This is a genomic window from Pseudomonas sp. JUb42 (assembly GCF_024807945.1).
GTDB lineage: Bacteria > Pseudomonadota > Gammaproteobacteria > Pseudomonadales > Pseudomonadaceae > Aquipseudomonas.
Genome location: NZ_JANUFD010000018.1, coordinates 113,492 through 170,567 on the forward strand (window position 1 = coordinate 113,492; position 57,076 = coordinate 170,567).

The 57,076-nt window shown below is 61.3% G+C and carries 53 protein-coding genes and 2 pseudogenes (2 of these 55 cut by a window edge); 20 read left to right on the forward strand and 35 right to left on the reverse strand.

Annotated features, from left to right (window positions below; all coding sequences use genetic code 11):
* Nucleotides 1-672, reverse strand: partial view of a VRR-NUC domain-containing protein gene (locus M2401_RS29225; protein WP_259109194.1) — the beginning only. Its footprint begins 978 nt before the window's first position; the window shows 672 of its 1,650 coding nt (coding positions 1-672); it begins with the start codon at nt 670-672; the stop codon falls past the left edge of the window.
* Between the two features lie 152 nt (nt 673-824).
* Here M2401_RS29225 and M2401_RS29230 point away from each other — a divergent pair, with 152 nt between their 5' ends.
* Nucleotides 825-1,319, forward strand: coding sequence for a nucleoside 2-deoxyribosyltransferase (locus tag M2401_RS29230; protein ID WP_259109196.1), 495 nt, complete (start codon nt 825-827; stop codon nt 1,317-1,319).
* Between the two features lie 118 nt (nt 1,320-1,437).
* Here the strand turns inward: M2401_RS29230 and M2401_RS29235 are convergent, their stop codons facing one another.
* Together M2401_RS29235 and M2401_RS29240 are read right to left on the reverse strand one after the other, a co-directional pair.
* Nucleotides 1,438-1,638, reverse strand: coding sequence for a hypothetical protein (locus M2401_RS29235; RefSeq protein ID WP_259109198.1), 201 nt, complete (start codon nt 1,636-1,638; stop codon nt 1,438-1,440).
* A 93-nt stretch (nt 1,639-1,731) separates the two neighbouring features.
* Complete coding sequence (locus tag M2401_RS29240; protein WP_259109200.1) at nt 1,732-2,634, reverse strand: LysR family transcriptional regulator; 903 nt, start codon at nt 2,632-2,634, stop codon at nt 1,732-1,734.
* Nucleotides 2,635-2,738: 104 nt separating this feature from the next.
* On the opposite strand from M2401_RS29240, the gene M2401_RS29245 reads away from it, so the two are divergent.
* Nucleotides 2,739-3,833, forward strand: a complete 1,095-nt coding sequence (locus M2401_RS29245) for an AbrB family transcriptional regulator (RefSeq protein WP_409034004.1) — start codon at nt 2,739-2,741, stop codon at nt 3,831-3,833.
* 7 nt (nt 3,834-3,840) lie between these two features.
* Here the strand turns inward: M2401_RS29245 and M2401_RS29250 are convergent, their stop codons facing one another.
* The 7 genes and pseudogenes from M2401_RS29250 to M2401_RS29275 form a co-directional block, all read right to left on the reverse strand.
* The gene (locus M2401_RS29250) at nt 3,841-5,082 is read right to left on the reverse strand and encodes an AGE family epimerase/isomerase (RefSeq protein ID WP_259109204.1); all 1,242 of its coding nucleotides are present in this window, start codon (nt 5,080-5,082) and stop codon (nt 3,841-3,843) included.
* A 297-nt stretch (nt 5,083-5,379) separates the two neighbouring features.
* Nucleotides 5,380-6,243 (reverse strand): methyl-accepting chemotaxis protein, encoded by an 864-nt coding sequence (locus tag M2401_RS34825; protein WP_409034005.1) that lies wholly within the window; start codon nt 6,241-6,243, stop codon nt 5,380-5,382.
* Nucleotides 6,238-7,005: pseudogene (locus M2401_RS34830) on the reverse strand (MCP four helix bundle domain-containing protein); the annotation flags it as partial. The pseudogene M2401_RS34830 and the gene M2401_RS34825, both read right to left, overlap by 6 nt.
* A gap of 139 nt (nt 7,006-7,144) precedes the next feature.
* The gene (locus M2401_RS29260) at nt 7,145-7,522 is read right to left on the reverse strand and encodes a VOC family protein (protein ID WP_259109207.1); all 378 of its coding nucleotides are present in this window, start codon (nt 7,520-7,522) and stop codon (nt 7,145-7,147) included.
* Nucleotides 7,519-8,481, reverse strand: a complete 963-nt coding sequence (locus M2401_RS29265; RefSeq protein WP_259109209.1) for a hydroxymethylglutaryl-CoA lyase — start codon at nt 8,479-8,481, stop codon at nt 7,519-7,521. Before M2401_RS29265 ends, M2401_RS29260 begins: the two co-directional genes overlap by 4 nt.
* Before the next feature lie 15 nt (nt 8,482-8,496).
* Nucleotides 8,497-9,687, reverse strand: a complete 1,191-nt coding sequence (locus M2401_RS29270; RefSeq protein WP_259109211.1) for a CaiB/BaiF CoA-transferase family protein — start codon at nt 9,685-9,687, stop codon at nt 8,497-8,499.
* A 209-nt stretch (nt 9,688-9,896) separates the two neighbouring features.
* Nucleotides 9,897-10,808 carry a LysR family transcriptional regulator gene (locus M2401_RS29275; RefSeq protein WP_259109213.1) on the reverse strand — a complete coding sequence of 304 codons (912 nt, stop codon included), beginning with the start codon at nt 10,806-10,808 and terminating at the stop codon, nt 9,897-9,899.
* 214 nt (nt 10,809-11,022) lie between these two features.
* Between M2401_RS29275 and M2401_RS29280 the strand changes: the two genes are divergently transcribed.
* Nucleotides 11,023-11,280, forward strand: a complete 258-nt coding sequence (locus M2401_RS29280) for a DUF2790 domain-containing protein (protein ID WP_259109215.1) — start codon at nt 11,023-11,025, stop codon at nt 11,278-11,280.
* Between the two features lie 47 nt (nt 11,281-11,327).
* Here the strand turns inward: M2401_RS29280 and M2401_RS29285 are convergent, their stop codons facing one another.
* From M2401_RS29285 to M2401_RS29295, 3 genes are all read right to left on the reverse strand, one after another.
* The gene (locus M2401_RS29285; protein ID WP_259109217.1) at nt 11,328-12,467 is read right to left on the reverse strand and encodes a glycerate kinase; all 1,140 of its coding nucleotides are present in this window, start codon (nt 12,465-12,467) and stop codon (nt 11,328-11,330) included.
* A 238-nt stretch (nt 12,468-12,705) separates the two neighbouring features.
* Nucleotides 12,706-13,797 (reverse strand): sugar diacid recognition domain-containing protein, encoded by a 1,092-nt coding sequence (locus M2401_RS29290; protein ID WP_259109219.1) that lies wholly within the window; start codon nt 13,795-13,797, stop codon nt 12,706-12,708.
* Between the two features lie 17 nt (nt 13,798-13,814).
* Entirely contained in the window at nt 13,815-14,528 is a 714-nt protein-coding gene (locus M2401_RS29295) for a FadR/GntR family transcriptional regulator (protein WP_259109221.1), read from the reverse strand.
* A 390-nt stretch (nt 14,529-14,918) separates the two neighbouring features.
* On the opposite strand from M2401_RS29295, the gene M2401_RS29300 reads away from it, so the two are divergent.
* The 7 genes from M2401_RS29300 to M2401_RS29330 all read left to right on the forward strand — a co-directional run bounded on the left by M2401_RS29300 (nt 14,919) and on the right by M2401_RS29330 (nt 23,023).
* Nucleotides 14,919-16,268, forward strand: a complete 1,350-nt coding sequence (locus M2401_RS29300) for an MFS transporter (RefSeq protein ID WP_259109223.1) — start codon at nt 14,919-14,921, stop codon at nt 16,266-16,268.
* Nucleotides 16,269-16,307: 39 nt separating this feature from the next.
* Entirely contained in the window at nt 16,308-17,657 is a 1,350-nt protein-coding gene (gudD, locus tag M2401_RS29305) for a glucarate dehydratase (RefSeq protein ID WP_259109225.1), read from the forward strand.
* Nucleotides 17,658-17,948: 291 nt separating this feature from the next.
* The gene (locus tag M2401_RS29310; RefSeq protein WP_259109228.1) at nt 17,949-18,602 is read left to right on the forward strand and encodes a DUF1345 domain-containing protein; all 654 of its coding nucleotides are present in this window, start codon (nt 17,949-17,951) and stop codon (nt 18,600-18,602) included.
* 197 nt (nt 18,603-18,799) lie between these two features.
* Entirely contained in the window at nt 18,800-19,765 is a 966-nt protein-coding gene (locus M2401_RS29315; protein WP_259109230.1) for a D-2-hydroxyacid dehydrogenase family protein, read from the forward strand.
* A 217-nt stretch (nt 19,766-19,982) separates the two neighbouring features.
* Nucleotides 19,983-20,894: a formate/nitrite transporter family protein gene (locus M2401_RS29320; RefSeq protein ID WP_259109232.1), complete on the forward strand. Its 912-nt coding sequence runs from the start codon at nt 19,983-19,985 to the stop codon at nt 20,892-20,894.
* Nucleotides 20,895-20,970: 76 nt separating this feature from the next.
* Complete coding sequence (locus tag M2401_RS29325; RefSeq protein WP_259109234.1) at nt 20,971-21,654, forward strand: response regulator transcription factor; 684 nt, start codon at nt 20,971-20,973, stop codon at nt 21,652-21,654.
* Nucleotides 21,632-23,023: a HAMP domain-containing sensor histidine kinase gene (locus M2401_RS29330; protein ID WP_259109236.1), complete on the forward strand. Its 1,392-nt coding sequence runs from the start codon at nt 21,632-21,634 to the stop codon at nt 23,021-23,023. The genes M2401_RS29325 and M2401_RS29330 overlap by 23 nt, the downstream gene beginning before the upstream one ends.
* Nucleotides 23,024-23,218: 195 nt before the next feature.
* Here the strand turns inward: M2401_RS29330 and M2401_RS29335 are convergent, their stop codons facing one another.
* Entirely contained in the window at nt 23,219-23,629 is a 411-nt protein-coding gene (locus tag M2401_RS29335; protein ID WP_259109238.1) for a hypothetical protein, read from the reverse strand.
* A 224-nt stretch (nt 23,630-23,853) separates the two neighbouring features.
* Here M2401_RS29335 and M2401_RS29340 point away from each other — a divergent pair.
* The 3 genes and pseudogenes from M2401_RS29340 (at nt 23,854) to M2401_RS29350 (ending at nt 29,623) form a co-directional block, all read left to right on the forward strand.
* Nucleotides 23,854-27,074, forward strand: a pseudogene (locus M2401_RS29340) (efflux RND transporter permease subunit).
* Nucleotides 27,064-28,230 carry an efflux RND transporter periplasmic adaptor subunit gene (locus M2401_RS29345; protein WP_259109240.1) on the forward strand — a complete coding sequence of 389 codons (1,167 nt, stop codon included), beginning with the start codon at nt 27,064-27,066 and terminating at the stop codon, nt 28,228-28,230. The pseudogene M2401_RS29340 and the gene M2401_RS29345 overlap by 11 nt, the downstream one beginning before the upstream one ends.
* Complete coding sequence (locus M2401_RS29350) at nt 28,214-29,623, forward strand: efflux transporter outer membrane subunit (protein ID WP_259109242.1); 1,410 nt, start codon at nt 28,214-28,216, stop codon at nt 29,621-29,623. The genes M2401_RS29345 and M2401_RS29350 overlap by 17 nt, the downstream gene beginning before the upstream one ends.
* Nucleotides 29,624-29,814: 191 nt before the next feature.
* Here M2401_RS29350 and M2401_RS29355 read toward each other — a convergent pair whose 3' ends face one another.
* From M2401_RS29355 to M2401_RS29400, 10 genes are all read right to left on the reverse strand, one after another.
* The gene (locus M2401_RS29355; RefSeq protein ID WP_259109243.1) at nt 29,815-30,663 is read right to left on the reverse strand and encodes an amidohydrolase; all 849 of its coding nucleotides are present in this window, start codon (nt 30,661-30,663) and stop codon (nt 29,815-29,817) included.
* Nucleotides 30,664-30,722: 59 nt separating this feature from the next.
* Nucleotides 30,723-32,003, reverse strand: a complete 1,281-nt coding sequence (locus M2401_RS29360; protein WP_259109244.1) for an MFS transporter — start codon at nt 32,001-32,003, stop codon at nt 30,723-30,725.
* 39 nt (nt 32,004-32,042) lie between these two features.
* On the reverse strand, nt 32,043-32,774 hold the full coding sequence (locus tag M2401_RS29365) for a GntR family transcriptional regulator (RefSeq protein ID WP_259109245.1): 732 nt from the start codon (nt 32,772-32,774) through the stop codon (nt 32,043-32,045).
* A gap of 297 nt (nt 32,775-33,071) precedes the next feature.
* A complete protein-coding gene (locus M2401_RS29370; protein ID WP_259109246.1) occupies nt 33,072-34,364 on the reverse strand; it encodes an MSMEG_0569 family flavin-dependent oxidoreductase in 1,293 nt (430 codons plus the stop codon).
* A gap of 141 nt (nt 34,365-34,505) precedes the next feature.
* Nucleotides 34,506-34,826 (reverse strand): MSMEG_0570 family nitrogen starvation response protein, encoded by a 321-nt coding sequence (locus M2401_RS29375; RefSeq protein ID WP_259109247.1) that lies wholly within the window; start codon nt 34,824-34,826, stop codon nt 34,506-34,508.
* A gap of 1 nt (nt 34,827) precedes the next feature.
* Nucleotides 34,828-35,853 (reverse strand): sll0787 family AIR synthase-like protein, encoded by a 1,026-nt coding sequence (locus M2401_RS29380; RefSeq protein ID WP_259109248.1) that lies wholly within the window; start codon nt 35,851-35,853, stop codon nt 34,828-34,830.
* Nucleotides 35,846-36,406 carry an MSMEG_0567/Sll0786 family nitrogen starvation N-acetyltransferase gene (locus M2401_RS29385; protein WP_259109249.1) on the reverse strand — a complete coding sequence of 187 codons (561 nt, stop codon included), beginning with the start codon at nt 36,404-36,406 and terminating at the stop codon, nt 35,846-35,848. The genes M2401_RS29380 and M2401_RS29385 overlap by 8 nt, the downstream gene beginning before the upstream one ends.
* A gap of 17 nt (nt 36,407-36,423) precedes the next feature.
* A complete protein-coding gene (locus tag M2401_RS29390) occupies nt 36,424-37,506 on the reverse strand; it encodes an MSMEG_0568 family radical SAM protein (protein WP_259109250.1) in 1,083 nt (360 codons plus the stop codon).
* Complete coding sequence (locus M2401_RS29395; protein WP_259109251.1) at nt 37,493-38,464, reverse strand: Nit6803 family nitrilase; 972 nt, start codon at nt 38,462-38,464, stop codon at nt 37,493-37,495. The genes M2401_RS29390 and M2401_RS29395 overlap by 14 nt, the downstream gene beginning before the upstream one ends.
* Nucleotides 38,465-38,635: 171 nt before the next feature.
* The gene (locus M2401_RS29400) at nt 38,636-39,118 is read right to left on the reverse strand and encodes an MSMEG_0572/Sll0783 family nitrogen starvation response protein (RefSeq protein WP_259109252.1); all 483 of its coding nucleotides are present in this window, start codon (nt 39,116-39,118) and stop codon (nt 38,636-38,638) included.
* Between the two features lie 219 nt (nt 39,119-39,337).
* Here M2401_RS29400 and M2401_RS29405 point away from each other — a divergent pair, with 219 nt between their 5' ends.
* Nucleotides 39,338-41,236 (forward strand): sigma 54-interacting transcriptional regulator, encoded by a 1,899-nt coding sequence (locus M2401_RS29405; protein WP_259109253.1) that lies wholly within the window; start codon nt 39,338-39,340, stop codon nt 41,234-41,236.
* A 56-nt stretch (nt 41,237-41,292) separates the two neighbouring features.
* On the opposite strand, the gene M2401_RS29410 is transcribed toward M2401_RS29405, so the two are convergent.
* The 3 genes from M2401_RS29410 to M2401_RS29420 form a co-directional block, all read right to left on the reverse strand.
* The gene (locus tag M2401_RS29410) at nt 41,293-41,640 is read right to left on the reverse strand and encodes a hypothetical protein (protein WP_259109254.1); all 348 of its coding nucleotides are present in this window, start codon (nt 41,638-41,640) and stop codon (nt 41,293-41,295) included.
* Nucleotides 41,641-41,683: 43 nt separating this feature from the next.
* The gene (locus M2401_RS29415) at nt 41,684-42,466 is read right to left on the reverse strand and encodes a hypothetical protein (protein ID WP_259109255.1); all 783 of its coding nucleotides are present in this window, start codon (nt 42,464-42,466) and stop codon (nt 41,684-41,686) included.
* Nucleotides 42,467-43,021: 555 nt separating this feature from the next.
* Nucleotides 43,022-43,762: an alpha/beta hydrolase gene (locus M2401_RS29420; RefSeq protein ID WP_259109256.1), complete on the reverse strand. Its 741-nt coding sequence runs from the start codon at nt 43,760-43,762 to the stop codon at nt 43,022-43,024.
* 210 nt (nt 43,763-43,972) lie between these two features.
* On the opposite strand from M2401_RS29420, the gene M2401_RS29425 reads away from it, so the two are divergent.
* Nucleotides 43,973-44,263, forward strand: coding sequence for a hypothetical protein (locus tag M2401_RS29425; RefSeq protein WP_259109257.1), 291 nt, complete (start codon nt 43,973-43,975; stop codon nt 44,261-44,263).
* A 280-nt stretch (nt 44,264-44,543) separates the two neighbouring features.
* Nucleotides 44,544-45,095: a hypothetical protein gene (locus M2401_RS29430; protein ID WP_259109258.1), complete on the forward strand. Its 552-nt coding sequence runs from the start codon at nt 44,544-44,546 to the stop codon at nt 45,093-45,095.
* Between the two features lie 150 nt (nt 45,096-45,245).
* On the opposite strand, the gene M2401_RS29435 is transcribed toward M2401_RS29430, so the two are convergent.
* Nucleotides 45,246-46,787 carry a class I SAM-dependent methyltransferase gene (locus tag M2401_RS29435; protein ID WP_259109259.1) on the reverse strand — a complete coding sequence of 514 codons (1,542 nt, stop codon included), beginning with the start codon at nt 46,785-46,787 and terminating at the stop codon, nt 45,246-45,248.
* A gap of 646 nt (nt 46,788-47,433) precedes the next feature.
* Here M2401_RS29435 and M2401_RS29440 point away from each other — a divergent pair.
* On the forward strand, nt 47,434-47,661 hold the full coding sequence (locus tag M2401_RS29440; protein ID WP_259109260.1) for a DUF6124 family protein: 228 nt from the start codon (nt 47,434-47,436) through the stop codon (nt 47,659-47,661).
* A gap of 129 nt (nt 47,662-47,790) precedes the next feature.
* Here M2401_RS29440 and M2401_RS29445 read toward each other — a convergent pair whose 3' ends face one another.
* The 5 genes from M2401_RS29445 to M2401_RS29465 form a co-directional block, all read right to left on the reverse strand.
* The gene (locus M2401_RS29445; protein WP_259109261.1) at nt 47,791-48,585 is read right to left on the reverse strand and encodes an ABC transporter ATP-binding protein; all 795 of its coding nucleotides are present in this window, start codon (nt 48,583-48,585) and stop codon (nt 47,791-47,793) included.
* Nucleotides 48,579-49,577, reverse strand: a complete 999-nt coding sequence (locus tag M2401_RS29450) for an ABC transporter permease (protein WP_259109262.1) — start codon at nt 49,575-49,577, stop codon at nt 48,579-48,581. The genes M2401_RS29445 and M2401_RS29450 overlap by 7 nt, the downstream gene beginning before the upstream one ends.
* A complete protein-coding gene (locus M2401_RS29455) occupies nt 49,564-50,631 on the reverse strand; it encodes an ABC transporter substrate-binding protein (protein ID WP_259109264.1) in 1,068 nt (355 codons plus the stop codon). The genes M2401_RS29450 and M2401_RS29455 overlap by 14 nt, the downstream gene beginning before the upstream one ends.
* Before the next feature lie 219 nt (nt 50,632-50,850).
* Nucleotides 50,851-52,032, reverse strand: coding sequence for an MFS transporter (locus M2401_RS29460; RefSeq protein ID WP_259109266.1), 1,182 nt, complete (start codon nt 52,030-52,032; stop codon nt 50,851-50,853).
* Between the two features lie 6 nt (nt 52,033-52,038).
* The gene (locus tag M2401_RS29465) at nt 52,039-52,572 is read right to left on the reverse strand and encodes a GNAT family N-acetyltransferase (RefSeq protein ID WP_259109267.1); all 534 of its coding nucleotides are present in this window, start codon (nt 52,570-52,572) and stop codon (nt 52,039-52,041) included.
* Between the two features lie 106 nt (nt 52,573-52,678).
* Between M2401_RS29465 and M2401_RS29470 the strand changes: the two genes are divergently transcribed.
* Both M2401_RS29470 and pseH read left to right on the forward strand, forming a co-directional pair.
* A complete protein-coding gene (locus M2401_RS29470) occupies nt 52,679-53,563 on the forward strand; it encodes a LysR family transcriptional regulator (RefSeq protein WP_259109269.1) in 885 nt (294 codons plus the stop codon).
* A gap of 82 nt (nt 53,564-53,645) precedes the next feature.
* Nucleotides 53,646-54,194 carry a UDP-4-amino-4,6-dideoxy-N-acetyl-beta-L-altrosamine N-acetyltransferase gene (gene pseH / locus M2401_RS29475; protein ID WP_259109271.1) on the forward strand — a complete coding sequence of 183 codons (549 nt, stop codon included), beginning with the start codon at nt 53,646-53,648 and terminating at the stop codon, nt 54,192-54,194.
* 5 nt (nt 54,195-54,199) lie between these two features.
* Here the strand turns inward: pseH and M2401_RS29480 are convergent, their stop codons facing one another.
* Nucleotides 54,200-55,381, reverse strand: coding sequence for an MFS transporter (locus M2401_RS29480; protein ID WP_259109272.1), 1,182 nt, complete (start codon nt 55,379-55,381; stop codon nt 54,200-54,202).
* 54 nt (nt 55,382-55,435) lie between these two features.
* A complete protein-coding gene (locus M2401_RS29485; protein WP_259109274.1) occupies nt 55,436-56,176 on the reverse strand; it encodes a hypothetical protein in 741 nt (246 codons plus the stop codon).
* Nucleotides 56,177-56,624: 448 nt separating this feature from the next.
* On the opposite strand from M2401_RS29485, the gene M2401_RS29490 reads away from it, so the two are divergent.
* Nucleotides 56,625-57,076: the 5' portion of an aldehyde dehydrogenase (NADP(+)) gene (locus M2401_RS29490; RefSeq protein WP_259109276.1), read on the forward strand. It continues 1,132 nt past the right edge of the window; 452 of the gene's 1,584 nt are visible here — the first part of the coding sequence; the start codon lies at nt 56,625-56,627; its stop codon lies off the right edge, out of view.

The window sequence follows — 57,076 nt, forward strand, 5'->3', positions numbered from 1 at the left end:
GCCCTCCTCCAGAGCCTGGCGGCAGGCATGCAGGCGCATGCAGGTATCGATATCGGCCCGTTCGTTGATGCCCCGGGATTCCAGGGAGAATTCGACCTTTTCGTAGCGATACACGCCCAGGTCGGCGAGGACGAACTCCGACCAGTCCTGATACAGATTGCCGAAATACAGCAGGCGCAGGCGGTCGCTGATTGCCATGACTTGCAGACTGAACAGCGGATCGGTGCACTCGGGATACCACTGCGCCCAAGGCCGGGTCAATGGATACTGAGGCTGCAGACGAGCCAGCAGCGCCGCCTTCTTCTCGCTGGCCTTGACCCCCTGCTCACGAAAACAGACGCTCAGCTCATCCTTGCGCAACAGTCCGAACAGTTGCTCCAGACTGATCTCGGCCTGACCGTCGACCCAGCCATTGGCCAGCAAGGGCTGCACTGCCAGCAGGGTGTCGCCCAGCTCGGCGTATTCCAGTTTGCTGGCGCGGAACAATGTGCCCTTGCGCATGATCATGCGCACCAGCAAACCCTGGCTAGGTTCGGGCAGGCGGGCAAACTCTTCGATAAAGCGGCGTTCCTGCTCATCCAGCAGGTCGTCATAGCGGCGCGCGACCCAATCCAGGGCCTGTCGGAAGTTTTCCAGGTAGTACAGCGGATTTTCCAGGGGATCTGTAGTCACGAAACGGTTCACGGCGTAGGAAACGGACACGCCAAGGATACTGGCTATCCATACAGATTCCAGCCCCCCATCGTCAGGCGCGGCTTATTGGCCGATCAATGGCAGGTCGACAGCCTATAGAATCACCCCACCATCTTTGTCGAGGGATCGTCATGAGTGCGCTTATTTATCTGGCCGGCTTCGATGTATTTCGCCCGGACGCCATCGAGCATGGCCGTTATCTGAAAAGCCTGTGCGCTCGCCACGGCCTCGAAGGCCTGTATCCGTTCGACAATGAGGTGCCCACGGACCAGCCTGCTGCCGCAACTGCCGAACTGATCTGCGGGATGAATATCGCCATGCTGCGCCGCTGCACAGCCGTATTGGCCAACCTCAATATGTTTCGCGGCCTGGAGCCGGATTCAGGCACCGTCTTTGAAGTGGGCATGGCGGTGGCACTGGGCAAGCCGGTATGGGCCTACTTCGAGACAACCGATTCCTTGCGCGAACTGGTGCCCCACGACGCCAACGGTTTCGATGCCTGGGGGATGCAAGTGGAAGATTTCGGCTTGCCGCGCAACCTGATGCTGGCCTGCACCTGGGCGGGCAGCAGCGCGACGGTGGAGCAAGGGGTAGAAGCGTTGGCGAAGTATCTATCGCCTGCCTGAAAGTTGATGTGGGAGCGGATTCATCCGCGAAGGCATCGGCACCTTCAACATCATCGGAGCTGACGACCGTATTCGCGAGTAAATTCGCTCCCAACTGATTAACCAGGGGAACCCTGGGTTAACCCAACATCGACGAACCGACATCCAGTTTGTCCGAGTCACTGAACTCGTCCAGCCCGAGGATATCCAGGTCCAGTTCGCCTTCCGGATCGAAATCTTCGTCGGCGTCGGCATCGTTCAACGGCGATTGATCACCACCAAAATGGTGGTCTGCATGAGCCCAAACAGGCACGGTTTCAAGTTCAGTATGTGTCTGCATGAGGGCTGTCTCCTTATCGTCCTTCCCATAACCGGGCTTCAGCCCGTAAATGACAGGCTAACCCAGACCAGCCAGTTGCCGCTACGGTCAGCTTTAGGCCCAACTGAAAAATTGTGCGCTGCCCTCACGCAGCATCTGCACCATGCCCTGGGCCGCCGGTGACAGGTAGCCGCCCTTGCGCACGCTGACGCCGACGGTACGTTTCATGGTGGTCTGGGGCAGCTCGACTTCACGCAGGTGCTGCATGACTTTGCCGAACTCCAGGGTCTCGCGGGCGATAAAGCTCAGCAGGTGAGTCTGGGCGATCAGCCCCGGCAGCAGGGAAATCGAGTTGGCCTCGATCTGCACCCGAGGCGCTGGCAATGACTGTCGGGCAAAAGCTTCATCCAGCCATTTACGCGACGACACACCCAGCGGCGGCAGCACCCAGCGGTAATCGCATAGATCACGCATTTTATAGGGCTGCTGAAATATCGGATGCTTATGACTGGCCACCACCACCGCCTCATCTTCGAGAATGTTGAAGCTGGTGATCTGTTCGTCGCTGGCAATCACCTGGCAGATGATCATGTCCAATTGCCCGGAGTTGAGGGACTCACGCAGCAGATCGTCCTGACCGATCACCAGTTTCAGCGTGATATCCGGCGCGCGCAGGAGCAATGCCGAGGTGAGTTTGGGCAGCAGATGCTCGGCCATGGTCGCCGCACAGCCCACGCGGATATTGCCTACCGTACCGCTGGCAAAATCCCGCACCTCGCGCTGAGTCTGGGCAATGCTCTGTTGCAGCACCTTGCCCCGGGCCTGAAGCAGTTCGCCCACCGGGGTCAGCTTGATGCGGCGACCATCACGCTGGAACAGTTTGGTGCCGAAGGATTCTTCCAGCCGCTGGATGCTTTTGGTCAACGCTGGCTGGCTGCGATTGAGCTTTTCCGCCGCCCGGCCCAGATGCCCGAGTTCAGCAATGGTTTCGAAATAAGCCAGATCCCGCAGATCCATAATTGATCAACCAAAGTTATCGATTCATGACTATTAGAAAATAGACTTGATCGATTCAGCTGTCGATACTAGCGGCCATAAACGCCATCACGCTGCCGTTATCAATGGGGAGAACCTTCTTGCCACGCGCTGCCACCCTGTCGCTACCCACCCTGCACCCATCCCTGCAATGGCTGGCCCTGATCGTCCTGGCCGGTTGCGCCGGGCAACTGCTGGCTCAACTGCATATCCCCGCTGCACTGTTCCTCGGCCCCATGCTGGTGGCTATTGGCTTTGGCGTCAGCGGCGCAACCATCCGCATGCACAAACAGGCCTTTCGCCTTGGCCAGGGCACGGTGGGAGTGCTGGTGGCCCACTCTATGAGCATGGGCGTGCTGGTGACGGCGCTGGAGTCCTGGCATGTGATGCTGCTGGGCACAGTGCTGACGATCGTGCTCAGCGCCGTGGTCGGTATCGGCCTGGTGCGCTACTCAGGGATTCCCGGCAATACCGCAGCCTGGGGTACGGCGCCCGGTGCGGCCTCGGCCATGGTGGCGATGGCCGAAGACTACGGCGCTGATGGCCGCGTGGTGGCGACCATGCAATATGTACGCGTGGTCTGTGTGGTAATGGTCGGCGCAGTTGTCGCTAAGCTGATCGGCGCACCGGGTAGCGGTACGGTCGCTCACAGCGTCGACCTGTCACTGCACGGCGCGAATATGGTGAATTTCGGCCTGAGCCTGGCGGTGATCGTCGGCGGCGTAATGATCGCTGCACGCCTGCCGGCCGGTGCGCTGCTTGGCCCGCTGTTTATCGGCGGCGCACTGCAACTGAGCGGCCTGCTGCAAATCACCCTGCCGCCCTGGATGCTGGCTCTGGCGTATGGCTGCATCGGCGGCTATATCGGCCTGCGCTTCGACCGCGCCACCATCGACTACGTGTGGCGCCGCCTGCCGATGATGATCATTGGCTCACTGGTGCTGATCCTGCTCTGCGCCCTGTCGGCCTGGGTGATGGCGGCGATGATGGGCAAGGACTTCCTTTCGGTGTACCTGGCCACCAGCCCCGGCGGCCTGGATGCCATGGCAATCATCGCCATCGACACCCATTCCGACGTCGGCTTCGTGCTGGCCATGCAGACCCTGCGCCTGTTCGGCGTGATCATCAGCGGCAGTTACCTGGCGCGGCAGATCATCCGTTTCGCCCCCAAACCTGCCTGAGACCCTGTCAGACCAACGCCAGACCACTGGCCAGGCTCGGCGCCAGCGGCAGCATCGGCAGCAGCACCGCCTGATAGGCGTGATAGAGATCCGGCTTGCCGCCCCAGATATCAGCGCTGGGCAGGTTGTCCGGATTCAGCTCATGGCGCCAGCTGCCGTGTTCACGGTCGATGAACAGGGTCTCGTTGAACTCCCAGAACACCCGGTACCAGTCCTCATAGACGTGCTCGCCGGTGCGTTGCAACAGCGACGCTGCCGCTGCAGCCGCTTCGCAGTGCGTCCAGTGCAGGCGATGGCGCACCACCGGGTGATTTTCCCAGTCCAGGGTGTAGACGATGCCGGGCTTGCCATCGACGTTCCAGCCGTAGCGGCAGGCGTTGGCGAACAGACCACGGGCATCTTCGACCAACCAGTAAGGCGCTGGCATTTGCGCGCGCTGCAACGACGCTTCGAGGTGCAGCAGCAACCGCGCCCATTCGAAGGCATGGCCCGGCGTGGTGCCGAACGGGCGGAAGCCATCCGCCGGGTTCTCCAGGTTGTAATCCTTGAGGGGCTGCCAATCCAGGCTGAAATGTTCGATGACCTGAAAATCGTTGGCCACGGCATGACCATGAATCACTCGTTCGACAATGCTCAGCGCCCGCGTCAACCAGCGCGCATCGCCCGTGACATCGGCAAGGGCGAGAAAGGCCTCGGTGCTGTGCATGTTGCTGTTAGCGCCGCGATAGGCTTCCTCACCACTCCAGTCCCGGGCGAAGGATTCGCGCATCGCGCCCTCTTCTTCGCTCCAGAAATGGCTATGAATGATCTGGATGGCATCGTTGAGCAGCACCTGCGCCCCAGGACGCCCGGCGACCACGGCGGAGCTGGCGGCCAGGGCGACAAAGGCATGCAGATAAGCGGCCTTGCCCGTGTCAGCGGCGTATTCCAACGGCGCGCAAAACCAGCCGCCATGCTCAGCATCCCGCAACGGCCCGGACAACGCAGCGATGCCGTGGTCAACCAGCGCAGCACAGCCAGGAATGCCACGGATATGGGCCATGGCAAAGCTGTGAGTCATGCGCGCGGTGTTCATGGTTTCGGCGTGGGCGTCAGCGGGCAGGCGCCCCTGATCGTCGAGATTGCCGAAGCCCTGAGGGAGTTTGGCTGCCTTGGCGAAGGCCAGCAGGCGATTGCCTTCCTGTTCCAGCCAGTGCCGATGACCGGGGGCATGCAACCAGCTGCTGAAGGTGTAATTGTTATTGTCCATGGGCTGTTTCGCCTCCATCGATGGTCGAGTCTCAGCGGCCGGACCAGGCGGCCGTGGCGCATGATGCGCGCCACGGCGGGGGTACGGCAAGCCGACCTCGAACAAGGCTGAAACGTTCCTGCCGATTGGCGTGAATTGCAGTGTCTGTGGGAGCGGATTCATCCGCGAAGAGGTCAGTTCAATCGATGCAAAGGTATCGACTGTGCCGACCTCGTTCGCGAATGAATTCGCTCCCACAATTCGCTCCCACAATCGGCTCCCACAAAAAAGCGCCTTATTCAAATAAGCGCAGTGACATCAAACCCTGAACCGCGCCACCACCTGACTCAACTCTGCCGCCAGTCGCGACAACTCGTGGCTGGACGAACTGATCTGGTTGGCGCCCGTGGTCGATTGCATCGACAGGTCGCGGATATTGACGATATTGCGGTCCACTTCCCGGGCCACCTGGGCTTGCTCTTCGGCGGCGCTGGCGATGACCAGGTTGCGCTCGGATATCTGCTGGATAGATGCCGTGATCGACACCAGTGCCTCCCCTGCCCCCTGAGCCAGGGTCAGGGTCGAGCCGGCCTGTTCGCGGCTGGCCAGCATCGACTCCAGGGCCTGGGCCGAGCCACTGCGCATGGCCGAGACCATCTTGTCGATTTCCAGGGTCGATTGCTGAGTGCGATGAGCCAGAGCCCGCACTTCATCCGCCACCACGGCAAAACCGCGACCGGATTCCCCGGCCCGCGCCGCTTCGATGGCCGCGTTGAGAGCCAGCAGGTTGGTCTGCTCAGCAATCGAGCGAATCACGTCCAGCACCTTGCCGATATCCTGAGACTGGTCGGCCAGGCTCTGCACCAGGTTCGAGGTCGACTGCACAGTGCTGGTCAGGGTCTGGATCGACTGCACGGTTTCCACTACGCGCTTCTGCCCGGCCTGGGCCGAATCATTGGAGTCGTTGGACGCTTCGGATGTAGACACCGCATTGCGTGCCACTTCTTCGACCGCCGAAGTCATCTCGTTGACCGCCGTGGCGGCCTGATCGATTTCGGCGTTCTGCTGATGCAGGCCACGGTAGCTGTCTTCCGTGATCGAATTCAGTTCGGTGGCCGCCGCCGCCAGTTGCGTGGCGGAGCTGCCGATATGGCTCATGGCCGAACGCAGGTTGCCCTGCATCTGTTCAAGAGCGCGTTGCAGGCGGGTGACTTCGTCGCTGCCATCAACCTTGATGGACTGGGTCAGATCGCCCTTGGCGACAAACTCGGCCGCCGTTACCGCGTCTTCCAGTGGGCGCACGATACTGCGGGTCAGCCACAGCGCCAGGCCGATGGTGCCGAGACCGGCGATGATGACGAAAATCAGCACAATGGTGCGCGAGTGATCGTACTGCGCTTCGGCCGACTTGCCCTCGATCTCGACCTGTTTGGCGTAGTAGTCGCTGAAGTCGTTGAGCTGCTTGCCGGAACCGTCGACGATGGTTTTCATATCCACCAGCAACAGCTTGAGCAGGCCATCGCGATTGCCCTGGTCGGCAAGGACAAACGATTGCTGCAAGCCCTTCTGATAGTCATTCAGGGTCGCGCGGAACGGCTCGTACAAGGCGCGCTCTTCAGGGGTATCGACAAACTTGTCCAGGGTTGCCAGGCGATCGGTCAGGTCCTTGTTGCGCACATCCATCTGACCACGATAGGTGGGGATATTTTTCTGATCCGGATCCAGGGCCATGCGCAGGGAGATCGTACGAATGCGCAGCATGATTTCACGAATGTCGTTGACCACGCGGATGCTCGGCATCCAGTTGCTCTCAACGGCCAGCTCGCTTTGACGAATCGTCGACATCTGCACCATGGCAAACCAGCCAAGCAGCACGACCAGCAGAGAAATAAGGGTGAAACCCAGGCCCGCGCGGCGGGCAATAGTCATAGCGCGTACATTCATGGCCGCAGTCTCGTTGTTATAAGGGCAGTATCGAGGACAGTTCTAATTGTCCTACAACTTCAGGCTATCGACCTGACTGCTCTCTTCTTGACCCTGCGCGAAGAAAAATTACCCAAACGGTTAATACACAAATAACCGTTCAGGCCTGCTCGGAAATCTCGATCAGATTAAGGTCCGGATCACGTACATAAACCGAACGAATCGGCCCGGTGGCGCCGGTGCGCATGATGGGGCCTTCGATGATCGGCCAGTCAACGGCATGCAGGTGCTCGATGACCTTGTCCAGCGGGATCGAGGCGATGAAACACAGGTCCAGCGCCCCCGGCACCGGCACATGGGCCTTGGGCTCGAATTCCTGACCGCGGATATGCAGATTGATTTTCTGGTTACCGTACTTGAATGCCATGCGCCCGGCCCCGAAGGTTTCCAGCTGCATGCCCATGACCCTTGTATAAAAGTCGACAGTGGCATCGGCGTTGACGGCGGTGAGGACCAGGTGGTCGAGATGATCGATCATGATGTGATCTCCTTGAGTGGCGACTCTTGCTGTTGCATCTCCATGACCCGCGCCGGCACCGGATGCAGGTCCAGGCGGCGCCCGGCCTTGAGGATCTGGCTCGGGACATCATGGCCAATCAGGTGCGGTAATCGCCCGGCAGCCGCCAGCACCCGATCGAGGTCAATGCCGGTGTCGTAGCCCATCAATTGCAGCATATGCACCAAGTCTTCGGTGCAGACGTTACCGCTGGCTCCCGGCGCATAAGGACAACCGCCGAGGCCGCCGAGGGAGGCATCGAAGCGGTCGATACCGGCCTCGATGGCTGCCAGTGCGTTGGCCAGGGCCATGCCACGGGTATTGTGGAAATGCAGGGTGGTCTGCAGGTGCGCGAAGCGCTCGCGAACCTGCGCCGACAGCGCCCGGACCTGGCTCGGAAAGGCCATGCCCGTGGTGTCGCAAAGAGTCACGCCACGCACGCCCAGTTCGGCAAAACGGCCAACCCAGCGCAGCACTTCATCGTTGGCGATATCCCCTTGCATCGGGCAGCCAAACACCGTGGACAGCGACACATTGATGGCAACCGGCCCCTGGCCGACAACCTGCACCACTTCCTTTAACTGGGCGAAGGACTGTTCACGGGTCATGCGCAGGTTCGAACGGTTATGGCTCTCGCTGACCGACATCACCAGATTGGCCTCATCGATGGCACAGGCCAGGGCCCGCTCGGCACCGCGCACATTGGGCACCAGCACGGTGTACTCGACGCCGGGATGACGCTGGATGCCGTGCATCACCTGCTCGGCATCACGCAACACCGGGATGGCCTTGGGCGAGGTGAACGAAGTGACTTCGATCTTGGCGTAGCCGCACTGGCTCAACGCGTCGACCATGGCGATCTTGTCGGCGGTGTCGATGAACCGGGCTTCGTTCTGGAAACCGTCACGGGTGGCGACTTCCTGGATATACAGGCGTTTCATTGACTGGACTCCTGTTCAGATGATGCCGCGACTACGCCATTGGGCACGGCGCTCGGCGTCGATACCCAGGCTTTCGAGAACTTCGTCGGTATGCTGGCCCAGGGTCGGCGCCGGTCGCTCGACGCTGCCGGGAGTGACGCTGAGTTTGGGCACGATGCCTGGCAGGGTGACGGGCGTGCCGTCGTCCAGATGGCTGTCGAGGAGCATGTCCCGGGCGCGATAGTGGGGATCGCTGGCGATATCGGCGGCGTTATAGATCTTGCCCGCCGGAATCCGCGCTTCGGTGAGCCGGGCCAGGACGTCGTCCAGATCATGCTGGGCGGCCCATGCGGAAATCGCCCCATCGATCACCTCCACCTGACGCACCCGCCCGTCGTTATGGGCCAGGGCAGGATCGGCGGCCAGATCAGGGCGCTCGATCAGGGCCATCAAACGCTGATAGATGCTGTCGCCATTGCCGGCGATCAAGGCATAGCGGCCGTCGCGGCAGCGGTAGGCGTTGGTCGGGGCAATCCCCGGCAGGCTGCTGCCTGCGGGTTCACGGACCACATCGAACACCGAGTACTCCGGAATCAGGCTTTCCATCATGTTGAACACTGATTCGTACAGCGCGACGTCGATCTGCTGCCCGGCACCGCCGTTCTGCTCGCGATGACGCAGGGCCATGAGCACGCCGATCACGCCGTGCAATGCCGACAGCGAATCGCCAATGGACACGCCGACCCGAACTGGCGTGCGCCCCGGTTCACCGGACAAGTGACGCAGGCCACCCATGGCTTCGCCGATCACGCCAAAGCCGGGACGGTCGCGATAAGGGCCGGTCTGCCCGTAGCCGGAGACCCTGAGCATGATCAGGCCGGGATTGAGCGCGCGCAGCGTCTCCCAGTCCATGCCCCAGCCTTCAAGGGTGCCGGGGCGGAAGTTTTCGATCAGCACATCGGCCTCGGCAATCAGCCGCCGGGCAACTTCCTGAGCCTCGGCTTCGCGCAAGTCCAGGGTCACCGAGCGCTTGTTGCGCGAGGACACCGCCCACCACACCGACGTGCCGTCATGCAGCAGGCGCCACTTACGCAGCGGATCACCGCTGCCCGGTGGTTCGACCTTGATCACATCGGCACCGAACTCGCCCAGCATCTTGGCGGCGAACGGCCCGGCAATCAGCTGGCCCAACTCGATGACCTTGATTCCCTGCAAAGGCTTTTGCATAAGCTCCCCGTTATTGGTTTGTTCTTGCGTGGGGAGGATTGTCACCCTTGGGCGGGCTGCTGAAAATCGGTTATTCGTCCATGACCCTTTCCCAAAGGGAAAGCCTAAGAAGCGGCGGGACCGGCTTTAGCCGGGAAAGAGCCCGTATACCCGACGCATATTGCCAATCATTACCACCGCCTTCCCGGCTAAAGCCGGTCCCACAAAGGTTATTCGGCACCCAGGGCCTGGAACAACCGCAACGCCTCCGGTTGCAGCCCCGCCACCGATTTGACCCCCAGCAACAACGTACGCCTGGCCCAATCATCGGTCAGCGCAACCGCACGCAAGCCAGGGCCGAACGGGCCAGGCTGCAGCAGCTCGGGGCGCACGGCAGCGTGGGGGAGCACGCCAATACCCAGGCCCGCCTCGATCATGCGGCAGATGCCATCGAAGCTGCTGACCTGGATCCGCACATTGAGCACCCGCCCCGCCCGCAGAGCGGCATCGCTGATCAGCCGCAGCAACGAGCTGCCCTGATTCAGGGCCACATAGTCGTAGGCCAGGGTGTCGCTGAAGGCAACGCCGGGCAGCCCGGCCAGGGGATGATCGGCAGGCACCAGCACGGCCAGTTGATCATGGCGATAAGCGAAGGTCTCGAGATGCGGCGCCGGCACGTTATCGGCAAACACCCCGATATCGGCGCGCCCACTGCCCACCGCCTCGATGATCGCCTCGCTCAGGGCCTCCTCCAGGCTGATGCGCAGCTGCGGGTTGTCCTTGAGAAACTGCGCCAGGTCGTCAGGCAAAAATTGCAGCACCGCCGAGGTGTTGGCCCAGACCTTCACATGCCCACGCACGCCCACGGCGTAGTCGCCGACATCCACGGCCATGCGATTGACCCCGTCGAGAATACTTCGAGCATGCTGGTGCAGGCCCTGCCCCGCCGAGGTCAGTTCCAGCCCGCGAGGCAAGCGGATAAACAACGCGCAATCGGTGACACGCTCAAGCTCGGCAATGCGCTTGCTCAGCGCCGACAGGGTCATGCCCGCATGCTCGGCGGCACGGGTCAGGCTGCCATGCTCGGCGGCGAGGAGAAAGACACGCAGGGACTGCAGATCGAAGTGGGCGTGGTTGATCATGGGGGGGCATCTCTCAAATCAGTCTACGTTGGAGCGAGGCTTGCCCGCGAACTGGACAACGCGATGCATAGGACACACCGCAGCGAGGCGTTCGCGCGCAAGCCTCGCTCCAACAGGCGCTCGATCTATTTTCTGCAGCGGTTGGAATAAACCCCACCCCGCTTCGTCGTACAGGCTCAAGAAGTTAAACCCACCTGTAACGAGAGAAGCTGCCATGAAAACCACCCTGATCGCCCTGACCCTGCTGTCCCTGAGCGCCGTTGCCACTGCCGCCAGTGCCAATACCCAAAACCAGGTGCCGGTAGAAAACTACACCTATGCCACTCATCTGGATATCGCCAAAGTCACCCATACCCCGGACATGGATTTCTGCGGCGTCAAGCCGGTGCAACTGGGCTACATCGACCACGCCGGCCAGTCCCACAACCTGCGCTATCAAGTCGTCGGCAATGGTTGCGACAGCGACAACTGAGTCCAGAGCGGGCGGCTACAACAACAATAACGCCCAGCCCTCCCCACTCAGTGCCTGGCTGCCAGCTGCCATACCCGCGCCAGATCCCGTGCCCGCTCATGCAGTAATGCCGCCGCATGGCGACAGGCGAAATCCAGCGTCATCGGCCCGCTGGCCAAGGCAAATGCAGCACTGATGCCGTGCTGATACAACTGCTCGTAACCTTCGCCCAGGGTGCCTGCCAACACCACCACCGGCACACCCTGGCGACGGGCGACCCGCGCCACGCCAAAAGGCGTCTTGCCGCGCAGGGTCTGGGCATCGAAGCGTCCCTCGCCGGTCAGTACCAGATCAGCGCCGGTCAATGCCTCGGCCAGACCGTTCAAGTCGGCCACTACTTCGACACCCGCACGAAACGACGCCTGCAGATACGCCTTGGCCGCAAAGCCCATGCCCCCTGCCGCACCGCTGCCAGGCTGATCGCGTACATCCTTGCCCAGTACCTGCGCCGTCAGTTCGGCAAAATGTCCAAGGGCCGCGTCCAGTGCCAGCACCTGTTCAGGTGAGGCGCCCTTCTGCGGGCCAAAGATATGGGACGCGCCATTAGGGCCACACAAGGGGTTATCGACATCGGCGGCGATTTCGAACTGCACATCGGCCAGACGCTTGTCGAAACCGGACAGATCAATCCGAGCCGCATCGGCCAGGGCCAGGCCACCGGCTGCCAGGCTCTGACCGCTGGCGTCGAAGAAACCTGCTCCCAGCGCTGCAAGCATGCCGCTGCCCGCGTCATTGGTGGCGCTGCCGCCGATGGCCAGAATGACCCGTCGGGCGCCCTTGTCCAAGGCGGCACGGATCAACTCACCGGTGCCGAACGTGCTGCTGATACAGGCGTCGCGCTGTTCGAGACTGAGCAATTGCAGGCCGCTGGCCATGGCCATTTCGATGATTGCCGTACGTGAGTCTTCGAGCCAGCCCCATTGCGCGTCAACCGGCTCGCCCAGCGGACCGCTGACGGTATTGCTCTGCCACTGGCCATTACAGGCCGCCAGCACCGCTTCGATGGTGCCCTCGCCGCCGTCGGCCATGGGGCACTTGACCAGTTCGGCGTCGGGCCAGACCTCCGTCAGGCCAGTGGCAATGGCATCGGCGACAGCCTGGGCACTTAGGCTGTCCTTGAAGGAGTCGGGGGCGATGACGATTTTCATGGGATATCTCTTCAAACAACACTATTCGAATTGGCGATATTTCTTTGTGGGAGCGTGGCTTGCCCGCGAAGGCGATGGGTCAGGCATCAAATCTGTATCGGATGTACCAGTCTCTTCGCGGGCAAGCCTCTTTCCTACAGTTGTCTATCCGCAGATACTCTCACTGCCTCAACCCTTTGCCGCCTGCCCTTCGCACAATGAACCGCCCGGCGCTTTGGTCATTCGAACAATGCCCGCCTCAGGCCGGGCGCGGGCTCATGTGCAGGCCCAGGCACAGACGCAGCAGATCATCGGTGCGATAAGGATCGCAGCCACTCAGTTCAGCGATCTTTTCCAGACGATAGCGCAGGCTGTTGCGATGGATGCCCAGGGCTTCGGCGCAGGCCTGGCTTTCGCCGCTGTATTCGATCCAGCCGCGCAGGGTTTCCAGTAGCTGGGCGTGATCACGCAGGCGGTTGAGCGGTTCGGTCAAGCCCTCGGCCAGAGGGTCATGACGATAACGCCAGAACAGCACCGCCAGCCGGTTCGGCGCCAGGCGCAGCAAACGCTGGCCGGGCTGCACATGGCTGGCGTAATCGAGCAAGTCGCTGGCGGCGGCGCAGGCCTGGCGCAAACCCGGCAAATCGGCCGAGCGTTCCACCGTGGCCATGCGCACTACCGCCCAGCCCTGTTCGTCGAATTGCTCCAGCAGCAATGCATCGTCGCGCTCGCGGCCTGCGGCCCGGCACCAATACAACAGCGTCGGCTCGCGCATCACACACCAGCTATTGGCATAGCGGCCATTGAGCCAGGTCATCACTGCGCCACCCGCTTGAGATTGCGCGGGCAACTGGATCAACACCGCCTGACGCGGCAACTGCGGTTGCAGGCCCAGTTGTTCGGCTTCCAGCACCAGACTGTCCGGGCAATCGGCCAGTAACAGCCGCGACAGCAGGTCCTCGCTGCGCTGCTGCCGCCACTGTTCACTGGCCTGCTGGCGGCGGTGTTCCATGAGCATTTCCGCAGTCATGCGCACCAGTTCGCCATAGACCCGGACCTGCTCCGGCTCGCCGGTGATACCCAGCACTCCCACCAGCTTGCCGTCGAGCATCAGCGGCAGGTTCACGCCCTGGCGCACGCCATTCAGGCTTTTGGCCGCCTGCTCGTCGATTTCCACCACCCGACTGTTGGCCAATACCAGTTGCGCACCTTCGTGACGGGTATACAGGCGCTCGGCATCACCGCTGCCGATGATGATGCCCAGGTAGTCCATGACATTGACGTTGCACGGCAGAATCGCCATGGCCCGGTCGACGATGTCCTGGGCCAACGCGTGATCAAGGGCAAACATGCGCGGCTCCTGCCTGGTTATTCATGAGGCGCCAGCCGTTCGCGGCTGTTGCTCAGGTGGGTCCACATGGCGGCGCGGGCGGCGTCCGGGTCCTGGCGGCGAATGGCGCTGAGCAGCGCCTCGTGCTCGAGGTTGGCCAACTGGGCATGGTGCGCCAGGTTGACCCCGGCCCGCTCGCTGGAAGCAATACGGCTGCGGGGAATAATGCCGCTGCCCAGGTGCTGCATGATCTCGACGAAATAGGCATTGCCAGTGGCTTCGGCAATCAGCATATGGAAGCGCCGGTCAGCCTCGACGCAGCTGTCTTCGTTGGCCAGCAGCTCCTGATAATCATCCAGCGCCTGACGCATGGCCGCCAGATGCGCATCGGTGCGGCGCAGCGCAGCCAGGGCCACGGCCTGGGTTTCCAGGCCCAGGCGCAGTTCCAGAATGGCACGCACACCGGAGGCGGTCTCGACCTTCAGATGCAAGCCCGTGGACTCGCTGCGCTCCAATACAAAAGTGCCGACGCCATGGTGCGTCTCCACCAGCCCGGCCGCCTGCAATTTGGAGATAGCCTCCCGCACCACGGTGCGGCTGACGCCATGCTCGCGGACGATCTGGTTTTCCGAAGGCAACTTCTGCCCGGCCGCCAGCCTGCCCGACGCAATGCGCTGGCTGAGATCAGCGACCAGGTCGGTGGCCAGGTTATGCGGGCGACGTCTGGCGGGGCTTGGAACGGGGTCGGGCATGGCTGCGGATCCGGCTGCGAATGACGCGATCATAGCATCGGCCTTGTATGACGAGTCAGCCTCAGTACTTGTTGAACTTGTATAACAAGTAGCTTAAATCAGCCTGAGCCGGGATCACCGCTGGTCCATAAACAGGATAATTTTTTCATCTTAAAAACCTCAGTCAAATATTTATTTACAACTTGTCGCTCACTAAAATCAGCAATAAATCGATTAAAATACGGAAATCACGCCTAAATTCCAAAAAAGTCACCACTTCTAAAAAGCAGTTGAAAGTCGCAAAAGAACATTGATCGCCTCTTGCGCCGGGATTTTTTACTTGTATGATGACGAACAACACCAGGGGCCTCATGCCCCGCCCCGCATAAAAATAACGAGTGGGACATCACAATGCAGACATCCAATCCCGGGATGAACGCGGCTGACGATTCGGTGCTGCAATCCGCCGTTTCCAAGGTCAAGCGCCACATCCTGCCGCTATTCGTGATCATGTTTATCGTCAACTACATCGACCGGGTGAACATCGGCTTCGTGCGTTCGCACATGGAGCATGACCTGGGTATCGGTGCAGCCGCCTACGGCTTCGGTGCCGGGCTGTTCTTCCTCAGTTACGCGCTGTTCGAAGTCCCCTCCAATATCCTCATGCAGAAAGTCGGCGCCCGCCTGTGGCTGACCCGCATCATGTTCACCTGGGGCCTGGTAGCGGCCGGCATGGCCTTTATCCAGACCGAAACCCACTTCTATATTCTGCGCTTCCTGCTGGGCATCGCCGAAGCCGGCTTCTTCCCCGGCGTGATCTACTACTTCACCCGCTGGCTGCCCGGCGTCGAACGCGGCAAAGCGGTGGCGATCTTCCTCAGCGGCTCGGCTCTTGCTTCACTGATCTCCGGCCCGCTGTCCGGGCTGCTCCTGCAAATCAACGGCCTGGGCCTCAAGGGCTGGCAGTGGATGTACCTGATCGAAGGGCTGTTTTCCGTAGGGCTTTGCGTGTTCGTCTGGTTCTGGCTCGATTCGCGCCCGGCTGATGCCAAATGGCTGAGCCAGGAAGAACAACTGGCCCTGACCACCGCCATCGATGACGAGCAGAAAGCCCGCGAAGCCGCCACCCCGGTCAAGCCGTCGATGTTCGCGCTGCTCAAGGACAAGCAAATCCTGCTGTTCTGCGTGCTCTACTTCTGCATCCAGCTGACCATCTATGCGGCGACCTTCTGGCTGCCGAGCATCATTAAGAAAATGGGCGATCTCAGCGAAATGCAGGTTGGCCTGTTCAACTCGATCCCCTGGCTGCTGTCGATTATCGGTATGTACGCCTTCGCCTCGTTCTCGGCGAAATGGAAAAACCAGCAGGCCTGGGTCGCCACTGCGCTGTTGATCGCCGCCGCCGGGATGTTCATGTCCACCATCGGCAGCCCGATCTTCGCCTTCGTCGCCATCTGCTTCGCGGCGCTGGGCTTCAAGTCGGCCTCATCACTGTTCTGGCCGATTCCCCAGGCGTACCTGGATGCACGGATCGCCGCCGGAGTCATTGCCCTGATCAACTCGGTGGGCAACCTGGGCGGCTTCGTCTCCCCGGCCACCTTCGGCTTTCTGGAGCAGCACACCGGCTCGATCCAGGGCGGCCTGTATGGTCTGACGGCGACGTCGATCATCGCCGCGATCCTGGTCTTCGCCGCGCGCAACGTGCCCAAGGGCAGCCCGGCGCCGGCCCCGGTGATCAAACCGGCCACCAGCCACTCCTGAACCTCTATTCGAAGCGACTCGTTTTTACAGGATTCCGTTATGAACACGCTCAATACCCAGATCAGCAAAGCCCCGGTCATTACCAGCCTGCAAGTGGTGCCGGTGGCCGGCCATGACGACATGCTGCTCAACCTCAGCGGCGCCCACGGCCCCTACTTCACCCGCAATATCGTGATCATCAAGGACAACGCCGGCAACACCGGAGTCGGCGAAGTACCGGGCGGCGAGCGCATTCGTCAGACCCTGGAAGATGCCCGCCCGCTGCTGGTCGGTCAGACGCTGGGCAACTACCAGAAGATCCTCAACAGCGTGCGCCAGGCCTTTGCCGAGCGTGATGCCGGTGGCCGCGGCCTGCAAACCTTCGACCTGCGCATCACCATTCACGCTGTCACGGCCCTGGAAGCGGCCCTGCTTGACTTGCTTGGCCAGCATCTGGATGTGCCGGTTGCCGCCCTGCTCGGCGAAGGCCAGCAGCGTGATGAAGTGAAGATGCTCGGCTACCTGTTCTACGTCGGTGATCAGAAGAAAACCAATCTGGCCTACCGCACCGAGGCGGACGCCGATAACGACTGGTTCCGCGTACGTCACGAAGAAGCACTGACCCCGCAAGCCGTGGTGCGTCTGGCCGAAGCAGCCTATGCCCAATACGGTTTCCAGGACTTCAAGCTCAAGGGCGGCGTGCTCAGCGGCGACGCGGAAATCGAAGCGGTCACCGCCCTGGCCGAGCGCTTCCCTGATGCCCGCATCACCCTGGACCCCAACGGCGCCTGGTCGCTGAAAGAGGCCATTCGCCTGTGCCGCGATCAGCATCACGTACTGGCTTACGCAGAGGATCCTTGCGGCGCCGAGAACGGTTACTCGGGACGTGAAGTCATGGCCGAGTTCCGCCGTGCCACGGGCCTGAAGACCGCGACCAATATGATCGCCACCGACTGGCGCGAAATGGGCCATGCGATCCAGCTGCAATCGGTGGACATCCCCCTGGCCGACCCACATTTCTGGACCATGCAGGGCTCGGTTCGCGTGGCACAGATGTGCAACGAATGGGGCCTGACTTGGGGTTCCCATTCCAACAACCACTTCGACATTTCCCTGGCCATGTTCACCCACGTTGCCGCCGCCGCACCGGGCGACATCACCGCCATCGACACCCACTGGATCTGGCAGGACGGCCAGCGCCTGACCAAGGCCCCGCTGCAGATCGTCGGCGGCTGCGTGCAGGTGCCGAAGAAGGCCGGCCTGGGTATCGAGCTGGATATGGATCAGGTGGCCAAGGCTCACGAACTGTACAAAGGCATGGGCCTGGGCGCCCGTGACGACAGCGTCGCCATGCAGTTCCTGATCCCGGACTGGAAGTTCAACAACAAGCAGCCTTGCCTGGTGCGTTGAGCCGCTCGTCAAACAAAGAAATGCAGCAAAGCTTTGACGCGCACCAGTGGGAGCGAATTCATTCGCGAAGAGGCCGGTACATCCATTAGATATTCGTCGCTCGGAATGCCGCATTCGCGAATGAATTCGCTCCCACAGCGCTCAATGCCCTCTCGCCCGACCTTAACGTCGCCAGATTCAAAGCAACAAACACTTGCCACTCCTGGCAACCGGCACGCAACCCCCTTGCGTGCCGTTTTTCTATCAACGGCATGCTAAGGTTCGCCCCATCTTCCCCTGCGATGCCTGCCCATGTCCGCGCTCTCCCAAACCCACCCGCGCCTGACCATCGCCGCCCTGATCGGCCTGGCCTGCGGCGCTGCCTCGATCTATGTTGCACCATCCCTGAGCCTGATCAGCCATTGCCTGATCGGCTGGAATATCGGCGTCTGGCTGTACCTGATCCTGATCATGATCCGCACCTTCCGCACCAATGCCGACGACGCCCGACGCATCTCCATGGTCGAAGACGAGAACGCCGGGCTGGTACTGGTCACCGTCTGTATCGCCGCCCTGGCCAGCCTCGCAGCGATTATTCTGGAACTGACCGGCAGCCAGGGCCTGGCCAATAACGAGAAAGCCCTGCGCTATGGCTTTACCGGCCTGACCATCATCGGCTCATGGCTGTTAATAGGCGTGGTATTCAGCCTGCACTACGCGCGGCTCTATTACACCTGGTCAGGCAAGGAACCGGCCCTGCGCTTTGCTGATGGCGAGCGCAATCCGGATTACTGGGACTTCCTGTACTTCTCCTTCACCTTAAGTGTTGCCGTACAGACCTCCGACGTCGGCGTGGCGACCCGGATTTTGCGCAAGGTGGTCCTGGCGCAGTCGCTGATCGGGTTTCTGTTCAATACCGCAATCCTGGGCTTTTCGATCAATATTGCAGCGGGGTTGTTTGGCTAAAGCTTTACGTTGGAGCGAGGTTTGCCCGCGAAGGAGCTGGTGCATTCGCCCCATCTTTTTCGCCTCAGATAATGCCTTCGCGGGCAAGCCTCGCTCCAACAGTTTCGCCCAAAGTTACTGTGGTCGAGTTCTGAAGAAAACTGCTATAACGCCCATCCAATAACTCCAATCCTTGGCTTTAGCGAGGCACAACCGAAATGACGCAACCTGCCCTTCTGCGAATTGCCGTGCTCGATGACTGGCAATCCATCGCCAGCGGCGTACTGGACTGGTCGGTCCTCGACAGCGTTGGTGAAGTCAGCTTTCTCCATCAATACCCTGCCGACACCGCGACCATGGTCGAGCGCCTGGCTTCGTTCGACGTGATCTGCATCATGCGCGAACGCACGCCCTTCAACGAAGCGCTGCTCTCGCAACTGCCGAACCTCAAGCTGCTGGTCACCGGCGGCATGCGCAACGCCGCCATCGACGTCGCCGCAGCCCGCCGCCACGGCATCGAAGTCTGCGGTACGGAAAGCTACAAGCACGCCGCTCCCGAGCTGACCTGGGCACTGATCATGGGCATCACCCGTAATCTGGTCAGCGAGGCCAACTCCCTGCGCGCGGGCAACTGGCAGATCGGCATCGGCAGCGACCTGCACGGCAAGACCCTCGGCATTCTCGGCCTGGGCAGCATCGGCAAATGGATCGCCCGCTACGGCCAGGCGTTCGGCATGAAAGTCATTGCCTGGAGCCAGAACCTCACCGCCGAAGCGGCGGCCGAAGTCGGCGTGACCCGGGTCAGCAAGCAGGAGCTGTTCGAGCAGGCCGACATTCTCTCCGTACACCTGGTCCTCAGCGACCGCAGCCGCGGCCTGGTCGACGCAGAGGCATTGGGCTGGATGAAACCCACCGCCTACCTGATCAACTCCTCCCGCGGCCCGATTGTCGATGAAGCGGCGTTGATCGACAGCCTGCGCCACAAGCGCATCGCCGGTGCGGCCCTGGACGTCTTCGATATCGAGCCTCTGCCCGTAGATCATCCGTACCGCAGCCTCGATAACGTCCTGGCCACGCCCCATGTCGGCTACGTGACGCAGAACAACTACCATATGTTCTACAGCCAGATCATCGAAGATATCCAGGCCTGGCATGCCGGCAAGCCGATTCGCGTGTTTGCCTGATAGTCGGCTGGATGCACCTTGTTTGTGGGAGCGAGGCTTGCCCGCCAATGGCTTGACTGGGTATGTCTGACACACCGAGTTGCCCGGTTCGCGGGCAAGCCTTGCTCCAACAGGCGACATCCTGATTTTCTGCGTATGAAAAACCCTCGGCGAACGACGGGCGAGCGATTGTGTCTCAAAGCCACGCCTCCCCGCTCACCACGTCAAGGAAGTCCCCATGACCACCGAAAACGACGGCAAGACCCCAGGTCTGTCTGCTGAAGAAGAACGCGAGATCGACAAGAACCAGCCGCCCCGCGCTGCCGTGCTGCACGAAACCATTCGTGCCCAGGGCGATCAGGAGCTGGAGCGCAGTGTCGCGGCGTTGTTCTGGTCGGCCCTGGCCGCCGGGTTGACCATGGGCCTGTCACTGATGGGCATGGGGCTGTTCAACGCGCGACTGCCGGACGGCGAAGCCAGCAAGGTGATTGCCAGCCTCGGCTATTGCGCGGGCTTTCTCGCGGTGATCCTGGCGCGGCAGCAGTTGTTCACCGAGAACACCCTGACCGCCGTACTGCCCGTCATGACCAAACCGACCATCAAAAACTTCGGCCGCCTGCTCAGGCTGTGGAGCGTAGTACTGGTGGGCAATCTGATGGGCACCCTGCTGGTGGCCTACGTGATGCTGCATTTGCCGATCTTCGACAGCAAGACCGACGCCGCCTTTCTCGAGATCGGCCGCAAGGTCATGGAGAACGGTGTCGGCCAGATGTTCGCCAAGGGCATCGTCTCCGGCTGGATGATCGCCACCATGGTGTGGATGATTGCGTCAATGGAAGGCGGCAAGATCTGGATCATCGTGTTGATCACCTACCTGATGGCCCTGGGCGATTTCACCCATATCGTCGTCGGCTCTGCAGAAGTTTCCTACTTGGTATTCGCCGGTGAGCTACCGTGGAAGGACTTCATCACTATTTTCGCCGGACCGACCCTGGCCGGTAACATCATCGGCGGCAGTTTTATCTTCGCCCTGATCAGTCACGCCCAGATCCGCAGTGAGCGCGACCGCACAACCCGCGAAGAGCAACGCCAGCAAGCCTTGCGTCAGCGGCGCTTGGCTGAAGAGGCTGCCTCCAGCGACAAGACTTAAATTTTTATTTAGAAAGCCCCTGCGTTTTTAGGGGCAAAATGCAGCCTTCAGCCTTTAATTGATAGCGACAGGCCACATGACTCGAATTCTGACAATCGAAGACGATGCCGTCACCGCAAATGAAATTGTTGCCGAACTCAGCAGCCACGGCCTGGACGTGGACTGGGTCGACAACGGCCGCGAAGGCCTGGTGCGGGCGGTCAGCGGCGACTACGACTTGATCACCCTGGACCGCATGTTGCCGGAAGTCGATGGCCTGGCCATAGTCACCACTATCCGCGCCCTGGGTATTTCCACGCCAATCCTGATGATCAGCGCCCTTTCCGATGTCGACGAGCGGGTACGCGGCCTGCGCGCCGGTGGCGACGATTATCTGTCCAAACCCTTTGCTTCCGACGAAATGGCCGCCCGGGTCGAGGTGCTGCTGCGCCGCCGCAATCCGGTGACCGCCGCCGAAACCGTGCTGCGCGTCGCTGATCTGGAACTGAATCTGATCAGCCGTGAGGCCAGCCGTGGCGAGCAACCGCTGTCGCTGTTGCCCACCGAGTACAAGCTGCTGGAATTCCTGATGCGCAACAGCGGCCAGATCATCACCCGCATGATGATTTTCGAGGAAGTCTGGGGCTATCACTTCGACCCCGGCACCAACCTGATCGATGTGCATATCGGTCGTTTGCGCAAAAAGATCGACCCGCCCGGCATGACCCCGCTGATCCGAACCGTGCGAGGCTCCGGTTATGTCATTGCCGAACCCGTCTAACGGTTGGCGCTCTTCCAGCAGTCGTCTGCTGGCCTTGTACAGTTTTCTGTTCGTCGCCTGGAGCGGCATCCTGCTGGGCTTCCTGTACTGGGAAGTCACCAGTTACCTGGATAACCTGGCGCGCCATTCGCTGATGCAGCGCCAGCAGTTGTTTTCCCGCTTCGAAGGCGAACAACTGGTCGAAGCCCTGACCACCAGCGTGACCTACGACATCCGCACCGTGGACGCCTATGGCCTGTTCGACATGGACAAGCTGCCGATCAACGGGCCGATCCACCGCATCCCCCGGCATCTGCCGCTGGATGGGCAGATCCACGAGCTGAAAAACTGCACCGACTCCAACGACCCCGACCTGCCCCGGGACAGTTGCGATGCTGTCGCCATGCAGACCCGTGACGGCCGCTGGCTGGTGTTGGTACGGGACAACGGTTCGCTGTTCGCGGTCGCTACATTGATCCTGCACGCGCTGTTCTGGGGGATCTCCCTGACGATCATTCCCGGCGTGGCGGGCTGGCATCTGTTACGCCGCCGTCCCTTGCAGCGTATTCGCGGCATTCAGGCCAGCGCCGAGGCGATCATTGCCGGTGATCTGGCCCGGCGCCTGCCGGTGTCCAACAGCCGTGACGAACTGGACATGCTGGCGGTGATCGTCAATGCCATGCTCGACCGTATCGAGAAGCTGATGAACGAGGTCAAGGGCGTCTGCGACAATATCGCCCACGACTTGCGTACGCCCCTGACCCGCCTGCGCGCCCAGCTCTATCGCATCCAGCAGCAATCCCCGGAAGACTCGACCCAGGGCGAGCAGATGGCCCAGGTCATCGCCGATGCCGATACCCTGATGGCGCGTTTTCGCGGCCTTCTGCGCATCTCCGAGCTTGAGGATCATCAGCGTCGTTCGGCCTTCGTCGTCCTCGATCCCAAACTGCTATTGTTGGAGCTGTACGACTTCTACCTGCCTCTGGCCGAAGAAGGTCACGTATCCCTGCATGTCGAAATCGCCAACAACCTGCCACCGGTGACCGGCGACCGCGCCCTGCTGTTCGAGGCCCTGGCCAACCTGATGAGCAACTCGATCAAGTTCACCCCGGCCGGCGGCAGCGTACTGGTGATTGCCCGCGCCGAACTCGACAGCACCGTGATCGAAGTCCGAGACTCCGGCCCGGGCATCCCCCAGGCCGAACGCGAAGCGGTGTTCAAGCGCTTCTATCGCAGCGAAAGCGGCACCCAGTCCAGCGGCTTCGGCCTGGGCCTGTCCATCGTTGCCGCCATCGTCAACCTGCATGGCTTTCGCCTGCAGATCGGCAACAGCCCGTCGGGCGGCGCGAGTTTAGTGTTGGAGTGCAGACAAATGACGGATCTGGGCTAACCACAGACCGTTGGAGCGAGGCTTGCCCGCGAAGGCTTTGTCTCAGCCTCAAGATATGTATCGGATGTGCAGGCTCGTTCGCGGGCAAGCCACGCTCCCACGGGTTCTGCGCTGCTCCTGAAATTCAGGCACAAAAAAAAGCCCATGGCAGCAGCCATGGGCTCAACGAAGACCGTCGAAGGGAGCGTTCTTTACTCAGCCAGGCATGCAGTCGAAGTCATGGCTGCGACCCAGTTGCTTGCCGCTGGCGTCTTCCAGTACGGCGCTGTAATCCTCACCCAGGCTGCTCTCGACCACTTTGTAGCGGCTGCCGGCCTTGAACTGGTTGAAGTTGATATGGGTGGTGCAGCGCTCCTGATTGTTATCGCCGTCGGGCTCAATGATCAGGCTCAGGTCCAGGCGGTGGGCGCCGGGGGTGACGTCGAAGTAGCGGCCGTCATTGAGGCGTTTGCCATCCAGGTTTTCGGCCATCAGCACTGCTGACGGCTCTTCCTTCAAGCCGATCCAGGCTTCGGTGGGATCGGGCTTTGGCATGGGTCCCGCGCAGGCCGACAACAGCCCCACCAGACCCAGCATGGGCAGCAACAGCAGTGATTTGGACGACATGGTGAATAACCTCGGCAGTGGAAAATGCTGTTCCCTTGTGTATCAGCGCTTGAAGCGTCAGGGCTTGCGATGGGGCCAGCTTGGCGAGGGGGTGAATGAAGCTCAAATGAATAACCGATGAAAGCTCCTTGCTGTCTCGGGTAAATCTTTGTTCATCCGTATGAAAGCCGCCTGTTAAGTCCGCGCACCAAGACTGCCGTGATTCCAAAGCGGAGGTTCCTGGCATGCTCGGGCTGGTAAAGACTGCACTGCTCAAGCCCTACACGTTTATCGTGTTGGCGATTTTCATCTGTATCGTCGGGCCGTTGGCGGCCCTGAAAACCCCCACTGATGTATTTCCCGATATCGGCATTCCGGTGATAGCCGTGGTCTGGCAGTACAACGGGCTGTCTCCCGACGCCATGGCCGGGCGGGTGATCTACACCTACGAACGCTCCCTGAGCACCACGGTCAACGACATCGAGCACCTCGAGTCGCAATCGCTACCCGGCATGGGCATCGTCAAGATCTTCTTCCAGCCGGGCGTGGATATCCGCACCGCCAATGCCCAGGTCACGGCGGTGTCGCAGACCGTGCTCAAGCAGATGCCCCCCGGCATCACCCCGCCGCTGATCCTCAACTACAGCGCCTCCACGGTGCCGATCCTGCAAATGGCCTTTTCCAGCCCGACTCTGTCGGAAGCGCGGATTCGTGACTTGGTGCAAAACAATGTGCGCCTGCCCCTGACCGCCGTGCCCGGCATCGCCCTGCCTACGCCCATGGGCGGTCGGCAACGGCAGATCACCTTGGACCTGGACCCCCAGGCCCTGGCCGCCAAGGGCTTGTCCGCCCAGGACGTCGGCAATGCCCTGGCCGCGCAGAACCAGATCATTCCGGTGGGTACGGCGAAGATGGGCAGCGACGAATACACCGTGCTGCTCAATAACAGCCCAAAGGCCATCGATGAGCTCAACCAGTTGCCGATCAAGACCGTCGACGGCGCCCTGATCACCATCGGCCAGGTGGCCCACGTGCGCGATGGCTCGCCGCCGCAGACCAACGTAGTGCGGGTCGATGGCCGCCGCGCGGTACTGATGCCAGCGCTGAAGAACGGCAATATCTCGACCCTGTCCATCGTCGACGGTGTGCGCAACATGCTGCCGCTGATCAACGAAACCCTGCCGCCGGAAATGAAAACCTCGCTGCTGGGCGATGCTTCGGTGTTCGTCAAGGAGTCGGTGGGCAGTGTCGCCCGCGAGGGCATTATCGCCGCCCTGCTGACCAGCCTTATGATTCTGCTGTTCCTCGGCAGCTGGCGTTCGACCCTGATCATCGCCGCGTCATTCCCCTGGCGGTGCTCTCGGCCATCGCCCTGCTCGCCCTCAGCGGCCAGACCCTCAACGTCATGACCCTCGGCGGCCTGGCCCTGGCCGTGGGCATTCTGGTGGACGACGCGACGGTGACCATCGAGAACATCAACTGGCACCTGGAGCAAGGCAAGGCGGTCAAGGAGGCGATCCTCGATGGTGCCCGGCAGATCGTTGGTCCGGCCTTTGTCTCGCTGCTGTGTATCTGCATCGTCTTCGTGCCGATGTTCATGTTGCAGGGCATCGCCGGGTATTTGTTCCGGCCCATGGCCCTGGCGGTGATCTTCGCCATGGCCAGTTCGTTCCTGCTGTCGCGGACCCTGGTGCCGACCCTGGCGATGTTCCTGCTCAAGCCCCATGTGCTGGAACAGGGCGCCGGACATCACCCGGAAGACGCGGTGATCAATCATCACGAAGGCGACCAGCATGCGCCGCCGCGCAATGCCTTACTGCGCAGTGCCTTGCGCATCCAGCAGGGTTTCGAGCACGGTTTCTCGGCGGTGCGGGACGTTTATTACGGTCTGCTGGGCCTGGCCTTGAAGTACTACAAGCGCTTCCTGATCGGTTTTCTCACCTGCGTGCTGGTCAGCTTCGCCTTGCTGCCAAGCCTGGGCCAGGACTTCTTCCCGACCACCGATGCCGGTGCTCTGGCCCTGCATGTGCGCCTGCCCCTGGGGACTCGCATCGAAGAAAGCGCCGCGGCCTTCGACCGCATCGAGCAACGCATCCGCGAGATCATCCCCGCCAACGAACTGGACACGGTGATCGACAATATCGGCATCCCCTTGAGCGGCATCGATATGGCCTATAGCAGCAGCGGCACCATCGGCCCCCAGGACGGCGATATTCAGGTCACCCTCAAAGCCGATCATGCACCCACCGCCGATTACGTCAAACGCCTGCGCGAAGCCCTGCCGCAAAGTTTCCCCGGCAGCCACTTCGCCTTCCTGCCCGCCGATATCAGCAGCCAGATCCTCAACTTCGGCAACCCGGCGCCCCTGGACGTGAAAGTCTCCGGCCCCGACGGCGAGGCCAACCGCGCCTATGCCCTGGAGTTGCAACGACGCCTGCAACATGTGCCCGGCATCGCCGATCTGCGCATCCAGCAGTCCACCGGCTACCCATCGCTGCAAGTGAATGTCGACCGTCTGCGCGCCAAGCAACTGGGTATCACCGAGCACGACGTCACTACCAGCCTCGGCGCATCCCTGGCCGGGACCTCACAAGTGGCGCCGACCTACTGGCTGAACCCGAAAAACGGCGTGTCCTACTCCATCGTCGCCGCCACCCCGCAATACCGCATGGACAACCTGCCGACCCTGGAAGCGCTGCCCATTACCGGTGCCGATGGTCAGTCGCAGATCCTCGGCGGCCTGGCGACCATCCAGCGCGTGGACAGCCCGGCGGTCGTCACTCACTACAATATCCAGCCGACGCTCGACCTGTTCGCCAACGTTCAGGGCCGCGACCTGGGCGGCGTGGCCAAGGACGTGCAGAAGGTCATCGACGGCGCCGCAGCCCTGCGCCCGAAAGGCGCGACCATCACCCTGCACGGCCAGATCGACGCCCTGCATGAAGCCTTCAGCGGCCTGAGTTTCGGCCTGCTCGGCGCGGTGGTGCTGATCTACCTGCTGATCGTGGTCAACTTCCAGTCCTGGCTCGACCCGTTCGTGATCATCACCGGCCTGCCGGCGGCCCTGGCCGGCATTGTGTGGATGCTGTTCCTCAGTAATACCTCGCTGTCGGTGCCGGCCCTGACCGGGGCGATCCTGTGCATGGGCGTCGCCACGGCCAACTCGATCCTGGTAGTGAGCTTCTGTCGCGAGCGCCTGGCCGAACATGGCGATGCCCTCAAGGCCGCCATGGAGGCCGGTTATACGCGTTTCCGCCCGGTGTGCATGACCGCCCTGGCGATGATCCTCGGCATGCTGCCCCTGGCCCTGTCTCAGGAGCAGAACGCCCCCCTGGGCCGTGCCGTCATCGGCGGCCTGATCCTCGCCACCACCGCCACCCTGCTGTTCGTGCCCGTGGTTTTCAGCCTGGTGCACCGCCGCTCACCTTCTCGTGCCGCTGTTGGAGAAACACCCCATGTCGTCTGAACACGCCCCTTCACGCAAACGCCTGATGCTGGTCGGCATCGGCGGCCTGACCCTGGCCGCCCTGCTGGTGGCCAACGGTCTGGCCGCGCGCACCCGCCATGAGCAATCGGTTACCGCCTGGACCGAGACCCAGGCCCTGCCGGTGGTCAACGTGTTCCAGCCGTCCCACAACGCCCAAGGCAACACCCTGCAACTGCCCGCGCACCTGGAGGCGTGGAGCAAGGCACCGATCAATGCCCGGGTCAGCGGCTACCTGAAAGACTGGAGCAGCGATATCGGCAGCCAGGTCAGCGCCGGGCAGGTCCTGGCGACCATCGACAGCCCCGAACTGGATCAGCAACTGGCCCAGACCCGCGCCCATCTGGCGCAACAGACCGCAACCGCAAAACTGGCCGCCACCACCGCAGAACGCTGGCAGAACCTGTTGGCCAACCATTCGGTATCGCAGCAGGAAGTCGACGAGAAACTGGCCAACGCCGCTGCAGCCAAGGCCGATATGCAGGCGGCCGCCGCCGACTATGCGCGTTTGACCGATCTGGAAGCCTACAAGACCATCCGCGCGCCGTTCGCCGGGACCATCACCGCGCGCAATACCGATATCGGCCAGTTGATCAAGGCCGACGACGGCGGTGGCACGCCACTGTTCAACATCGCCGATACCCGGCGTGTACGCCTGTACGTGCCGGTGCCGCAGAACTACGCCAGCATCATCACCCCGGGCATGCAGGTGCAGTTGACCGTGCCCGAGCATCCCAACCAGCAGTTCAGCGCGCGCCTGCTCGGCGACTCGACGGCGGTGGACCCGCGGTCCGGCACCCTGCTGGCCCAGTTCGTTGCCGACAACCCTGACGGCGCCCTGCTCCCCGGCGACTACGCCGAGGCCACCCTCAAGATCAGCGCCTCACCCAATGGCGTGAGCATCCCGGCCAGCGCCCTGATTTTCCGCGCCGCCGGTACTCAGGTCGCGGTGCTTGACGGGCAACAGCACGTGCATATGCGCACCATTCATATCGGCATGGACTTGGGCGATCGCCTGGTGATCGATCAGGGCCTGGCGCCCAATGATCGGGTGGTGGATAACCCGCCGGACGCCCTGCGCGAGAACGACCCGGTGCAACTGGCCGACGCCGGAGGTGCCCATGCGCCCAAGGCTTGATGCACTGGCGTTGCTGATCGCCCTGACCCTGCAAGGCTGCTCCCTGGCGCCGACTTACCGGCAGCCCGAGGTGGCCCTGCCTGCGCAGTTCAAGGACAGCCAGATCGGCCCCTGGCATAGCGCCCAGGTCACCGACCGCGTGCCCGAACAGTGGTGGCAACTGTACAACGAGCCGCACCTGAACGAGCTGCAACAACAGTTGCTCAAGGCCAACCCTGACCTTGCGGCGGCACTGGCCCACTATGACGACGCCCTGGCCTATGCCAGCCAGTTGCACGGCGGACTGTTCCCGCAGCTGGGTGTCTCTCTTCAGCCGCTGCGCCAGCGCCAGTCGGATAACCGACCGTTACGCGGCGATACCCAGCCGTCGGTCTATAACAGCGACACCCTGAGCCTGGGTCTGAGTTTCGATCTGGACCTGTGGGGCCGGATTCGCAATCAGGTGGCGGCGGGCGATGCCCAGGCCCAGGCGTCCGGTGATGATCTGGCAGTGGCGCGCCTGAGCCTGCAACGTCAGTTGGCCAGCCTGTATGTGCAAGTGCGCGGCCTGGATGCCCAGGGCAAGATCCTCACCGACTCTCTGGGCGACTATCAGCAGGCCCTGCAACTGACTCGCGATCGCTATCAGGGCAAGATCGCCTCGGAACTGGACCTGACCCGGGCCCAGAGCCAACTGGCCCAGGCCCAGGCGCAACTCGACGACATCCAGGCCCAGCGCAATCTGGGCGAACATGCCATTGCCGAACTGGTAGGAGCCCTGCCCAGCGATTTCAATCTGGCAGTCAACGTACAGCCGTTAGCCCTGCCGAAGATTCCCGCCGCCCTGCCCGGCAGCCTGCTGCAACAGCGCCCGGATATCGCCGCCGCCGAACGCCGGGTGTTCGCCGCCAATGCCGGGATCGGCGTGGCTCGGGCGGCCTGGTATCCCGACTTCAGTCTCAGCGGCCTGCTGGGCGGCCAGACCCAGGGCGCGGGCAACCTGCTCACCGCCGCCAACCGCTTCTGGGCCTTGGGGCCGGTGGTCAGCCTGCCGCTGTTCGACGGCGGCCGCCGCAGCGCCGCTGATCGTCAGGCCAGGGCCGAATTCGAAGAAGCCGCCGCCCACTACCACGGCCAGGTGCTCAAGGCCGTGCGCGAAGTGGAAGACAATCTGAGCCAGCTACGCGACCTGCAGCGCGAAACCCAGGACCAGCAGGCCGCCGTCGACGCCGCACAGCATGCTGAACAGATCGCCATGAGCAGCTACCAGGCCGGCGCGCTGAATTACCTGGACGTGGTCACCGCCCAGACCACCGCACTGGAAGCCCAGCGGCGTTTGCAGGTGGTGCAGAGCAGCCAGCTGCAGGCCAGTGTCGGTTTGCTGGTGGCGTTGGGTGGGGGTTGGAAAGCCTAGAACACATTGCAAACCTGAGGGAGCAACCACATGGAAGCGAATGCAGTGTGCGGGCGAATTTGTGGGAGCGAATTCATTCGCGAAGAGGCCGGTAGATCCGCTGCATGTGTATCGCCCGCAGCACCGCTTTCGCGAATAAATTCGCTCCTACAAAAACCACTCTCATGGAATTCGCTCCCACAAGAGTGGAGTCAGGTATTTTCAGGCAAGACAAACCTAAACAACTGCGCAGGCGAATCGACCAGCATCGCCTGGCGCAAACTCTCTGAACAGCCCAGGGCCCGCAACTGCTCCATCACCGCACCATAGCCAACATCCTGTTCATGCTGGGTATGCGGCCAGTCACTGCCCCAGACCAGACGTTGTGGGCCGAGGCTTTGTTCCAGCAGAGGCAGCACGGAGCAGGCGAATTCGAGGTTCTGCCGGGCATCCCCGGCCAACCGGTAAATCGCCGAGACCTTCATCCACAACTGCCCAGTGGTGCCTAGATCGAGCAGCTCGATAAAACCAGGCTGATTCACCCCAAGACGCGCATCCGGACGGCCGAAATGATCGACCACGATCTTGCAGCCAAACGGCAGCAAGGCACGCACCAGCTGCGGCAAGTCTTCCACCTGACGATGCAGTTCGATATGCCAGTCCAGCTCGGCGATATGCCCGAACAACACCTGCCACTCGGGCTCGGTGAAATCCGGCAACGGCTTGCCCATCAGATTCAGACGGATGCCCGTCACACCCTGAGTGGCCATGGCCTGCAACTCGGCGCGGCTGATATCCCGAGCGACGACCACGACCCCGCGCAGCTGCTCAGGGGCCTGGGCCAGCGCCGCCAGCAGGTAACTGTTGTCGGTACCGAGGAAACTCGGCTGCACCAGTACGCCATGGCTCAGGCCGTGCCGCGCCAGATTGGCCAGATACAGCGCCAGGGTTGCGTCATAGTCGGGGGTGTAGCGGCGCGCGCTGGTCAGTTGCAGATCACGACTGAAGACATGGGCGTGGCTGTCGATGCCGAGAATCGGCGCGGTACGGGTATGGGGCATGGAACTCGTCTATGTAGAAAGACGCGGCGCAAGAGCACGCCGCGCAACAAGGGGATCTATCAGGCCTGCTGTGCCTGGGGCGTCTCGGCCGTGGCCGGAACACTGGTTTCCAGGCTGCGGCCACGGGTTTCCGGCAGCAACAGCGCGGCCAGCACGGCAACACCGTAGGCAATCCCGGCGTCGATGCCGATGGCCGACCCCAGGGACATGGACTCGCTCATGTGGCCGACCAGGAACGGGAACACCGAGGACAGCACGCGGCCGAAGTTGTAGCAGAAACCGACCCCGGCACCGCGCACGTCGGTGGGGTACAGCTCGTTGAAAAAGGCACCAAGGCTGGCCGGAATACCTGCGGCGAAGAAGCCCAGCGGGAAGCCGAGAAACAGCATCTGTGTGTTGGTCAGCGGCAGGAATACATAGCACTGCACCGTGGTCACGCAACACAGGGCGAACAACAGGATGTTTTTGCGCCGACCGATGCGATCGATCATCAGGCCGCTGGCCACGCAACCGCACCAGAAGGCGAAGATAATCACCGCCAGGTAGCCGCCGGAGCTGAGCACGGACAGGTTGCGCTCGGTCTTGAGGAACGTTGGCAGCCAGGTCATCACCGCGTGGTAACCGCCGTGGGCGCCAAGGCCGAGCAAACCACCGAGCAGGGTCACGCGCAGCAGTTCAGGGCGGAAAATACCAGCCAGGGACTTGAAGAAACTCTGCGGGATGGCGTTCTCTTTCTGCAGGCGCTGGAAGCTGTCCGGCTCTTCGACGTTACGGCGTACCCAGATGATCAGCAGCGACGGCAGCAGGCCGACCAGGAACATCACGCGCCAGGCCATATCCTGCGGCACAAAGGAATAGATCAGGGTGAACACACCCACCGCCAGCCCCCAACCCACAGCCCAGGCGCTCTGAACCGTGCCCATGACCTTGCCGCGATATTTCGGCTGGATGGTCTCGGCCATCAGCACCGCACCGGCCGCCCACTCACCGCCGATGCCAAAGCCTTGCAGCGCTTTGACGATCAGCAACTGATTGAAGCCGGTGACGAAGGCGGACAGGAAGGTGAACACCGAGAACCACAGGATCATCCACTGCAGGGTGCGTACACGACCGTAGCGGTCCGACAGCGTGCCGCCGACCCAGCCACCCAAGGCCGAGGTCACCAGGGTCACGCCGCTGATCAGGCCCGCGTCACCCTTACTCAGGGCAAAGGCGGCAATCAGTGCTGGAATCGCCAGACCGAACATTTGTACTTCCAGGGCATCCAGCGACCAGCCGCCGAAGCAGGCCCAGAATGTCTTGCGCTCGCGCGCAGTGATTTGGCGATACCAACTGAACATGATTGTTGTCCTTATAAGTGTGGGCAGTGTTGCAAGGCGTCAGCGAATGTCGACGCTGTAGCGGAAATGGCTGGCGTGACCGCGCGAGCGACGCCATTCCAGAGGATGGCCGGCGTAATTGCGGGCCAGACGTTCGATCACCACCACCGGGCTGTTGGCCGGAATCTGCAGCAGACGCGCATGCACATCGCTGACGGCTTCGGCGGTAAGGGTTTCTTCGGCGTAGGCGACGACCTGGCCGCAGAGTTCTTCGTAGATGGGGTAAAGCAACGGGCCGTGGCGATCCAGTTCGGTCTCCAGCAACGCCTGGAACTGCACGCGCGGCAGCCAGATTTCCTCGGCCAGCACCGGCTGGGCATCGAGCAGACGCAGACGCACTATGCGAATCACCGGAGCATCGGGCATCAGGCCCAAAGCATGACTGACAGCCGACGGCGCCAGCAGCGGTTCGATGGACAGGATGCGGCTCTCCGGCACCCGACGCTCACCGGCAGCGGTCTGGAAGCGGAAGAAACGGAACAGCGAAGACTGGAATTGCGGGCGGCGAATAAAAGTGCCACGGCCCTGTTGGCGCTCGAGAATATTCTCGGCGACCAGCATGTCGATGGCCTTGCGCACCGTGCCGGTAGACAGGCAGTACTCACTGGAAAGCGCCGCCTCGGTAGGAATCGCCTCCCCCGGACGCCAGCGGTTATTGGCGATTTGCTCAGCCAACTGGTCACGCAGGCGTTGATAAAGCGGCAGACGGTCGTCGCTGGAAAGCTGGTTCATGGTCGAGCTTCACTGTTTTAGTTATATAGTCATCTATATGAATCTAAGTGAAGTATTCTCCTGATACAAAGTGACGTCAAGGTGCCAGTAGGAACTTTCGTCGGTTCACTCACCGCCGCGGAAGATGAATCGACTTCACCGGCCTCTTCGCAGGCAAGCCTGCTCCCACACTGCAAACGCCCTGCTGAATCTGTGGGAGCGAGGCTTGCCCGCGAAGAGGTCCGTACATTCGGCACATCGTCATCGGCTGATAAATAGCCTTCGCGGGCAAGCCTCGCTCCCACATATTGACTGCGTCTAGCGGCTGGCCACGCGCAATTCGTCGCCGCCCGAAATCGATTCGGCAATCCGCTCCACCAGATACTCGGCATCCCGGGCAATCCCGGAGAAACGCCCCGAGCCCCAGGTGTAGAGCCATGGCAAGCCAAGGAAGTACAACCCCGGCTGGGCGGTAACACCGCGCGTGTGGCCCGGATGACCGCGACCATTGAATACCGGCGCCTCGACCCAGGTGAAGTCCGGGCTGAAGCCGATGCACCAGACGATGCTGGTGATGCCGGCGGCGCTCAGGTCCAGCTCGCCGCGTTCCTGCTGCGGCGCCCAGCGCGGGATATAGACTTCGCCTGCCGGGGCCTCGATGCCTTGCTCGGCGATGTAGTTGTCGATGGAGCCGTTGATGCGGTTATACACGGCGTCGGCGCTGTCGAGGCTGCGGGCCAGGTCGGTGGAAAACTGCAGGGTCGAACCTTCGAGGCCGTCCAGACGACCGAACAGCTCCATGCCTTCAGCAGCGAACCGGCGCAGGTCGATATCGCGCCCGCCATCGCGACCGGTGACGTAGTGGTTGGTGTTGTCCCGCACCCCTTCGCGCAATGGATGGGCATCAACGCCGATATCGTAGTAGCCCATCTCGGCCAGCCAATCCACCACGTCGCGCCCCCGGTAAAAGCGTGCGCAACGCGGTGCATCGCCCACCGCCAGGAACACCTTGCGTCCGGCCAGGTGCAGGTCTTCGGCGATCTGCGCACCGGACTGACCCGAACCCACCACCAGCACATTGCCCTCGGGCAGGCTTTGCGGGTTGCGGTATTGCTCCGAATGAATCTGGGCGATATCCGCTGGCAGACGCTCGGCCAGACGCGGAATGATCGGCGTGTGATAACCACCCGAGGCGACGATCACCTGATCAGCCGTGAACTCACCCTTGGACGTATGCACGTCGTAACCGCCATGACTGCGCGGTACCACACGACGCACCGTCACCCCTTCCAGCGCCGGGGCATTGACCTTGGCGACGAAGCCGGCCAGGTAAGCGTTGATTTCATCCTTGACCATGAAGCCATGGGGATCAGTGCCCGGATGCTCGATGCCATAGCGATAACCCGGCAGCGCACACTGCCAGTTTGGCGTGACCAGGCTGAAGGCATCCCAGCGTTGATGGCGCCAGGCGTGGGTCAGGCTGTTTTTTTCCAGCAGCAGATGGTCGATGCCCTGGGCTTGCAGGTAATAACTGGCGGACAACCCGGCCTGGCCGCCGCCGACGATGATGACGCTGTAGTGCGGGGGTTTGACTGAGGTGAGATGTGGCATGGGTGAGTCTCCAATAGCGATGAGTACGGAAGCCGTTGGAGCGAGGCTTGCCCGCGAAGGCAATGTTTCAGTTTCAACAAATCGGCCGGATGTACCGACCTCTTCGCGGGCAAGCCTCGCTCCAACAAAATAGTGTTCGGGCTAGAAAGAACTCCACCCCGCCCCGGTAACCCGGCCGCCGCCTTCGGTGCGCATGCTCAACACCGCCACCGGCCCGTCCTGCTGGCGCGAGGCTTGGCCCTTGAGTGAGTTGAGGGTGTCCATGGCCGAGCTGCAGTAGAAGCCCTTGACCTGCTTGACCCGCTCGGACGCGTTGTTCAGGCCGCCTTCGATGCGCTCAAGAAAGTCCGCCAGCGGGTAGCTGGCGCCCTCCTGAAGATGCTCGTAGATCACCGTGGACGGCGAGTAACCGGCCGCTTCCTTGCCGTCGGGCCAGCGGATCTTGAAGTTGACTGCGGGCATATCAGTGCTCCTGTGGTTGCACGGAGGAAAGATCGAGTTGCGCATAGCTGAAGCCGGTGAAAGACCGCTCGCGCAGGTTCCAGAATTGGTCGTGTTGTGCGCCGTCGCGCACGTTCAGCGCGCCGCTGTCGGTGACCTGGCCGATGCGTTGGCAACGCAGGCCTTCGAAGGCAAAAGCGGCCTGGACGTTGTCCCAATCGGCGGCGTCGAGGGTCATCAGGAAGCCGTAGCTGGGGAAGACTTGCAGCCAGCGCAGCAGGTCGCCGTCGGCCGGGCATGGCAGGCTCGCCAGGTCGATTTCGGCGCCGCAACCGGTGCTTTCCAGCAGCATCAGCAGGCTGCCCAGCACCCCGGCGTTGCTGATGTCCTTGGCCGCCTTGAGCAAGCCGGCTTCGGCCAGGCGCGGCAGCACCTCAAGCTTGCTGCGCAGGCGTTCGGCAGGTACGCCTTCGAAGGCTTTCCAGTACGTGCTGTCGGCGTGCCAGACGCCTTCCAGATCCACGGCCATGGCAATCACCTGCCCCGGCATCACATGCAGGCTCGACAGCAAGCGACTGGCAATACCGGTAATAGCCACGGCCAGCGCCGTCGGGTTACCCGCCGCCTGACTGGTATGGCCGCCCGCCAATAACAAGCCGTAGGCGCGGCAGGCGGCCTGGATTCCGGCGAGGATTTGCCCGGCTGCGGCCTCATCGTGATGCCAGTAGGCATTCACCACCGCCGTCGCCCGGCCGCCCATGGCGGTGATATCGCTGACGTTGGCCATCACTGCCGACCAGCCGGCGAACCAGGGCGCCGCGCTGACGAAACCGGGCAACATGCCTTCGATGGCCAGCAACTGGTAATGCTCGCCGCAGGCAATGGCTGCCGTGTCGTCGCCGGGCAAGGCATACAGCTGCTGACGGGTCAGAGGCCGGGAGTGATCGGCCAATACCGTGGCCGGTTGTTGAATGGCCTGCTTGGAGCGCATCGCCGGAGTATCTCGCAGGGCTGCCAGCAGTTCGCCAAGAGGCAGGAAATCAGCCATGACGAGCCCCCTTCAGTGGGCCCAGTGACACCTGGCGAGGCATGAACGGATAGCTCACCAGGTCCGCCTGCATCAGGCAATGGGGCTGGCCGAGCAGTTCAAGGGGTTGCAGAGTCCGCCAGTGCAGACTGTGGAAATACGCCTCGTTGGCCTGCTGCACCGTGGCGTGAAACACCTCGCAGCCTAGTTCCTTGGCCCGGGATACCGCCTCGTTGACCAGCGCCTTGCCGATCATGCTGTGCCGGCGATAGGCCTGGGCCACGCACAGACGCCCGCCAAACCACAGTCCCGGTTGCGGCTGATAGATACGCACGGCACCGACCACTTGATCGGCCATGCCGCAGTTGCCCGCCAGGGCGACAATGGCAATGGCCTGGAAGTCGTGGCCGTCCTTGTCCTGGGGCAGCAGTTGTTGCTCGTCGGAAAACACCGCCCGGCGCAGGGCGTAATAGGCCTGCTTCTCCCACGGTTCGCTGGCGGGCTTGACCACCAGTTCACCGGCGCGAAACGGCTCGAAGGTACTGTCGACCAAGGCATAGGCCAGATTGGGCATGAGCGTGACTCCCGCAGTTATTCGTGGCTTTTCAGGGCCGAGCAGGCCCCGCACTTGGCACACCCGGCATTGATCTGCTCCGAGTGCAGGCCGTGCCGACGCAGGCTGGCGCCGATCTGCGGATACAGCCGGGCCATCATGGCGCTATCGGGTTTCGGGTGACGGGCCAGGGGCGTGCCGTCGATGGGCACGAACGGCACGACGAAGGGATACACACCCAGGGCGCTGAGACGCTCGCTCATCTCGACGATGGCCGATTCGCTGTCGCCCAGCCCGGCGAGGATGTAGGTGCTGACCTGACCGCGACCAAACACCCCGACCGCCGCCTCGAACGCCTCGATATAACGGCTAAGGGGCACTTCGGCCTTGCCCGGCATGATGCGTTGGCGCACTTCGTCTGTGACCGCCTCCAGGTGCATGCCCAGGGAGACCACGCCGCTGTCGCGCAGGCGGCTGAACCAGCGGTCATCGTCCGGCGGCTCGCACTGGGCCTGGATCGGCAGATCGATGGCGGCGGTCACGGCCGCCGCCGACTCGCAAAGAATCGCCGCGCCACGGTCCGGGGTCTGCGGGGTGCCGGTGGTCATTACCATATGCTTGACGCCGTCCAGTTCCACCGCCGCCTTGGCCACCTCTGCCAGTTGCTGCGGGCGCTTGCGGGCGATGGTCTTGCCCGCCGCCAGGGACTGGCCGATGGCGCAGAACTGGCAGGAGGTACCGCGATCATTGAAACGGATGCAGTGCTGCAACACGGTAGTCGCGAGCACGTCACTGCTGTGCAGCGTGGCGATCTTCCAGTAAGGAATGCCGTCCTCGGTGCTCAGGCCATAGAACTTCGGTACACCGGGCATCTGCACCTGGCCGACCTGCTGGCCCTGGCGGAAAATCAGCGCATGGCTGCCGTCTTCGCTGGGTTTGGCCTGATAGGGCGAATCCTGGGACGCCTGATTGAGGATCGGGATCATCGAAGTACGGCTGCCGACGGTCAGCGCCTTGTGATCGGAAGGCCCGGCGCCACCCTGGCGCGACAGGCCGTTCTGCGCCGCGGGCCAGCGCAGGCCGTGGCATTGCAGCTCGGCGAGCAGTTCACTGTTGTGCATGATCAACCTCCTTCACTGGATGAAGTGCGCCAGCGCGCTCATGCACATGGGCGGTGGGCGTGCGGTCGATCAACAGGCTCAGCAGTTCCGGGCGGCTGTAGTGGCCGACCGAATCCATCATGCGTTTGCGCTTGTCGATCAGGGCCAGGTCGAGGTCGGCAATCACTACCCCTTCGCCATTGCGCAAGGGGTCGCCGAGGACCTTGCCTTCCGGGGAAATAATCGCGGTAAAACAGCCGCCGGAAATCGGTCCCAGCTCGCACCCGGTGTCCTGCATGATTCGGCGCTGCTGATCGGTATCCAGCCAGGCGGTGGCGTTGACCACGAAGCAGCCGCTTTCCAGAGCGTGATGGCGGATGGTGACTTCGATCTGTTCGGCAAAAATGTCGCCTACCAGAGAGCCGGGAAACATCGCCACATGGATCTGCTCGCCATCGGCGATCAGGGCATAGCGCGCCAGGGGGTTGTAGTGCTCCCAGCAAGCCAGCGAACCGATGCGCCCGACCGCGCTGTCCACGGCACGCAGGCCGGAACCGTCGCCCTGCCCCCAGACCATGCGCTCATGGTAGGTCGGGGTGATCTTGCGTCGATGCTGAATCAGGCTGCCGTCGGCATCGAACAGCAACTGGGCGTTATAAATAGTGCCGCCGTCGCGCTCGTTGACGCCGATGCTGGCGACGATGCCCGCCTCGCGACAGGCTTCGCCGATCTGCCGGGTGACGTCGGAAGGTACGGTAACGGATTGTTCTAGCAGCAACAGATGCTGCTTGCCCATGGCAAACGGCGGCTGGACGAAGGAAAAATAGGGGTAGTACGGCACCACGGTTTCCGGGAATACCGCGAACTGTACCCCTTCGCGACCCAGCTCCAGCAGAGTGCGGCACAGCTTGTCGACAGTGGCCTGGCGCGAGTACAGCACCGGGCTGAACTGCACGGCGGCGGCGCGGATGGTGGTCATGGTGGTGTCCTGTATTGCCGAATTGATAAAGCCCTTGCTTGATGCAATTCACCTTGTGGGAGCGAATTCATTCGCGAAGCGGTCGGCACATTCAGCAGATCTTCCTCGTCTGAAATACCGCTTTCGCGAATGAATTCGCTCCCACAGGGCGTTTTTCGCAACAGGGATGGGTTACGCCGTCCAGGTATCGATAATCAACGCACCCTCGCGCCGCATCAGCAGGCGCAGGTCCATGACGTCCAACGGGTTGATCGGGCGGATGCCTTCGATCAGGGCTTTTTCGGTCTGGCCGTACAGGGCCTGCAAGGCAAAGCGGCAGGCGTAGACTTCGCCGCCTTCGGCCATGAACGCCTTGATCTGGTTATTCACCGCCAAATGGCCGGGGAAAGCTTCGGCACCCAGAGTCGGGAAGCCGCGTTGCACGCCCAGTTGCACGCCCGGTCCGTACAGCAGCACTTTGGTTTCGAAACCTTTGCGCAGCAGGCGCTTGGCCTGGAGCATGTTGACCAGGCCGATGGAGCCCTCGAAGGCGATGGTGTGGAAAGTGATCAGGCATTTTTCGCCCGGCTCGGCCTTGACGTCCTCGAAGACTTTTTCTTCGTAGTTGACCAGGAAGTCACCGTCTTGATAGTGGGCAATGTCTACGCTTGGCATCGTGTCGCTCTCCGGCTGTGGGTGTTTTCGGGTTTACACCGGTACTAGAGCGAAGGCCGTGCCAGCCCCCGGAATGATTTTTTATAGCTATATAAGCAATTGATAAATAAATACTTATCCATCTGATACGGTTTTAAATCGCCCCTCTGATGCTTTCGCCCGATCACGCATTCCCGTAGAAATACGAATATTCGTAGCGCTGCATCACGAGATTTCGTAATGACCGAGACCGACTCCCTCAGCGGCTGGGCTGACCTGGCTTATTCATCGCGGCACATGGTGTTCGAACACTGTGCTGAAGCCATCGCCCTGCTCGATCCGTTCACCGACCGCTTTGGCGACCTGAATATCGCCACCTGCAAGCTGCTCGGTTATCCACGCCAGGAACTGCTGAACCTGCCGGTGAGCAAACTGTTCGGTCATCAATTGGCGGACCTGATCGTCTTCACCCAGGCGGTGATGGACAAGGGCCGGGGCTGGAGCGACGACCTCAGTTGCAACTGCAAGACCGGCGAGCGCATAGAGTTGGAAATATCCGCCACCACCTTGCAGGTCCGTGGCAGCCCGCAACTGATCCTGGTGTTGCGCGAAGCCAGTCGTCAGCAGTACCAGCAGGACCAGGCCTATACCGAGCGGACCATGCGCGGCGGGCTGATCGAGTGGCGCAATATCCTCAACCTGTTCCAGGAGTCCGAGCGCGACAACCAGTTGCTGCTCAGCTCCGTGGGCGACGGTATCTACGCCATCGACAGCGACGGCCGGGCCACCTTCGTCAACCCGGCCGGGGCGCGCATGCTCGGCTGGGAGGTCAAGGACATGATCGGCAAGAACATCCACCGCATTCACCATCACAGCCATGCCGATGGCAGCCACTACCCGGTGGAAGACTGCCCGATCTACAAGGCGGTGCACGACGGCGTGGTTCACGAAGGCCGCCAGGAAGTGTTCTGGCGCCGCGACGGCAGCAGCTTTCCGGTGGAATTCACCAGCACCCCGGTGATCTCCGACGGCCGCATTGCCGGGGCCGTGGTGGTGTTTCGCGATATCACCGAACGACGCACCACGGAAAACCAGCTGCATGTGGCGCTGGAAGAGTTGAAGGTGCTCAAGGAGCGTCTGGAAGAACAGAACGCCTACCTGCAGGAAGAGATTCATATCGAGCACAACTTCCGCGAGATCGTCGGCCAGAGCGAACCCATCCTCAAGATCATCCGCCAGATAGATGTGGTCGCGCCCACCGATGCCAGTGTGTTGATCAATGGCGAGTCCGGCACCGGCAAGGAGCTCATCGCCCGGGCCATCCACCAGGCCAGCCGCCGCAGCGCCCATCCGCTGATCCGGGTCAACTGCGCGGCGATCCCCACCGAGCTGTTCGAGAGCGAATTTTTCGGCCATATCCGTGGCGCCTTTACCGGCGCGGTGCGTGATCGCGTCGGGCGTTTCGAACTGGCCGATGGCGGCACGCTGTTCCTCGACGAGATCGGCGAGATCCCCCTTGAGCTGCAAAGCAAATTGCTGCGGGTCTTGCAGGAAGGCCAGTTCGAACGGGTCGGCGAAGAGCGCACGCGCAAGGTCGATGTGCGCATCATTGCCGCGACCAACCGCGACCTGCGCCAGGAAGTCGGGGCCAGGCATTTCCGCGAGGACCTGTACTTTCGCCTCAATGTGTTCCCGATCCAGTCCCCGGCCCTGCGCGACCGGCCCATGGATATCGCGCCCCTGGCCGCGCACTTTCTCAAACAGACCGCCAAGCGCCTGAACATGCCCGGGCGGCGCCTGCGCAACAGCGATATCGAACGCCTGCAACGTTACTCCTGGCCGGGCAATATTCGCGAGCTGCAGAACGTCATCGAACGGGCACTGATCACCTCGTCCGGTGCGGACCTTAATCTCGATCTGCCGGACGAGCCGAAAGCCGCTGCGCCCGCCACGGCATCGACAGAAGAACGCATTCTTACCGACGCCCAGCTGCGGGATCTGGAACGCAACAATATGCAGGCCGCGCTCAAGGCCTGTGGTGGCAAGTTGTTTGGCAAAGGCGGTGCGGCAGAGTTGCTGGGGCTGAAGCCGACAACACTGGCTTCGCGGTTGAAGCGGCTGGATATCGATGTGGGATAGCGCGCCGTCTCTAATACTCCCGTTACCTAAATGGCGAACTACCGAATAGCCTGCGATTACATATCAAAAAAAAAGTGAAGCATAAAAATAGTAATGGCACCTAACCCCCCTCCCATCGTCAGCCGGAGGGACCATTGCATGCGCTTTACTACTGCTTTAGGTAAGCGCGAGAACTCTTCGGGGTCTAGCATCCCATTTCGTAGGTATCTGCTGGACCACCCAATAATTCCCGAAAAGCTGTGTGCAAGAGAAAGCCGTGAGGAAAACGACCACTCTCTCGGGCGCCCATAGTACTCTATGGCATAACTTTTCTTGAAAATACTCAACACCAGATCAAGATCTCGATAGCCAACGTAGATATTTATACCAACACCCATGAGGCAGGCAATCAGCAGTGAAAGCATAAAAACAACCTCAACCATTGAAAAGCACAACATCGCCACCTCACTAAAATACTTGCCACTTTATAAACTCTTCTATTTCGCCATCCATCAATTCAACAATTTGTGATGCGGACCATCCACCTGCAAGCCCTCCCACTAGCCCACCAGCAAGCATCAATGCGATAGTACATATAGGGGCACCAGGTCCACACACGACAGAAACAGCAGCGCCCGCCCTAGCCCCGGCAAAGCTGCCGCTTATCATCGCCCCTTGCTTGGTAACCTCTTTGATTTTATTGTCTGCGTTGACAACATCATATACAGCATAAGCAATTGTCACGACAATCAGCACTTTACCCGTCACATTCAGCACTTTACTGGTAGTGTTATATTTTGCGCTCGGCCTTGCGGAGGATTCGATAATCTCATAATGAATGGCATTTCTTTGATGAGAGTTTAGCTCAGCGAAGCTTTTACCAAATCTTTTACCTGAGTATTTCTCCAGCAACATCTGCAAAGCCGGAGACACATTCTTTCTATGCTCCGCAACGGCTTTACCTTGCACCGAAGTTCTATTTCTGGTCTCAATCATTATCTGATTACGCAATGCATAGCAATGCTCTGCCGCTTCTTTGACTCGCACCCTACCTGCCCGGACCTCTGCCAACATCGCCGCCTTGACCCTCTGCACATTCCGATTGTAATTGGCCCGTTGTTCTGCATCACTGATCGCATCCAGAGAAAATTTGAGTGCCGCCCCCTCTAGGCTTTCGAGCGCCTTCGCAAGAGCTTCGTCATCGACAGGATGAATTTCTTGGGCAAGATAGTAACGATGAAAAGAATCCACCTTTCAACCTCCACAGCCATTTTGAGCAACTTCATTAAATATCGCTTTCCAGCCAAATTTAATAACATACCCACTGACACCATGAAAGCCAGATACTGAGACTTTTTTATCAAATCACATACTTAAAGAGCTTTCCTACAGAAGAAATGGAAAACCCTTACAAATTCTTATTTAAAGATAGCCCCGGCGACACATCAAGGATACTTACTCCCCTAAAAAACAGACTTCGCGGTTGAAGCATTTGAACTATGAGGTGGGATGATTCGTTGGAGCCGGGCTTGCCCGCGAAGGCCTCGACGCGGTATGCCTGAAACTCCACGCCGACAGGTTCGCGGGCAAGCCTCGCTCCAACGGGATAGTGGATGTTCGCGGGCTTATCGGATCGCTGCCCGCTGACGCCAACACCATCGCCATTCTTTTCAGACATACCCGCTATCGATACGCACGACTAATGACCCGCCGAGAAAATCGCTAATCTAGCTTCATTGCGATTTGTCTCCGCTCCAGGAACGCAACTTGACCGCCCCTCCCCGGGCGGTTTTTTTTGGCCTGGCTTTATGGCCGGCTCGCCGCGCGCTGCAACCAGGCGTTGAGGTCGTTCATCTCGGTGTTGTTGATGGTGTGGCGCATGCCTTCGTAGAGGTGATAGTCCGGGTTAAGCCCCAGGGTTTCCAGGACCACACGGGCACCGCTGGCGCTGCTGGCGGGCAATTGCGGGTCGAGGCTGCCATGGCCGATGAAGATCGCCAGGGACTGACGGCTATTGTCCGGCTTGAGTTCCTGTTGCAGCACCGACAACACCTTGCCGCTAAGCACCGCAATGCCGCCGACGAGTTCTGGATGGCGCAGGGCAACTTCGTAACTCATGATCGCCCCCTGGCTGAAACCGATCAGGAATACCTTGCGCGGCTGGGTGTGGTACTTCTCGGTGGCTTGGGCGATGAATTGGCCAAGCAGCTCGTTGCTGCGTTGCAGGTCGGCGGTCACTCCGTCGTATTCTGCTGCGTCGGGCCGGCTGGCGAACCAGCGATAGGCACCTTCCTGCTGGGTGAAGGGGCCGCGTACCGACAGGTAGTTGTACTCGGCGGGCAATTCGTCCTTGAGGCCGAACAGGTCCTCTTCGTTGGTGCCGGAGCCATGCAGGAAGATGATCAGGGGCTTGTCCGCAATGCTGTCGTCGACCTGGGCCAGGTAGCTCAGGGCCAGATCAGTCTGCAAGGCAGGCGCTGCCTGATCAACAGCGGCATGGGCGGCACCGGCCAGGGCCAACAATAGAACAGCGAAATACTTCAGCATCGCAACAAGACCTCAGGCGGAAAATCGCAGCCATCATACGGGGCTCACTGAATGCTTTCAGTGAAATCTACGTACGGTCGGCGACTTGGCACAGAATTTTCAACACTTACCCGGCAAACCCGCAAAACACCACTGACACAGGACGTTCAGCGCCCATCGCGCACCAGCGAGAAACGCCGCACGGCCCACCGTTCATAAACAGTGCAGAAAGTGGGTCGCGTATCCACTGACCTGACGCTCTACCTAAAGGAAGAAGTAGCCATGAACTACCTGTCGTTGCTGATCAATGCCTTTGCCCCTCAGCGCACCGCAACCGCCGAAACTGACGGTGACACGCTGATGGTGATCAACCCCCTCGCCGCCAGCCAGCTCAGCCACGAAGACTTGGCCGCCAGTGATGACTACCTCGACGAGATGCTCGATGGCACCGAGTGGCATATGTCACTGATGGACCTGGCCAGTCTCGATAATGCGACAAGCCTGTTGCCGCGTTCGATCTGAAAGCTCAAACCACATGCCCTGGGAGCAAACCTGTGGGAGCGAATTCATTCGCGAAAGCGGTGTTTCAGACGACGAATATCTGTCGAATGTACCGGCGCCTTCGCGAATGAATTCGCTCCCACAGAGCTCCGGTAATTACCCGGGCTTTGCGTTGTTTGATAAGAATCGGCTCGTACCAGCGCTCACTCCAATTCAGATCACCGGTCACCCGCGCCCCTTGATAAATGCCCTCGGCGCAGCCATCTAGTGAGCTTTGCGGCTTTTAATCTGGAGCGTATGCGTGACGACGGAAGATGCGGTATTGGCAAGCGAACCGGTGGAACTCAAGCGAGTGACCACGGAAATGGACGAGTCCGAGGACCGTCTGCGCCTGGTCGGCGAGATTGAATCGGGCGAGCCCATGGTGTTCTGGCTGACCCAGCGCCTGCTCAAGCGCATGCTGCCGCACCTGTTCAGCTGGTTACAGCCCTCCTCCAGCGCCAGCCGCGCCTCACCGGTGCCGGATTATCACACCGACGCGATTCAGGCCTTTGCCCAGCAGGCCGCCGTGGCCCAGTTGCCGCATCAGGCCCCGGTACTGGCTCACCCTCAGGACAGCCGTCTCCTGGTCGATGCCATCGACATCACCCGTACGCCGGACATCATCGCCCTGACCTTCAAGAGCGGCGAGAAAAAGGCCGCCCTGCTGCTGGCGCAACAACCCCTGCGCCAGTGGCTGGCCATCCTCCACGAACAGTGCCGCACCGCCGAGTGGTCGATGGATGTGTGGCCGGAGTGGATTGTCGACAGCAAGCCAGGCACGACTCGGCAGGTGCGGGCGACGATGCATTGATAACAGTGCAGGTGCATGGATTGCACCTATTCACTTGTGGGAGCGGATTCATCCGCGAAAAGGCCAACATATCCGACGCATATAGGTCGCCTGTAATCCCGTATTCGCGGATGAATCCGCTCCCACATAGATTTCAACAGCGCAACTGCCTCACGCCACTCGCAACGCCTTGAGCACCGCCAGCCCCTTGTCAGCAAAGACTTCCGCCTGACGCGTCAGCTCGGCCAGGTTGTCTTCGGGGCTTTCCATGGCCTTGCCGTCCTTGAGCAAGCGCTGGCCCTGTTCAGCGAGAATCTGCCAGACGTACTGCGCCCATTCTGCAGGCTGCTTGCGGCCCAGACGGATAGCGTTGAGGAACAGTTGCTGGAAGCGATCCACGGTCACGCCACCGCCGGTTACCGGGCTGGCCAGCACTTCGACGCGCTTGTCGAAATGCGCCTGCTGGCACAGATGCTGGTTCAGCGCCGCGCAGCGTACCTGCACCTGTTTTTCAGCCGCTTCGCTCTGACACGGGGCAACGGCCCCCAGGCCGACCAGAATGGCAATGGCCTGGCTGAGGATCGGGTAGCTTGGTGACGGCAAGGCCGCAGCCAGCTGACGCATGGTTTTCGGCGCATAAGCCTTGGCCGCCAGGGCTTCGATCAACGGCGCGTAGATTTCCTGCTGCAGGGTGGCCTCGCCCATTGCGCCGGTCACTTTGCTCGGCACGCTGTCGGCCGATTGGGTGAGCACGAAGCGCGTATTGAGCATGCGTTCGCGCTGTTCGCTATCGGCCAGCTTGCTCGCACCGCGTACGTACAGGTCCTTGCGGAACTGTTGGTTGACGAAATAATCCCGGGCCTGCTCGCGCATGATCGGGTGTTCGATAGTCTTGAGGAAGGTCTGGCCTTCGGCACTCAAATTGATCGCATCCACAGTGTCCTGGGTCACGGCAGTGCAGGCGTAGTCGAGCTTGGCCGGAGCCAGAGCGTCAACCACGTCGGTGAAGTACATGACGTTCCAGTCACGATTGAAGTACTCGTGGGCCACGTAGTTGCGGTTCTGCCCCATCACCGTCTTGAGCTTGGCATCCAGCCCCGGCACCGCCCGGGCATAGGCCGGCTGGGCCGCCAGCAGCGCTTCGGAAAACTTCAACGCCGCCTCGACCCGACCCACGGCGCCACTGGCCGGCGCGGCAAAGCGATCGTGCAGGGTGAACAGCTGGCGCAACGGCGCCTGGGGTGACCAGCCCGGAAGGCAGTTGTAGCTGATATAAAGCACGCCACCGGGCTTGAGATGACGGCGGGTGAACTCGACGATCAGCTTCTGGTTATCGCGGCTGATCCAGGTCCAGATGCCATGCAGGCTGATGCTGTCGAATTGCGGCAGGTCTTGCCGGACCAGCAACTGCTCGAAACTGTCGTCATACAGCCGCGCCGAGCTATTGAAGCCGGCGGCCAGGCTGTTGGCATGGTTGGCATGGGCCGGATTGAAGTCGGTTGCTACATAGTGCCCGGGGTTGGCGGCAGCGTGGATATTGACCGAGACACCCTGACCAAAGCCCAGCTCACAGTGGTAGGCATTAGCACTCTCGACACCACCCAGGCCTCTGAGCAGCAGACAGTAGCGCTGGAACACGGGATTGATTTCCCGGTAATAGCCATAGGTGTAACCCACGTCCGTGAAATAGCCTTCGTTCCAGGTATCGCTCATAGGTTCAATCCGTTAAATCTACAAAAAAAGGGAGGGTTTTCTTATAGATGCACGAAACATTCCCTACAAGGAAAAACTCTCATTCGCAGGGATTTTTCCGATCAGATATCCCGATGAGGGCATTGCCACGCGGATGAAGGGCTTGACCGGTTTTGTTTCTAAACATTTCACAAGGCCGGTGCAGCTTGTGTGGGAGCGAATTCATTCGCGAAGACGGTGTTCCTGACGATAAATATGCATCGCCTATATCGGCCTCTTCGCGGATGAATCCGCTCCCACAGGTTGTGCTCGGCGGGGCATATGCCGCGAGCATCGGCAATATCTTGCAGGACACGTCTCTTTATCTTGAGTGAAGTTTCCGAGACAATCCCCACCCTCTTGTGCCTGTGAATTTCGGTCTCTAGTCTGCGCCGGTCGTTGCCCATTCAACGATCGGGTGTAGTAGCCCGGCTTTATCAGGCGCACTGCGCCACCTTCTGCAAGGCGCTTTTTTACGGCCTGGTTTTTATGGTGGCCGTGCGCAGGACACCTTCGGGTGTACCGGGTGCCTGATCTCCGGACTACTACCCTGTGCGCGGCCGCCACCCTGATCGTGTAGTAGCGATGACGGTGACGGCTCCTAATCAGTGATCAGGAGTCAAATCACATGCAAGACACCACCCCCGCCCCACCTTTCACAGTCAACGAAAACCTTACCGCCATCGAAGCTCTGAACCATGCCAGCGATATGCTGCGCTGCAACCGGGTGTCGCTCTATGAATGCGCCGATAACCTCAAGGATCCGGAACGCAGCCAGATCTTTTCGGCGGTGCAGCAGTTGCAGTTGATCGATGCGTTGGTGAGCAAGGCCCTTGAGGAACTGCCCGGTTCCTGAGGCCTTCAAGAGATCTTGTGGGAGCGGATTTATCCGCGAAGCTGGCGACCCGGACAATGGAAATGCATCGAATGTACCGCCCTCTTCGCGGATGAATCCGCTCCCACAGGTTCAGGTGGGGCGCCACTCTCACCAATTATCTGCCAACCCCAACAACCCCAGAATCTGCTTCCGCAAATCCACCAGGTACGGATCATCGCGATGGCGCGGGTACGGCCTTTCGATGGTCAGTTGCGCCTTGATACTGGCCGGGCGGTCGCTGAAGACGATGACGCGGTTGGCCAGCAGCAGCGCCTCTTCGACATCGTGGGTCACCAGCAGCGCCGTGTAGCCCTGGCGTTGCCAGAGGTCGATCAGTTCCTTCTGCATGGCGATGCGGGTCAGGGAGTCGAGTTTGCCCAGAGGCTCGTCGAGGATCAGCAGGCGCGGTTCGTTGACCAGAGCCCTTGCCAAGGCTACCCGTTGCGCCATGCCGCCGGACAGTTGTCGGGGATAGGCACGACCAAAGGTGCTGAGGCCGACCTTGGCCAGGGCCGCATCAATTTTTGCCGAGTGAGTCTTGAGCAGGCCCTGGGCTTCCAGACCCAGAGCGACGTTGTCACGCACCCTGCGCCACGGATAGAGCGTCGGGTCCTGGAACACCACCACCCGGCTCGGGTCCGGGCCTTTGATGGGTTCGCCATCGGCCAGTAAGTTGCCACTGTCCGCCGGTTCCAGCCCCGCCACCAGGCGCAGCAACGTCGACTTGCCGCAACCCGAAGGCCCGAGCAGCGCGACGAATTCACCGGGGGCAATGTCCAGGGAAACCTTGTCCAGCACCGCCAGGCGCTGGCCTTCCAGGGAAAAACCGTGGCTGATGTTGTCGATACGCAGGGCCAGCCCGGCCGTGCTTGCGGTGTCTGTCGAAGCGGCTGCCGCTACCATTTCATTGCTCCTTGTTGCCAGGCCAACAGCCGGTCACGAATCAGGAACAGCGCCGAAATCAACCCGGAACAGGCCAGGGCCATGATCAGCAGCGCTGCGTACATATTGGCGTAGGCCGCCCAGCCCTGAGCCCATTGCAGGTACCAGCCGATACCGGACTTGACCCCCATCATTTCCGCCACCACCAAGGTCGAGAACGAGGCGCCCAGGCCCATGAACAGGCCGACGAACACATGGGGCAAAGCAGCAGGAATCGCTACATGGAAGATCAGAAAGCTCTGTTTGGCGCCGAGGGTTCGGGCCACGTCGTAGTAGGCCTTGTCGACACTGGCCACGCCCGACCAGGTCAGCACCGTGACTGGGAACCAGGTGGCCAGCGCAATCAGAAACACACTGGCGCTCCAACTACTGGGAAACAGAAAGAAGCACAGCGGCAGCAAGGCGGTCGACGGCACCGGGCCGAGGATGCGCAACACCGGGTGCAGCCAATAACCAATGCTGCGCGACCAGCCGATGGCGACCCCGGCGATAAACCCGGTCGCCGCACCCAAGGCCACACCGCTGCCGAGCAACAACGCCGAGTGCCAGAGGCTATCGGCCAGGCGCGGCCAGTCCTCGACATAGACATCGAGCAAGGCTTGCGGCGGCGCGAAAAATGGCACCGGCAGCAGGCCCAGCTTGGCGGTGAGCAATTCCCAGGCGCCGAGCAGAATCGGCAAGGCAATCAACCAGGCCCCGGCCCCGCGCACCCGCCGCGCCAAACCCGGCCACCAGCGCCCGGCGATGGCCGCGACAACGATCAGCGCCGCCACCACCAGGGACAAACGCGCCAGGCCGTCGGTCATCGGCCAGTTGCGGCTGGCGTTGGGCCAATAGCTGATCAGCGCGGCAACCCCGACCCAGGCCAGCACCGCCAGTACGCCTTGCGCCCAGAACTGCACGGGGCGGCGCGCGGCAAGGCTGCCAATATCGGTCAACTCAACTGAAGACATCGGCGGTGATCTCCTTGGCGAAAGCGTTGGCGTCGGTGCTGGCGCGGATCACCTCGACGCCTTGCAGATCCTTGACGTAGGTGGCGATTTCCTTGGTCAGCGCCGCGCCGACGGCATGGTGGCCGTGGGTATGGTCGTGAAGAATCGCCTCGACTTCCTCGGTGCTGGTATTCAGGGAATAGGCCTGGAAACCCTTGGCCACTTCATCCGGGTGTTTCACCGAGTAGTCGTGAGCCTCGAGAATGGCCTGGGTCAGGGCCGCTGCCACTTGCTTGTTGTCACGGGTCAGCTTGCCGGTCACGCCGACCACGCAGCAGCTGATATCGGCGTATTCCTCAACCAGGTTGGAAGACAGCTCCCTGGCCTTGCCGCCCTTGATCAGGCGGTACATGAACGGATCGCTGCCGCTGATGGCCTGCACTTCGCCGCGCTCCAGGGCAGTGCCGAGCAGGTCGGCGGGATACAGGCGCCACTCGACGTCGCGCACGGGATCGACGCCGTGGCGCTTGAGCAATACCGAGAAAAAGTTGCGGTCCGGGCTGGCCATATCGGTGACGCCGATGGCCTTGCCCTTGAGGTCTTCCAGTGTGTTGATGGAGCCACTGGTGGCGCTCAACAGACGCAGGCAACCGCCATGGGTGCCGGCGGTGAGCTTGACGTCGAAGCCTTGCTCCAGCGCCTTGAGCCAGCGCAGAGCCATACCGATCCCGGCGTCGGCCTTGCCCGTGGCGATGGCTTCGAGCAGCACCTCCGTGGAGTTGCCGAAGTTGACCAGTTCCACATCCAGGTTGTGCTTGGTGAAGAAGCCCTGGCCATGGGCGATGACCACCGGCGCCAGGCACACCGCATTGAGGTTGATGGCCAGTTTCAGCTTGCGTGGCTCGGCCAGGCGGATGAACTCGCCGGTGCCGGCAGGCTCGCCATCGGCGTGATGCCCGGCATGCTCATCGGCAGCCCAGCCAAGGCGCGGCAGGCTCAACAACAGCGGGCTGGCCAGAGCGACGCCGGTCAGACCCAACAGACGACGGCGGCTCAGGTGATCAAATCCGGCCATGCAGGTATTCCTTGCAGAAAAGAGGACGAAGCTGTGACCTGAAAGTCCTTTTAATAACTTTTCTCAAGGTTCCAGCGATTGGTTAGAACCCTATCACCGAACAAAACATTACAGAAATGCATTTAAATTCTAAGCAAAGATGCAAATTATCTATCAAAAAAATCACCGGATACCGCGCAATGTGAGAGCGAGGCTTGCCCGCGAAGGCGATATCAGGGTTCAACAACCTCTATCGGATGTACTGACATCTTCGCGGGCAAGCCTCGCACCCACACGACTTAATAACCGCGCGACCGTCAACACGACCAACGCGAGGCCCAACGACAGCCCCAACATGCCCTCATCCCCCGCCACCTCCCGCACCGCCGCATAACACCAGGGCGCGGCGGCCGCACAGACAAATCCCGGCGCCAGTAGCCGCCCCACCAGTTGCGCATACTGGCCATGCTCGAACAGCTCAAACGGCAGGCTGGCCCGCAACAGCGTCGCCAGACCATTCATGGCGCCATAGCCAAAGACAAACACACAAGCAAGCCAGATCCGCCCCTGACTGCACAGGCCGATGGCAAAGCTCAGGCTCAGGCCCATGCCGACCCAGACATTCAGCCGCAGCGCCGACAGCGATCGCGCCAGCAAGCTTTGCGCCAGGCGCGAGCAGGTCTGGCCGATGCCCCACAGGGCAGCCAGCCAGAGTGGCAGGTTGAAGTCGAGCAACAGGCCGGGCAGATGGGCCGACAAACCCGCCGAGATAAAACTGATCAGCGTCACGCTCAGGGCGTAGCCAAGCTTGCGCGGCCAGGGCACCGTGGCAGGCGCCTGGTCAATTTGCTGCGCTGGTGCTGCGGCGGCGTTGGGCAGGCCACTCAACAGCAGGCCGCTGCACAAGGCCAACACGCCATACAGGGCAATGCCCGTGCGCCAGCCGTAAGCGTCCAGCAAACCATGACCCAAGGGCCAGAACACCGCCGAAGCGAGGCCGCCCAGCAAGGTGATCTGCACCATCACCGGGCGGGCTGCGGCGCCCGCCAACCCTGCCAGGGTGGCGAACAACGTGTCGTAGAGTGACAGGCGCATGCCCAGGCCCAGCAACGCCCAGGCCGCGAAATAACCGCCCGACGTGCTGCACAGCGACAAGCCGATGCAGCCTGATGCATTGAGCAGCGCGCCGATCTGCATCAGCCGCCGCCCGCCCAGTCGCTGGATCAACGGGCCACTCAAGGGCGAAATCAGACCCATGACCAACAGCGCCACCGACAACCCGGCAAACACCTGCTGACCGCCCCAGCCCGTATCGGCAACGATGGCCGGGGCAAAGGCCCCCGGCAGATAGAAAGTCACGCCCCAGTTGATCAGTTGCGCCAGGCCCAGTTGCAGCACGACGCGACGCGGCAGGCTGTCCATGGCCGATCAGCTCGGCGCGCTGGCGTCGCCTTCACCCAATGCCCGCTGCATCAGCACGGTGTCGACCCAACGCCCGTGCTTGAACCCCACTCGCTCGAATACCCCAACGCGATGAAAGCCCATGCGCTCATGCAGGCGGATCGAGGCAATGTTTTCGCTGTTGCCGATGATCGCGATCATCTGCCGCCAGCCCCCGGCGACGCAGTGCTCAATCACATCTTCAAGCACCGCCTGGCCGATGCCCTTGCCGGCCAGGCCATCACGCACGTACACCGAATCCTCGACGGTGAAGCGATAGGCCGGGCGTGGCCGGTAGAGGGTGGCATAGCCATAACCCACCACCTCGCCGTCCAGTTGCGCGACGCGATATGGTAAGCCCTTGGCGAGGACGTCGGCGCGGCGCCGTTGCAGTTCTTCCAGGCTCGGCGCCTCCAGTTCGAAGCTGGCAATACCGGTCAACACATGGTGCGCGTAGATCGCCTGGATGGCGGGCATATCGTCGTCCCGGGCGTCGCGCAGGATCAGGTGGTCAGCTGGCATATCGGTCTCGCTTGGCGGGCTGCAAATAAAGTGCAGCCATGATGCCGCCCGCCCTTTCCTAAACAAAGCTATGATTCATCATCCAAAGCATAAGTAAAACTTTGATATGAATCGTCTTAACCTCAACCACTTGCACACTTTTGCCCAAGTCATTCGCCAAGGCAGTTTTTCCGCTGCGGCCGAAGGCCTGAGCCTGACGCAACCGGCCGTGAGCCTGCATGTGCGCCTGCTCGAACAGCGGCTGAACCTGCGCCTGATCGAACGCGTGGGCAAACGCCTCAAGCCCACGGCGGCGGGCCTGACGTTGCTTGAGCATATCGGCCGCATTGATGCGGTGGTCGAGGATGCGCTAATGGAGCTGTCCAGCCATGCCGAAGGCGTCGCCGGGCAGATCGCCATCGGCACCGGCGCCACGGCCTGCATTCATTTGCTGCCGCCGCTGTTGCAGGCACTGCGCCAAGAATTTCCTGACCTGGATGTGCGGGTCAGCACCGGCAATACCGATGGCATCCTCAAGGCTGTGGAAGAAAACCGACTCGATCTGGCCCTGGTCACCCTCCCCGCCGCCGGTCGCAGCCTGGTGGTGACGCCATTACTGGAAGATGAGTTCGTGGCGATTTTTTCCGCAGGCACAGACCAGTTGCCAGAGTCACTGACACCGTCCAGCCTTAGTGAAGCGCCGCTGGTGGTGTTCGAAGCGGGTAGCAGCACGCGCTTGCTGATCAACGAGTGGTACTTGCAGGCGGGCCTGCGGATCAAGCCGGTGATGGAGTTGGGCAGCATCGAGGCGATCAAGGAAATGGTGGCCGCCGGGCTGGGCTACAGCATCGTGCCGCGCATGGCGGTGGCCGCCGAACATCATCGCCGTGGCCTGCAGGTGCACAGCCTGGATCCGCCCCTGAGCCGTACCCTGGGCATCGCCCTGCGCCAGGACAAACCCCTGAGCAAAGCCTTGCGCACAGTGCTTGATGCCTTGCAGACGCTGGCCTGAAGTGGTCACTTGTTCACGCTGGAAATGGCACGTACTCTGAAAGCTCGCTGAGCCCCTTTATCTCTGTGTCAGGGACGCCACCATGCAGTTCATTTCGTTGCTGGACGCCACACCCGAAATCCAGGCCGAAGTCCGCAACCTGCGCAATCAGACCGCCGTGCGCAAGTTCATGTACACCGAGCATGAAATCTCCCTCGACGAACATTGCGCCTGGCTTGAGTCCCTGAAAGACAACCCCCGACAATCGGTGTTCGTGGTCATGCACGACGACAAGCCCGCCGGTGTGGTTTCACTCAATGCCATCAACGCCCTGCATCACAGCGCCGACTGGGCCTTCTACCTGGACAGCGCCCTGCAAGGCAAAGGCATAGGCAGCCAGGTGGAACTGTGGTTGCTCAACCACGCATTCGATATCGTGCGCCTGGAAAAACTCAACTGCGAAGTGCTGCAAAGCAATATGGCGGTGATCCGCCTGCATGAGAAATTCGGCTTCGTCATCGAAGGCGTGCGCCGCCAGAACGTGATCAAGGACGGTCGGCGCATGGACGTGGTTTTGCTGGGGATTACCCGCGAAGAATGGCTGGAGCAGCGACCGAAGATGCAGGCAGTGCTGGACCGGTTGACGCGCTGAACCTGCTACGGGAAAACCGGCGCTGCCTTGGCGCGAATGCCTGAGGCCAGCAGCAACACAATGGCAGGAACAATCACCACACCGGCGGCAAGCATCGCGTCCTTGAGCCCGCCCGCATTCAGGCTTGCACCGCCGATAATCACACCCAGGCCAATCGCACTATTGAGCACTGCGGTGTGTACGGCGGTCGCCGGTACGGTCTGTGGCCCGGCGATCTTCAACACCCAGGTTTGCAGGCCCGTGAACAACGCTGAAATCGCCACACCCCAGATCACCAGCAGGCTCACCACCGCTGCGATCCCCAGTAACGGACCGTACAGGCCGAGGATCATCAGGGCTGACGCCAGGGCAATCAGCGCGGTAAAAATGAAAGGTTTTAACCCACGATCGATGAGGACAGCACTTAGCAGGTTGCCCACAAAACCCGCAGCGCCGAAGGCGAACAACAGCACGGCAATCAGGCTGGCGGTAATGCCGGGTACCTGGGCAATGAAGGGTTCGACAAAGGTATAGGCGCCGAAATGTGCAGCCGCCGTCAGAGCGGTGACCGCGTAGGTGATCAACAGATCCTTGCGCCGCAGCACTGCGGCAAAACCGCCGCCTGCGGCCGGAGAATGGATGTGCATCACCGGCAGCACCATGGCCATGGCCGCAGCGCTGAGTACGCACACCAGCGCCAGGGCTCCGAACGCCGTGCGCCAGCCATCGTGCTGCCCCAGCAGATTGACTAATGGCACTCCCAGGACCGTCGCGACGGTAATACCGCCCAACACCACTGACGTCGCCAGCCCCACCCGATGGGCCGGGACAATATGCGCAGCGGTCGCCGCCACCACGGCCCAGAACACCCCATGGGCCACGGCACCGACGGCACGGGCGCCAAGCAGCGTCAAAAACTCCGGAGACAGGGCCGCCAGAGCGTTGGACAGCGCCAATATCAGCATCAAGGCGATCAGCAGGGCCTTGCGCGACACCCGTTGGTTCAGCCAACTGGATAACAGCCCGCTGGCGGCGCCGATCCAGGCGTACAGGGTTACTGTCAGGCCAACGGTCGACGGTGGCTGATTCAAGTCAGCCGCTATCTGCGACAGCAGGCCGATAGGGGCAAATTCACATGCCACCATCGTGAACGAGGCCACGCACAGCACGCCGATGGCGCAGCCGGTTCGCACATTTGGGTTGCTCATGGATAATTCCCGTCCTTGTCTGCCTGTAGCGGGATGAGCAACCGAAGGTACTCGTCAATCTCCCCCGCCGCCCCCGCAACCACCACCACAGCCCCCGCCGCCGCAGCCGGAACTGCTGTCACCGCCCGAGCTGTCACCACCGCCGCAGCCCGACGCCGAATCGCTGCCACTGGAATCGCCACCGCCATCGGAGCCCACACCGGAGGCAAAGTCGCCGCCACAGTACACCGTCGAGTCAGTGCCCGCGCGCTTGACCGCCGTGCAGTCGACGACATAGTGAAAACCATCACTGATATTGAGCTTGGCATCCAGGGCAAACAGCAGCGGCAGGCGCAGGGCGTTCTTGGGGAAGATGTTTTCTTCGCGGCAGGCGTACCACCAGCAGCGACGCAATCCGGCATCGGCCTTCGCTGCGGCTTCCTTGCCCAGGACCGCCGCTGGCGTGTGATGCAGAAGACCGCCAAAGGCTTTCTTGCAGAAAGACTCGTACTCGCGGGTATGCAGGATGAATTCGTGCCACAAGTCATCTACCACTTGCGACGGCATCGACACGTATTTCTGCCCGCTCTTCAGATAGGCAAGGAAGAACTGACGCATGCCCTGGGCCACCAGTTGGCAGTCCTTGATCTGCAAATGACCGTGGCGGCGCATCAGCATCTCGAACAGATGCGCGGGCAGGGTGTACTGGCGGATGTAGTGCTCGCGTTTGTAGATCAGCCCGTTCTGACGGATTGCCAAGAGGACCCAGACCACAAAGGCCAACAGCAACGCCAGGGGAAACAAGATAAAGAACATTAGGACATCCATGTGGGCATTTATACGGCGGACCTGATTGTGAACAGGATTTATGTGGGAGCGAATTCATTCGCGAAAACGATATTGAAGACGAGACAAACGCGTCGAATGTACTGGTATCTTCGCGAATGAATTCGCTCCCATAATTCGCTCGCACAAGTCACCTCTACAATGCGCGTTCACAAATCGCTCCACTCCAGATCGAACTGTGCAATGAGACAGTGACCGCTGCGCTTGGTGCCCGCAAGACCCACCGTGTGACAGCGCGCACAACCTTGACGCGACATGCCAGGTTGCGCCGCCTCAAGGGAGGTTGTACGATGACTGCTGACTATCGAGTAACCGCGCTGCCTTACGCGCGACCATTGCAATTCGGCAACCCAGCATGAGCGTCTGTTGCACCGTTGCGTGCAACCGGCCCCACCGTCAAAAACAACAGGAGATACCGATGCCTACCGTTCTCGGCCATAACTTCATCGCTGGCGCCCGCAGCGCCCTTGGCGAACCGCAACACAAAAGCCTCGACGCCACCACTGGCGAGGCCCTGCCTTACAGCTTCTACCAGGCCACCGACGCAGAAATCGATGCCGCTGCCCTGGCTGCCAAAAGCGCCTTTCCCGAATACCGCCAACTGAGCCCGGCTCGTCGCGCGGAGTTCCTCGAAGCCATCGCCGACGAACTGGATGCCCTGGGCGACGATTTCGTTGCCGTGGTCTGCCAGGAAACTGCCCTGCCCGCCGCCCGTATCCAGGGTGAGCGCGGTCGTACCAGCGGCCAGATGCGTCTGTTCGCCAAAGTCCTGCGTCGCGGTGACTACCTCGGTGCGCGCATCGACCTGGCCCTGCCGGATCGCAAACCGCTGCCGCGTGTCGACCTGCGTCAATACCGCATCGGCGTAGG

Coding starts and splice junctions, on each gene's coding strand:
- M2401_RS29240 (WP_259109200.1), bottom strand. CDS start 2,634: ATGGATCTGCGGGATCTGGCTTATTTCGAAACCATTGCTGAACTCGGG.
- M2401_RS29450 (WP_259109262.1), bottom strand. CDS start 49,577: ATGTCTTCAGTTGAGTTGACCGATATTGGCAGCCTTGCCGCGCGCCGC.
- M2401_RS29400 (WP_259109252.1), bottom strand. CDS start 39,118: ATGCCAAGCGTAGACATTGCCCACTATCAAGACGGTGACTTCCTGGTC.
- M2401_RS29265 (WP_259109209.1), bottom strand. CDS start 8,481: ATGAAACGCCTGTATATCCAGGAAGTCGCCACCCGTGACGGTTTCCAG.
- M2401_RS29360 (WP_259109244.1), bottom strand. CDS start 32,003: ATGTTCAGTTGGTATCGCCAAATCACTGCGCGCGAGCGCAAGACATTC.
- M2401_RS29260 (WP_259109207.1), bottom strand. CDS start 7,522: ATGATCGATCATCTCGACCACCTGGTCCTCACCGCCGTCAACGCCGAT.
- M2401_RS29295 (WP_259109221.1), bottom strand. CDS start 14,528: ATGCCCGACCCCGTTCCAAGCCCCGCCAGACGTCGCCCGCATAACCTG.
- M2401_RS29235 (WP_259109198.1), bottom strand. CDS start 1,638: ATGCAGACACATACTGAACTTGAAACCGTGCCTGTTTGGGCTCATGCA.
- M2401_RS29310 (WP_259109228.1), top strand. CDS start 17,949: ATGTCCGCGCTCTCCCAAACCCACCCGCGCCTGACCATCGCCGCCCTG.
- pseH (WP_259109271.1), top strand. CDS start 53,646: ATGCAGTTCATTTCGTTGCTGGACGCCACACCCGAAATCCAGGCCGAA.
- M2401_RS29405 (WP_259109253.1), top strand. CDS start 39,338: ATGACCGAGACCGACTCCCTCAGCGGCTGGGCTGACCTGGCTTATTCA.
- M2401_RS29245 (WP_409034004.1), top strand. CDS start 2,739: ATGGGGAGAACCTTCTTGCCACGCGCTGCCACCCTGTCGCTACCCACC.
- M2401_RS29460 (WP_259109266.1), bottom strand. CDS start 52,032: ATGGACAGCCTGCCGCGTCGCGTCGTGCTGCAACTGGGCCTGGCGCAA.
- M2401_RS29275 (WP_259109213.1), bottom strand. CDS start 10,808: ATGATCAACCACGCCCACTTCGATCTGCAGTCCCTGCGTGTCTTTCTC.
- M2401_RS29355 (WP_259109243.1), bottom strand. CDS start 30,663: ATGCCCCATACCCGTACCGCGCCGATTCTCGGCATCGACAGCCACGCC.
- M2401_RS29330 (WP_259109236.1), top strand. CDS start 21,632: ATGTCATTGCCGAACCCGTCTAACGGTTGGCGCTCTTCCAGCAGTCGT.
- M2401_RS29435 (WP_259109259.1), bottom strand. CDS start 46,787: ATGAGCGATACCTGGAACGAAGGCTATTTCACGGACGTGGGTTACACC.
- M2401_RS29230 (WP_259109196.1), top strand. CDS start 825: ATGAGTGCGCTTATTTATCTGGCCGGCTTCGATGTATTTCGCCCGGAC.
- M2401_RS29345 (WP_259109240.1), top strand. CDS start 27,064: ATGTCGTCTGAACACGCCCCTTCACGCAAACGCCTGATGCTGGTCGGC.
- M2401_RS29370 (WP_259109246.1), bottom strand. CDS start 34,364: ATGCCACATCTCACCTCAGTCAAACCCCCGCACTACAGCGTCATCATC.
- M2401_RS29445 (WP_259109261.1), bottom strand. CDS start 48,585: ATGGTAGCGGCAGCCGCTTCGACAGACACCGCAAGCACGGCCGGGCTG.
- M2401_RS29470 (WP_259109269.1), top strand. CDS start 52,679: ATGAATCGTCTTAACCTCAACCACTTGCACACTTTTGCCCAAGTCATT.
- M2401_RS29290 (WP_259109219.1), bottom strand. CDS start 13,797: ATGTTTGCCCTTGATCACGCGTTGGCCCAGGACATCGTCGACCGGGCC.
- M2401_RS34825 (WP_409034005.1), bottom strand. CDS start 6,243: ATGCAGGGCAACCTGCGTTCGGCCATGAGCCATATCGGCAGCTCCGCC.
- M2401_RS29300 (WP_259109223.1), top strand. CDS start 14,919: ATGCAGACATCCAATCCCGGGATGAACGCGGCTGACGATTCGGTGCTG.
- M2401_RS29465 (WP_259109267.1), bottom strand. CDS start 52,572: ATGCCAGCTGACCACCTGATCCTGCGCGACGCCCGGGACGACGATATG.
- M2401_RS29280 (WP_259109215.1), top strand. CDS start 11,023: ATGAAAACCACCCTGATCGCCCTGACCCTGCTGTCCCTGAGCGCCGTT.
- M2401_RS29380 (WP_259109248.1), bottom strand. CDS start 35,853: ATGGCTGATTTCCTGCCTCTTGGCGAACTGCTGGCAGCCCTGCGAGAT.
- M2401_RS29440 (WP_259109260.1), top strand. CDS start 47,434: ATGCAAGACACCACCCCCGCCCCACCTTTCACAGTCAACGAAAACCTT.
- M2401_RS29455 (WP_259109264.1), bottom strand. CDS start 50,631: ATGGCCGGATTTGATCACCTGAGCCGCCGTCGTCTGTTGGGTCTGACC.
- M2401_RS29270 (WP_259109211.1), bottom strand. CDS start 9,687: ATGCAAAAGCCTTTGCAGGGAATCAAGGTCATCGAGTTGGGCCAGCTG.
- M2401_RS29395 (WP_259109251.1), bottom strand. CDS start 38,464: ATGACCACCATCCGCGCCGCCGCCGTGCAGTTCAGCCCGGTGCTGTAC.
- M2401_RS29335 (WP_259109238.1), bottom strand. CDS start 23,629: ATGTCGTCCAAATCACTGCTGTTGCTGCCCATGCTGGGTCTGGTGGGG.
- M2401_RS29375 (WP_259109247.1), bottom strand. CDS start 34,826: ATGCCCGCAGTCAACTTCAAGATCCGCTGGCCCGACGGCAAGGAAGCG.
- M2401_RS29420 (WP_259109256.1), bottom strand. CDS start 43,762: ATGCTGAAGTATTTCGCTGTTCTATTGTTGGCCCTGGCCGGTGCCGCC.
- M2401_RS29285 (WP_259109217.1), bottom strand. CDS start 12,467: ATGAAAATCGTCATCGCCCCCGACTCCTTCAAGGACAGCCTAAGTGCC.
- M2401_RS29385 (WP_259109249.1), bottom strand. CDS start 36,406: ATGCCCAATCTGGCCTATGCCTTGGTCGACAGTACCTTCGAGCCGTTT.
- M2401_RS29315 (WP_259109230.1), top strand. CDS start 18,800: ATGACGCAACCTGCCCTTCTGCGAATTGCCGTGCTCGATGACTGGCAA.
- M2401_RS29390 (WP_259109250.1), bottom strand. CDS start 37,506: ATGCACAACAGTGAACTGCTCGCCGAGCTGCAATGCCACGGCCTGCGC.
- M2401_RS29320 (WP_259109232.1), top strand. CDS start 19,983: ATGACCACCGAAAACGACGGCAAGACCCCAGGTCTGTCTGCTGAAGAA.
- M2401_RS29325 (WP_259109234.1), top strand. CDS start 20,971: ATGACTCGAATTCTGACAATCGAAGACGATGCCGTCACCGCAAATGAA.
- M2401_RS29480 (WP_259109272.1), bottom strand. CDS start 55,381: ATGAGCAACCCAAATGTGCGAACCGGCTGCGCCATCGGCGTGCTGTGC.
- M2401_RS29250 (WP_259109204.1), bottom strand. CDS start 5,082: ATGGACAATAACAATTACACCTTCAGCAGCTGGTTGCATGCCCCCGGT.
- gudD (WP_259109225.1), top strand. CDS start 16,308: ATGAACACGCTCAATACCCAGATCAGCAAAGCCCCGGTCATTACCAGC.
- M2401_RS29410 (WP_259109254.1), bottom strand. CDS start 41,640: ATGCTTTCACTGCTGATTGCCTGCCTCATGGGTGTTGGTATAAATATC.
- M2401_RS29485 (WP_259109274.1), bottom strand. CDS start 56,176: ATGTTCTTTATCTTGTTTCCCCTGGCGTTGCTGTTGGCCTTTGTGGTC.
- M2401_RS29365 (WP_259109245.1), bottom strand. CDS start 32,774: ATGAACCAGCTTTCCAGCGACGACCGTCTGCCGCTTTATCAACGCCTG.
- M2401_RS29350 (WP_259109242.1), top strand. CDS start 28,214: ATGCGCCCAAGGCTTGATGCACTGGCGTTGCTGATCGCCCTGACCCTG.